Raw genomic sequence first — 57671 nt, forward strand, 5'->3', positions numbered from 1 at the left:
CAAAACAAACCGTCATAATGGCTGTTCTCAATGCCTTCAACCATCGACAAAGGGCGTGGTTTACTTTGTACTAAACGGGCCCGCTCATCCATAAATGCAGGGCGCAGATTGGTCATCGAACCATGACTGTCAGCAACCACAACTTCGCTGGCACCACCGGCAAAAGCGCCATCAATTGCCGCGTTCACTTCTTCTTCCATCAGAGCACGAGCAAGTTCATATTCACCATTGCCCTGAGAACACTGTTGGGGGCTGACGACCCCGGCAATCCCTTCGATATCAGCTGAGATAAAAATTTTCATAATTAGTCATTCCTTCCCTCGCCAGAGCTATAAAATCGTGGCGGCTAAATGATCCAGAACGTCGCTTAGGGCGCTGCGGGAGTGATCGCGAAAACCTTTGACGGCACTCGCTTGTAAAAGCGCGTCTAAAACAGCAAATTCACAGCCTTCAGCGGCGGCACATAAAAGCTCTTCAAGATGGCTGTCATCAAGGTCATTGGCCGCTTCACTTGCGGTTGAAAAGGCCACGCCAATATCGCCCGAACCATGGCCCCAATAACTGCCCAAACGGCCAAGCCCTGCGCCGGCACGTTTAGCAACGCGTTTAAGCTGGCGCGAGCTTAACGGTGCATCGGTTGCCATAATGATGATGATTGAGCCAGCATCACGCTGAGCAGCTATTTCGCTAAGCGCAGATTCAACCCACGGTCCAATAGCCAAGCCATCTAAACGCAGCGCCTGCAATCGGCCAAAGTTTGCTAGCACCAGCACACCCAGTGTGGCATTAAGCTGAGGAATGTAGCGAGAACTCGTACCGATACCACCTTTAAGACCAAAGCAGCTCATGCCCCGACCCGCACCAACGCTGCCGCGCTCGAAGTCACTTTTAGCACAGGTAATCGCATCGATAGCCATCGACTCAGTTACAGCAAATGCTTGCTGATCATTTAAAAAGCCATCGTTACACTCTAAAACCAGTGGATTAACGGTGGCCATCTCGCGACCCGCTTCAGGGTTTTGCGAAACTGTGTATTGCACAGCGGCGGTAAATAATCGACCAACAGAGAAGGTATTACCGAGCAAAATTGGCGTTTGCAAAATCCCTAGCTCGTCAAGCTGCGTCAGGCCAATGGGTTTGGCAAAACCGTTTAAAACAGCGGCCCCGGCGCGCAGTGGATTGATAAACAGATTGTCATCACTGGGAACAATTGCGCTAACGCCCGTTTGAATATCACCCTCGTTTAAGGTGACATGCCCAACTTTCACGCCACGGACATCACTGATGCGGTTGGTCGGGCCAGGTTGCAATTGTGGATATCCAACCATGCGCTGGGTTTGCCAGCGCTCAAGCAAACATTTCAGCCGGGTTTGGATATACGGATCATGTGCCATGAATATTCCTCATCACCTGTGACAAACCTGCCAACAGGTTAATTTTTCAATTTTGGATCTAATGTGTCGCGAAGCGCATCGCCAAGGAGATTAAATGCCAGCACCGTGACAAAAATAGCCAGCCCCGGGAACAAACTGACATGCCAAACGCCAGCCATCATCATATTGCGGCCCATCGCCAGAATATTGCCCCACTCAGGCACATCAGGTTCAGGACCAAGGCCGATAAAGCTTAAGCTAGCCGCAGTTAAAATGCTGGTACCGATACGCATGGTAAAAAAGACAATCACATTTGAGAGCGTACCGGGCAGAATATGACGCAGCAGAATTAATCGGTCCCGCGCACCCGCGCAGCGCACCGCTTCAACATAAGCGGCTTGTTTTAGCGATAGAGTCGAGGCCCTAACGATGCGCGCAAACACGGGCACACTGAACACCGCGACCGCGACAATAACGTTATTGAGCCCTGGCCCTAAGATGGCTACGACTGCAATCGCCAGCAACATGCCAGGAAAAGCAAACAACACATCGGCGCCGCGCATAATCAGCATATCCAGCCAACCACCGTAGTAGCCAGCGAACAGCCCTAATAAAATGCCTAAGACCATGCCGAGCGTCACCGAGAAAAAGCCAACATATAATGAGATGCGAGCCCCGAAAATAATGCGACTGAATAAGTCTCGCCCTAGCTCATCGGTGCCCATCAAATGGTGCCAACTAGGCGGTGACGACAAAGCGCTCCAATCCGACTGCATTGGGCTGTATGGCGCAAGCCACGGCGCAAAAACCGCCACTAACACCAGCAACAAGATAAAGCCACCGGAGCCAACCGCTACCGGATTAGTAATAATTCTGCGCCAGAATTCCCGCCATGGGGAGCGAATATTATCTTGATGATTAATTTCGATTAACGAATCCATAATGCGCTCCTACTTCAGGCGAATGGCAGGGTTGATCACCGCATAAAGCAAGTCGACCAGCAGGTTAATAACAATAAATTCCAGTACAAACAGCATCACCAATGCCTGGATCACCGGTTGGTCTTGTGTCTGAATCGACTCAATCAAAAGCCATCCCAACCCAGGCCAACTAAAGACTCTTTCCACCACAATTGAGCCGCCCAGCAAAAAGCCAAATTGCAGCCCCAGCATGGTAATCACCGGGATCAGCGCATTGCGCATAATATGTTTCCAAGTCACCAGCTTTTCGCGCAATCCTTTCGATTTTGCCGTGCGCACATAATCTTCTTGGGCAACTTCTAAAAATGCTGAACGGGTAAAACGTGCCATCACGGCAGCCACCGAGGCTCCTAAGGTAAATGCTGGCAGAATAATATCGCTGGGTTTGTTAAAGCCGCTGACAGAAAAGATACCAAATGGCATCGCGACAAATTGAATGAGCAACAAACCCAACCAAAATGCTGGAAGCGAAATACCGCCAATGGCGATACTCATCAATGTCCAGTCTTGCCATTTGCCGCGTTTAAGCGCGGAAAAAACGCCAACGAGCAAGCCCAAAATAACCGACCACACAAATCCAGCGAGCGCCAGATACAGCGTCGGCATAAAACTTTTCGCAATGACTTCACTCACACTCTGTTGAGTGCGATAAGTAATGCCTAAATTGCCTTGAAATAAGCCGCTTAACCAATTCCAATATTGCATCGGCAGCGACTGATTTAAGCCTAAATGAACCCGAGCAGCCTCAATGGCTGCCTGGGTTGCATCAGGCCCGGCGTAGATCCTGGCTGGATCGCCGGGCAACAGCTTAATAAAGCCAAAGACCAACAGGGAGACCACCAGTAACACCGGGATCATTTCGAGGATACGGCGGATCACGTAAGTTAACATCAGGCTCTCCCTCTCGACTTATTTGAACTGCGCTTGGTCAAACAACAAGGTACCGTCGGCCAGCATCGAAACGCCGGTTAAATCTTTCTGTTTTCCGACTAAGTTATCCGGTGTACCCAAAAATGCGATTGGGGCATTTTTCCAAATGAGTTTCTGGGCACGGGCATAAGCTTTGGCACGAACTTTCGGGTCAGCAGTTGCCAGTCCATCGGTAATCGCTTGATCCACTTTTTTGTTTGAGAAGTATGAAACGTTATACGCAGTTGGGACCCAAGACTCGGTTGCAAACAACGGACGCAGGGCCCAGTCAGCATCACCGGTTGAAGGCGACCAACCACCGTAATACAAATCAAACTGCGCTTTTTTCGGATCGCGAACGCTCCACAGTTTGGCATCACGAGTACCGGAGTCCATTGGCACCACTTTAACTTGAATGCCAACCTGACCTAACTGCTGTTTAAAGAACTGAGCACAACGAACTGCTGTGGTGGCGTTAGAAACCCACAAATTCAGTTTCAGACCGTGGCCATAGCCTGCTTCTTTTAGCAGTTCTTTGGCTTTAGCTGGATTGTAGCTATAATCCGGAGAGCTCTGTTTGGCAAAGAACTGTACGCGTGGTGCAATGGCTGATTCGGCAGGGATCCCCATGTCGGCAAAGCCCACTTTTAACCACAATCTACGGTTAATCGCGTAGTTGATTGCTTGACGTACTTTTAACTTAGCCAGTGGTTTGTGCTGGGTGTTAATCGCCATGTAATACATGTAGATACTTGGGTCACGCTGTACGGCCAATTTAGTATCGTTTTTAACGGTGTTCACTAGATCAGCAGGCAGTGGATAAATCGCATTCACCTGACCTGATTTAAGCGCTGCAACACGAGTTGAATCTTCAGGAGCTGGATAGAAAGTTACGCTATCAACTTTTGGCCAACCTTTTTGCCAGTAGTGGTTGTTTTTAGTCAGCTCAACATCTTTACCCGGTTGCCACTGCACAAATTTAAATGGACCTGTACCCACTGGGTGTTTACGCAACTGCGCTTCGGTTGAGTATTTTTTCAGTACCGCAGGGCTCCACATCACTGCCGATGGATGAGCTAAGGTATTGATAAATGCACCGAATGATTGGCTTAAGTCCACTTTAACGGTGTCATCGCTCACAACGCTAACCGATTTAACCAATTTGAACAGACTGTTACGTTTAAGCCCCAAGCTTTGATCGGCTAAGCGATCCAAGTTAGCTTTAACCGCTGCGGCATTAAATGGTGTGCCGTCTTGGAAAGTCACACCATGGCGCAGATGAATCACAAATTCAGTCGCGTTTTTATTACTGGTGTAACTCGTTGCCAATTTTGGAATAAGTTTCATGTTGGCATCGAACTGGAACAAACGCTCGAAAATACCACTTTGAACAGAATAACTAACATTGTCTGAGGTATCGTGTGGGTCGAGGCCCGTGATATCCGCATACATTGAAATTTTAAGGCCTTGAGCATAGGCACAACCCATTCCCAAGCTTAATGCCAACGCAAGAGCTGCGCGGCGGTAGTGTTTGCATTGCATGAGTTTCTCCTCAACGTCCTGTTTTTATTGTGTATCTAAACTCGTTTGTGTTATGACTCGATTGCGACCCAGTGTTGCTCGCTAATCTGGCGATAACGCAGTTTTTGAACCTCATCGCCAACGGCTTTCATCGGAGAGGGACGCAGTTCATCGTCATCAAACTGGCGTCCTTCACGACGGCTCGGGTTGGCAATTGGCACACTGGCTAATAAGCGTTTGGTGTAGGCGTGCGTTGGATTATTAAAGATGGCATTGCGTGAGCCAAATTCGACAATCTGACCCAAATACATAACGGCGACGCGGTTAGCGATTCGCTCGACCACAGCCATATCATGAGAGATAAAGATCCAGGAGACGCCGGTTTTCTGCTGCAGGTCCATCATCAAATTAATCACCTGCGCCTGAATCGATACATCGAGCGCAGAGACCGCTTCATCAGCGATAATCACTTTAGGCTTAAGCGCCATCGCGCGGGCAATTGCGATGCGCTGACGCTGACCGCCAGAAAATTCGTGTGGATAACGACGAGCATGCTCAGGTTTTAGGCCAACACTTAACAATAGCTGCTCGACAACCGGAGTAGCTTGTTTAAGATTTTTCGCCAAACCATGGATTAAAAGCGGCTCAGCAATCGTAAAACCAACGGTTAAACGCGGGTTTAAAGAGGCGTATGGATCTTGGAACACCATCTGCAATTCACGGCGCAGCGGTTTAAAATCGCGATCTCTTAACAGTGAGATCTCTTTGCCTTGAAAATGAATCGACTCGCTTTGATTTTCAACTAAGCGCAAAAGTGCGCGTCCCGTAGTTGATTTACCGCAGCCTGACTCACCAACAATCGCCACGGTTTCGCCCGGATATACATCAAAATCAATCTGCTCAACGGCGTGCACTTCATGAGTCACTTTACTCATAATGCCGGAGCTTACTGGGTAGTAAACTTTTAGCCCGCGCACATCTAACAGTGGTTTAGCCGAGTAATCAGCAGTGCGCTGCTCACTTAACTGCGCGTCCGGTGCATCTTCACCAACGATGGCAAAGCGTTTAGGCCACTGAGATTGGCCCATATCACCAAGTTTTGGCACAGCAGCTAGCAGCGACTGAGTATAAGGATGCTGTGGAGCTTTGAAGATTTGCTCAACACTGCCAGTTTCAACGACTTTACCGCGCAGCATCACCACCACGCGATCGGCAATCTCGGCGACCACGCCCATATCATGGGTGATAAACATCACGGCCATTTGCCGCTCTTTTTGTAAATCGCGCAGGATCTGTAAGATCCGTGCTTGCACCGTGACATCAAGAGCGGTGGTCGGTTCATCGGCTATTAGCATCTGCGGGTCGCAGGTCAGTGCCAACGCAATCATCACCCTTTGGCGCATGCCGCCAGAGAGCGCTTGAGGATAGCTTTGCATCACCCGCTCGACATCGTTAATACGCACTTTATCGAGCAGCGTCATCGCTTTTTGCCAAGCCTGTTCACGCGAACACAAGTGGTGATCGCGCAGAGCCTCAGTTAACTGGTCACCGATTTTTAGCACAGGATTAAGCGAAGTCATTGGTTCTTGAAAGATCATCGCCAATGATTGACCGCGCAATTTGCGCTGTGCGGTTTCATCGATTTTGGTCAAATCGTAGTGATTTTTCTCATCTGGGCAATACAGCGCCTGCCCATTTTCAATCACGGCATTATCACTTAACAGCCCCATCAAAGAGAGCGAAGTCACCGATTTTCCCGAACCACTTTCGCCGACTACGGCAACCACTTCGCCGCGATTAATTTCAAAGCTCACGCCATCTAAGGCGCGATTGACGCCTTCGCGACTTTTAAAGCCAATGGTTAAATCGGATATCTTTAATAACGGGGAATCAGTCATATCGCTCCTTGATGACATATTATTGCAGCTCAATTTGTCCGTTGTGATAACGAAGGTGTGGCGCACTGTCAGCAGCAAGCCACAGAGGACCATCGAGGTCGACGAACTCCGCTTGAAAAGCAACTGGCAAAGCCGCTTCCATAGCCATTGATGAGCCCAACATGCAACCCACCATCACTCGCATTTGGCAGGCTCTCGCGGTTTCAACCATCTTTAACGCCTCGGTCAGCCCCCCACATTTATCCAGTTTGATATTGACCATGTCGTAGCGATCGCCAAGAGATTTAATATCTTCACTGGTGTGGCAGCTTTCATCCGCGCAGACCGCAATGGGATGATGAAATAGCGCAAGTAATTTATCGGCTCCAGCAGGCAGTGGCTGCTCGACCATCTCAATGCCATAGTCATCGAGCTTGGCAAAAATATCGGGCAGTGCCAGCGACGACCAAGCCTCGTTCGCATCAATAATCAGGTGCGCGCGAGGCGCGCTTTGGCGAATAGCCGCAACCTTTTCAATCACCTGTTCGGCATCAAGTTTAATTTTAAGTAACTTGGCACCACTGGCGACGGCTTCGGCAGCGCTTTGCGCCATAGCCTCAACGCTATCAAGGCTTAGGGTTTGGGCGGTGATAATTGAATCACGCCCTGCAATCGCCGCATGCTGACATAAAGACAGCCCTTGGCGCGCCGCCTCAAGTCGCCACAAAGCGCAATCAAGCACATTACGCGCAGAACCATGTGGCAAAACTTGTTGCAACTGCTCGCGAGTAAGGCCATCGGCAATTAACGAGCATACTGATTCAAGTTGTTCGACAACACTCTCGCAGCTTTGCTGATAATGGGCAGTTGGGGTACATTCGCCCCAACCGATGAAGCCATTTTCTTCAATACTCACCCGCACCACTTCGGTGGCACTACGCGTACCTCGGGAGATGGCAAATGGACGAGCCAGCGGCAAGCGCAGCGTATCGATTTCAACCTGACGCATGCTTATCCTCCGTGCACTTTTAAAAACTCAGCAATATCATCAATGCCATAACGCACTGGATCGGTTGCTGGAACACCAAATTCTTGGCTAATTTCGCTTAAATAACGACGCGCTTCATCATCTGGATATTGCGATGTATTCACAGCAATCCCAGCCAGCTGAGTTTTTTCACTGGTGACTTTCGCAACCCTCAGGTTTTCTTGAATGCAATCAGCTAAGCTCACCAATGGATGATGTGGCAGGTGACGGGTATGTGGACGTCCCATTTCGTGGCACATCACGAGAAAATCAGGCTGCGAGCCGTGCAGCAAACCAAGGCTGACACCGGCATAAGATGGATGAAATAGCGAACCCTGACCTTCAATGATGTCCCAATGATCATCGGTATTTTCAGGAGAGATAAGCTCAGCGGCACCCGAGATAAAATCAGACACCACCGCATCAATGGCAATCCCTTGACCAGCGACTAAGATCCCCGTCTGGCCAGAGGCGCGAAATTGCGCGTTCATACCCAGTTTTAACATGGCAGACTCAAGCGCCAGCGAGGTATACATTTTGCCAACGGCGCAATCGGTACCAACGGTTAAAACCCGGTTACCAGAACGTGGTTTGCCATTGCCAACTTTGAGTTTTTCCTGCGTATGGCGGACATCAAATAATTGCACTTGGTGCGCTTTAGCGAGCTCAACAAGTTCAGCATTATCGTTAAGACGCTCGTGCAAACCACTGGCAACGTTCATCCCTGAGCGAATCGCTTGGCGAATCGTTTCAAGCCAATGTTCGGGCAAGAAACCACCAGCGTTGGCGGTTCCCAGAACCAGCGTTTTGGCACCTTTAGCACAAGCTTGTTCGATAGAAAGATCATCTAACTCTAGCGCCACCTGACAGCCAGCAATGCGCAATTGCCCGACACATTGCTGCGGACGCCATGCATGAATTCCGCGTGCTGTTTTTGCGGCCAAAGGGTCTGTCACATCACCTAAAAAAAGAAGGTAAGGTTGTGGTATGTCCATATCCGTCCTACTGCTATTTGAATATCGAAAATTGATTACATTCCAATATCCACACCCAAACCAAACTTGGCGAATACTTATATATCACAGGGGTATAACATTAGGCTATACCCATTTGAATAACATTTATAAAAATCACTGTTGATTCAATTCGTTCGCAGAATAATTGTACAAAATGACTATTTAAATTCTGATTAGCGGCAGTTTACTTATAAAAAATAAGCAACAAAAAATTAAAAACTTGAAGAATATATAGTTCTTTTAAATATACTTTTTAATTCATTTCTGAAAATTTGATCCTTCGAACAAATAAATAGAAAAGTATTTCTTAAAATGTATATTGTTAATTTCTTTATTCAAGATATGATAGGGCCAATTTCAAGGAGTACAGGTAAAATACCAAGGAGTAATTGTGAAAAAATCATTCGGTCTTAGCATCCTCATTGCGACAACACTGCTAACGTTAAGTGGCTGTGGCATGGTTTCAAAACAGATGGCTAATCCGCAAAAATTGCAGGACAAAGCTAGTGTCTCAATCGGCGTTCCCGCTGATAAAATCACTGTTTCTGATATCTCTGGTGATTTGGATTCAGTTCATTTTACAGCGAAAGTTCAAGGACTAAATGATCGCTATTACAAATGCTATTACTCATCAGCTATTGTGGTCACATCAGATACGATTTGTAACCCTATTTATAGTTCTGTGGCAGCAAAACTGCGCGCGGAAAAAAATGGCTCCGATAAAGCCAACTCGACCCAATGTAATGCTCTAACAAAAGCTGCAGGTCAGTGTAAATAAATTTGTATGGCACACTTAGTTTAAATATTCTAAGTGTGTCTACATCAATTGCGCTAGTTATTGTAAGAAAAATCGCACAATACTGATTAATTTATTATTTTTATTTATTTTCTATTTCCACTAAAAATTAATCCGCTTTTCTCAACATAATGATATCACTATAATTAAGCCTCATTTAAAATGGTCAGGCTAAATAATACAATTTTCCCCATTAAGTAGCGCTTTTATCTATAATACTTATCGTTTTAAATATAAAATATCTTAAACTCAGCTACTGTGTTTTGCGCTTATGAACTCCCTACAAGATTTACGCATTTTTATCGAAATTGCCCGTCAGGGAAGCTTTTCCAAAGCAGCCGCTCAAGTAAAACTTACCCCCGCAGCACTCAGCGCAGCCTTGAAAAGACTGGAACAGCAAATTGGTACCGTTTTAATCGTTCGCTCGACTCGTCATTTACGCTTAACGCAAAGCGGCGAAGTGTTACTAGCCAAAGCTGAACAGGCAATCGCTTTGCTCGAACAAGGTTTAAAAGAGGTAAGAACAAATTCAGATGAGCTTAACGGCCATGTTTATCTAAGTGCTCCTTCTGATTTTGGACGTAATTTACTGCTTAAATGGATTAGTGAATTTACCAAAGTTCATCCTCAAGTTCAGGTCAAATTAGAACTCTCGGACAGCGTCTCAGATATGTATGCTCGTCACGTAGATTTGGCCATTCGTTACGGGGAACCAAAAGATTCACGACTCATTGCCACAGCGCTTTATCAGCACAATCATAAGGTCATTTGTGCCAGCTCCGATTACCTATCGAAATATTCACCTATTGTTGAGCCAAAGCAGCTAAGCCAACACAACTGCCTATGTTTTATGATTAACGATGTGATTGAAGACGGCTGGGTACTGCGCCAAAATGACCAACAAGTCACTATTCGCGTCACTGGCAATGTTTCCAGCAATGATAGCGAAGCTATCCATCGTTTAGTGTTGGCCGGACATGGCTTATTTCAAACGTCCAAGATGGATGTCAGCGAGGATTTGCTCGCTGGACGTTTACAAATGGTGTTAAGCCAATGGCAAGGGATAGAGCGCCCTTTGTATCTATTATGTGCTGACCGGCGCTTGCTCAACCCAACGATTGTGGCCTTTCGGGATTTTCTGCGCCAGCGCTGCCAAAGCCAGCACCAGCGCATGGAACATCTATAACGACTTAGAAGGTAATGGCAAGCTTGCCAACCATTTTGCCACTTTCAAGCAGCGCATGAGCTTTTTGCAACACCCGAGCATCCAGACCTTGGTATGTTGTGGTGAGCGTCGATTGAATTCGTCCGGCATCAGTTAAGTTAGCCAGCTGAAATAAGATATCGTGCTGACGTTTCAGATCGCTTGTTTTATACATGCTGCGAGTGAACATAAACTCCCAAACAAAACCAGCTGATTTGCTCTGCAGCATTGATAAATCAACACCACTGTCAGATTCAACGATGGAGCAGATCATTCCTTGCGGCGCGATTAGCTCAACCATTGCATCCCAATGACCAATCGTATCGGCAGCATTAAAAATATAATCGACCTCGTTAAAACCCACGTTTTTGACTGAACTGACTAAATCGTGGTGATTGACCACATAGTCTGCGCCGAGTTTTTCACACCACGCTTTAGACTCCTCTCGCGATGCAGTTGCAATCACGGTTAAATGGGTTAACTGTTTTGCTAGCTGAATGGCAATCGAGCCGACGCCACCTGCCCCACCAATAATTAGCAGTGTTTTTTCCTCAGTTACCCCGACATGCAATCTATCAAACAACGCTTCCCAAGCGGTGAGTCCAGTCAGAGGCAAAGCTGCCGCTTGGGCATCACTTTGCGATTTTGGCGCTGGCGCAACAATCCGATAATCCACACAGTGATATTCACTGTTCGTTCCAGATAGCGTGACATCGCCAGCATAATAGATGCGATCGCCTAGCGCATAACCTTGCACCTCATCGCCCATGGCAACGATTTCACCGACGCCATCGAAACCTAGAATTTTCGGATCAGTTAATAGCTCAGGGGCAGCGCCTTGGCGAACTTTGGTATCAACCGGATTGACAGAAACCGCTTGAACTTTCACTAACAGTTGGCAGCTGGAAGGGCTTGGAACAGCCAGATGAAACTCTTGCAAACTTTGCGGTTCGTCAATGGCGAATGACTGAGTAAAGCCAATGGCTTTCATTTGTTTAGGAAGGCTCATATCAGCTCCTTTTGGGATAATGGTGAACAAATAAAGCCGATTATAGAAGGGCTGATTTTATTAAAAAATCTAATAATATTTAATTAATTGATAAATTATTTTTGATAATTAATGAGCAAATACCGCGCAAACACAGCCGTTCGGAAATAAAAAAATCCGCTATCAGCGCGATAGCGGATTTTAACTTTTTACAAAGACACTCAAGTTTATGAACGCTAAGCTCAATGCAACCGCTGATTAGAGCTTAAATTGATTCACCTGATCATGCAGACGCTGCGCAATGTCATTGAGCTGGCGCACTTGTGTTGAGTTTGTATCTGACTGGCGCTGAAGCTGCTCTGAAACATCCGAAATTTGCTGAGTATTACGCGAAATTTCTTCAGTTACCGCGCGCTGCTGCTCAGCGGCGCTGGAGATTTGGGTCGACATATCACTAATTTCCGTGATAGAACGGGTGATTTTCTCCAGCTCTTCTTTAGCTTGGTTAGCCTCTTCGACACTAAGCTGTGCTTGCTGCTGACTCTGTTCCATGGTCGCCACGGTTTCACGGGTATTTTCCGCTAAGCGCGTCAGCATGGTATGAATTTCCTCGGTAGATTGAGCGGTACGCTGCGCTAAGGTGCGCACTTCATCGGCAACGACGGCAAAACCGCGACCATGCTCACCGGCTCGAGCCGATTCAATCGCTGCATTCAGCGCCAGTAGGTTGGTCTGCTCGGCGATGCCCTGAATCGTCGTTAAAATGCTGGCTATTTCTTGGCTGTCTTGTTCGAGCTGTTGCACGCCTTGCGCCGTGGTTTCCAGATGATGCGCCAATGCCGTAATTTGCGCTTGGTTATTTTCAATGACTTGGCGGCCTTGAACACTAGCCTCAGAGGAGAACTGCGCAGCCGTTGCTGTTTGCTCTGCATTGGCCGCCACCTCAGAGGCTGTAGCGCTCATCTGGTTAATGGCGGTCGCGACTTGGGTGACCTCTTGCTGCTGACTGGCCAACTGTTGGCTGGTCTGATTGGCACTTTGCGCACTCGTGTGGGCATTTTCATAGAGCGCTTCGGTATCGTTGCGCACCGCCAATAACATTTGATGGAGTCGTTCAAGGAAGATATCGACACTTTTAGAGAGCTGGCCGATTTCATCACTGCGGGCAAAATCCAGCCGTTTGGTCAAATCCGCATCGCCCTGCCGGCCGAGATCATCCATCGCAATTTGTAACCGTTTGAGCGGGGCAAAAGCCCGAGCAATCGCAAAGTATAAAATAATGACCACCAGCACAAACCCAACCAGAATACAGGTAACCGTGTAAGACGATGTTTGGTTAAAGCTGGCCAACGCGGCTTTTTTATTAAAACTTAACGCCAGATACCACTGCGTATTCGGCACGGGTATAAAACTAACGAGACTTTTTACCCCATCAACCGTGGCATCAAGGAGCTGATTTTGTTTTTTTAAATCATCGTGGTTGAGCTCAGGGCTTAGCTCTTTGAGGGATTTAAGCTCCCACTGCGCTTTGGGATAAACCAAAATCTTACCCGTTTGATCCACCAAAAATGCCTGCATATTTTGATTGGATAGCGCTTTAAGCTGGGTGACCATTTTATCCAGCGATAAATCCACCCCATACACCCCATCAGAGACGCTTTGCAAAATACTCATCACCAATGCATGGGTGCCCATATCAAGGTAAGGCGCTGATTTATAAAGGCCCAATTTTTGCGCTTGCTGATACCAAGGTCGCTCTCTGGGATCGTAACCATCGGGGAGTTTATAGCTGGTATCGCCAGTAATGAATTTGCCCTGATCGGTCCCCAGATAGGTTAAACTTAACCCTCCAGCTTGCTGAGCCTGAAGCAAACGACTCGGCAGGTTATCATCTTGTTTAAGTTTGCTGATTGTTTTTAAGACTTGAACTTTGCTCTCGAGCCAATCGCCCAATTGCCCCGCTGTCGTTTTTCCCAGCTCACTTGCGCGCAGCTGAACGTTAGCCATGGCGTTATGGCTGAGCAAACTGTGCTGCACCCCATACAATCCAGCAGCCAAAATCAACAACGCCAAAAAAACGGTTAACGTAAGTTTTTGTTTAATAGACATACGACTTCCTCCACTTCAACAAACATCAATGGAGGCTGAAAAGAGTGCTGATCCATCATTGATTTTGTCTACTTTCCTTAGTTGAAGACCGATGATCACAGGCGGCTATTCAGGCCCGACAAACGTGCTAGGCTTAATCCATCTGAACAGTGTGACCGCATCAAGCCTGCGCTCTGCAAGGGCTTGATTTGATGAGTCTACGGGAAGAAACTCATTTTTAAAACCCATTTGTATAGGAACAGATTAGGTTCATACAAAAGGGTTAATTCCTTTAACGGGGCGGATCAATACGACCAGACAGTGAATTATTGAGCCGATACCAACCTGCTATCGAATAGCGATCGCGCATGGCAGGTAATACTTCATGGGGAAATTCTTCGCTTAAAAAGACCGCTACCGTTCCCATCGCCGGCAAAATTTGCGTGCCCTCAACATCACCCTGATGACGATAAAGGACCATCTGCCCACCATCATCTTTTTGCCAGTTGTGGTTCAGATAGGTCACAACGGTTAAAACGCGATTCGATTGTCCTCGAAAAGCATCAAAGTGGCATTTGTAAAAATCTCCGGGCGCATAATGCGCGTAATGGCTTTCAAACGAGAACAAACCTAAGAACAATCGCTGATTAAGATAACTCTGCAGTTGCGCAGTCCAATCTAGCCAGCTTTGTCCGGTCGCCGTTGAGCCATCAATCCAACAAATTTCATCGCGACGAATAAATTGGTTTTGTTGAAATTCATCCTTTCGACCAATCCCTGCCCGACTAAATTCCTGCTCGTGCAGTTGTGTCACCTGCTCATAGAGTGCTTGCGTCATCTGCATCGGCAGCGCTTGCAATTGAATACTGTAGCCTTGTTCCACCAGATCACTGGCAATTTTGGCAAATAAGCTTTGTGGATAATCGTGAGAAAAATCTATATCGGATAAATCAATGGCACCCATTTGTAATTGTCCTTATAAATAGGAGCTCTTTAGGGCATGCCCGCGGGAGCAAAATAATATAAATTTTGAATCGGTTTATAACTTAGAAAATGAGTAAACTGAATTTCAATATTCTACCCCTGAAGGTGGGCGATGCTTTATATATTTGTTTAAGCGAAGAGGCAACATAATTATTTAAAATTTTGTAAAGATGCACCGAGCGTGCTTGAATCTGTGCTGATTTGGCCATAAATAGTAGTAAACTGAGTCACATTGATGCACCAGAGCTTAATTTGGATTCAGCACATTTATTTGCATTGAGGTAAGTGGTTATGGATCAGAATACCCAACAATTGATTGATGATTTGTTCGCCAAACTAAAACAGGCTGAACAGCAAAATGGCCAACGCGATAGCGACGCCCAATCATTGATCGATAAACATTTAGTGGCCCAGCCTAGTGCGCCTTACTATATGGCTCAGACGATGATTATTCAGCAGGCCACCATCAAACAGTTGCAAAGCCAGTTGGAAGCGCTTAAAGCCCAGCAGCAACAAACAGCGAACAATAAAGGTGGCTTTTTATCAGGCTTATTTGGTCACAAGCAGCAACAGCAATCTCCCAACAATGGCGGTTGGCAGCAGCAGCCTAATTATGCCCAATCACAGTACAACCAACCCCATTATAATCAAGGTGGTTATCCTCCAGCAGGCGCAGGCTACGGTGGCTACTCACGCCCGGGCAGTTTCTTAGGCGGCGCACTGCAAACAGCCGCAGGGGTTGCCGGTGGGATGATGCTGGGAAATCTGATGATGGATATGTTCTCAAGCCATCGGCCAGAGGAAATCGTAAATATCATTAACGAAAATCCAACCGATATGAACAATCCTGATATGACCAATACGGATTTTAACCCATCGGATAATAGCTTTATGCCGGATGATAATAATTTTCAGGATGCAAGCTTTGATTCCAGCTCACCTGACAATATGGGCAGCGGTGGTTTTGATAACAATCAGTTCGCTGATGCGTCCAACCCAATGGATGATATGAACGACCCATTTAGCGATGGCATGGACAATAACTTCGATGGTGGCTTTGATAACGGTTTTGACGACCCGTTTGGCGGCGGCGGATTCGATGACGACAGTTTCTTTAGTTAATGAAAAACGCCGGCGCTGAGCCGGCGTTTGGTTGGCGTTAGTTGCTATTGGCCGTTTTCATCAGTTCCATCTGCTGCTCATATTCATTGGTAATTGCCGCAGCTTTTTCATCATCTTTAATCAAACGTGGCGTAATCAGCACGAGTAACTCGGTGCGGCTTTTCGATTGCGCTTCATAGCCAAACAACCAACGCAGAACTGGAATGTGACCAATCCAAGGGACATGCTGTTGGCTGTCAGAATTGCTCTGTTTAATCAACCCGCCCAGCATCACCGTCTGGCCATCGTTAACGGCAACTCGCGTTGAGATAAGACGCGTTGAAATTGTTGGATTTGAGCTTGAGTCACTATCATCTGCATCGCTGACCTGCTGGCGAATATTCAGATAGATTCGCCCGGATGAACTAATCCGCGGTTTTACATCCAAAATAACCCCAGTCTCAATGTAATCGACACTGCTGACCGTGTTATCTGAGTCGGTACTAATGGATGTTTCAGTGACCGGCACATTATCCCCGACCTGAATTCGGGCTTTTTGGTTATTAACCACCACTAATGAGGGCGCTGAGAGAACCTGCGTACGAGAACTTGTTTCTAAAGCATGCAACGCAACTTGCATATTGCCGCTCACAAAGGAGTAAAACAGATTATCGGAATCCCCAAGGCTGGTGCCGCCGCCGCCAACCGAAGCTTGAGAACCTGAGCTATTGACCACACTTGAGGTACTCCCGGATTCGCCAGCTAAGTTGCCCAGATACCACTGCACCCCACGTTCTAAATCACCAGTTAAACTCACCTCTAAAATCCGAGTCTGAATTTGTACTTGGCTCGGGGAGACATCGAGCTGACGAATTGCTTGGCGCATCTCTTGCCACTGTGACGGCAGCGTTCGAACCAATAGCTGATTACTCTCAGATTCAGCAGTAATACGCGTCGTCTTATTCAGAGCCATTGAGGTTGAACTGGAACCATCGGAGCTTGTTTGCGCTGAATCATCATCGCCAAATGAGTCACTCGATGAGGAAGACAATGAACTATCGGAGCTTGCCGATGACAAGCCAGTGCTGGTTGTACTTGACGAGCTTAGCGTAGAACTTGAATCTGAGCTGGTACTGTCTGTTGATTGAATCAGTCCGGAGTCTTGTAAGGTGGTTGCACTCATCGTTGGCGAAACAGTTCCAGCGCTACTATTTGCGTTGGACTGGCCATAAATATCGCGCAGATATTTTGCCAATTTACTGGCCTGAATATTCTCCACATCATAAACATACAGTTGTGGGCGATTTTTACCGCCATCATCAATGGTGTGGATCCAACGGCCAATATCATCTAAATATTCTGGCTGGGAAGAGATAACCACAATCGAGTTGGTGCGATAAATGGGTAAAAAGCGCAGCATTCCAGCCATTGGCGTCTGACCATCTTTGCCAAACACTCGGCGCAGCTGTGGCAACAGCGATTTTGCCGAGGCATGCTCAAGCGAGAAGATCCCAACCGACATCCCTTTTAGCCAGTTCACATCAAAGGTTTTAATGGTCTGACGATAATGCGCGAGCTGTTCTGAAGTACCAGCCAAAACCAGCACATTACGCCCAGGATCAACGAGTAAAAACGCATCTTTTGCAGCATACGGTTTGAGCAATTTAGCCATCGCTTTTGCCGAAATATAATGTAGCGGGAAAAGCTGCGCAGATAACCCTGCAGGGGGCTTTTGCGCCGGCGCCAGAGGAACTAAATTGCCGTCCAGAGCATCCTCTTTGGTCACCACTTCATAGCGATCATCTTGTTTAATCAGCGCATTTCCCGTCCACGATAACAGCGTCTCTAAAATATTTAACGCCTGTTTTTCATCCACTGGCTGCGCCGATGAGTAACTCACTTTGCCCTTGACCTTCGACGATATGCTGTAATTTTTATGCAATAAGTCGCCTAAGATACTATTGACGACGGCATCGATCGGCTGATTGGAAAAATTAAACATAATTTTGCCGTCATGGCGGGCAATTCGCACTTTATTAGCGCTGGTATTAATAAATTGCTGCGAGCCACGCAAAATCTGTGAGGAAGACTGCGAAGGGCTATTTTGCGCCTGCCTTGATGCTGTCAAAGGTCGGCCTTTAGAAACTTTAAGCCCCTGTTTTAACACCTGCTCAGAAGATGGGATTTGTGGTCCATCTGAGTTTGAAGAGGATATGCTGGCGCAGCCATTGAGCAATACCAACATAGGTAGTGCGATTAGCGAATATTTATTCATCACATTTATCATTATTCTATCGTCATTGTTTGTTGCGGTAGATGTGAGCGTTGATGCTCACCTTGATTTGGCAGGCGAGGTCCTTGGTGCAACTTGAGCTGCTTGACCTTATTGCCTTTAGTTAAAGTGGCACTAGTTAATCCAAGTTTACTTAATGTCCAACCATCGCGGCTCTGATGCCCAACTCGAAGCACCCATGAATGTTGCTCTGAGTCTTGTAAAATAACCGCACCATCACTTTCAGAGCGACGCAAAATAGCCATCAGCTGATAATGCTCAGATGGTGCACTAGGTTGGTTAAGCACTTGCTGGCGGCTATCCATCTGGCGATCGGCACTAAAAACTGGATGTTTCCAGATAGCACTCAGCTTAAGCGAGTCACTCAATGGCGCTTTAAACGGCTTAAGCTTAGGTAGATGCAACGTGGCATCTGAGTGCACAGCCAGCCATGAGAGATGCAGCGGCGTTACCAACACAGCAACATTGCCAAACACTAATGCACTGACCACCAGCCAAGGCAAGAGCACTTTGATCGTCATCAACTTCATTGAGCCTCCTTAGCGCTAACCGCGTGATAGCCACTCACCAGCAAGCTGACATGCAATGCTCCAGCTGGCCCCTTAGATGCTGCTTTGGCGCTTTTTTCAATGGAGAAATTCTCAACCACCAACAGCCGCTTCGAATTCACTTCAATGTCAGTTAACAACATCGTCAATGGTTTGATTTCACAGTTAAGGCTCAGGCTTAGCTTAATTGGCTGATAATGTTTACCCGGCTTAATTTGTCCAATCACCGGCATACTTTGCTTAAGCTGGCAAAGGCCAACATTTTGATTTAACTGCTTAATTTTCTTAGAAAGTGAGCTAAGTAACTCAGATGCTGCCAAATTTGGATCATCAGCTTGTAGAAGCTTTTGCTGAAGGCCATCTTTGGTGTTCATTTGTTTAAGTGCCTGCTCAACTTGGCGACGATGGGCTAGAATATTCTGATAGCGGGCCATGCGCTCACTTAATAGTTTTTGGCTTTGCTGCGCCGAAATAATAGGCTCAAGCACAAGCGGCTCTATAACGGCTTTATAGCAACCCCACAAAAGAGCCAATAAAATTATCAGTGCCACCAAATGTTGTTGCCAGCGGGGTAATGGCCAGTTTATTTTCATCATCTACCTCTGGCGCGCCTGAATTGTAAAATAGTTCATCCCATCTGCTGAGCTGGGGCGAATCATGCCCTGAAACTGCGGCGCAGTAATACTTTTGCACTGCTGCAGCTGTTTTAACAGCTGGGCAGGATTGGCAGTTTGTCCGGTAAACGTGACTTTTTTATCACTTTGAACCGATAAGCTGGTAAGCCAACTATCGTTTGGCAGACACTGGGTTAAATCAGCCAATAAAGGGCTAATCGCTGGCTGATTCTGGCGTAAATCTAATAGCGATTTGACAGCTTGTTGACGCGCGAGGATCTGCTCTTTTTGCTGGACCAGCGCCATCACCTGCGCCTGTTTGGCACTAACCTCTTGGCGCATTAGCTGTAACCGCTCAGAGGTTCGCCATTGCCACTGCGCCCATAGCAGGGCAATCAAAACAATGGCTAATAACCAGCCAAGACGTTTGGCTTTCACCGCTTTGGTGCGCTGCTGCGCGTTATAACTATGCAGCAGATTAAGCCCCATCGATTGATCATTAGAGCTTACATCAACGGCTTCAACGCTGAGTTTTAGCTCTTTGGCAGAGTTTAAAATGCGAGCAAGATGGCTGCGTTTAATTGCAGCGAAACTAACCAATAACTGTTCATCGCGGCGCTCTATAACACTGATATCAAAACACACATCCGCGGCACCAAACGGCGTATATTGGTCTAACTGGAAAAAAACCATCTGCCGGGCATTCGCTATCTGGCGCACAGGCAACCACAGCTGGGTTACCATCAGCGCTTGCTCTGGCAAAACTAAACGCACCTTTGAACCTGGCAAAACTTCTTTCTGAAGCGGCCAAGACACTGGCTCGACAGGCACGATTAAACGGCTGCGAATAAATGTCGGCAATAAAGAGCCAAGCTCACTTAGCCACCAATGCCAGAGTCTATCTCCAACCGAATGTCGCCAGCGCTGGGCTAGCATGTCAAAGCTCTGACTAATCACTCAAACTCCTGCCAATCTAAAATTCGATATGGTTTGCCCTGCCCTTTATCGGCATGTGTTACCACCGTTACTTGCAACTGCTGGTGATAGCCATCGACAAAGTCATCGTTTAAAACCAGCTTAAAGATATCGCCACCTCCTGTGTGCAGACTCTGTCGATGTGAAACCGGCCGCGACAGACCACTCCAGACCGTCGCTTGGTTTGAGACACATCGACTCGAGCGCATTGAGAGCGGCGCGATCGCGGCAATTTCACTCACGGAGCGAAATGGGCGAACATTGCGTGCGCTGACAGCTTTATTGACCCAATCAGAGGCATTCGCTATCACGCATTTTTGTGCCAGTTGGGCCAGAACACTTCGTTCCGCCTCATTCAAATCGACAAGCTCACGAACACTTTTCACCGTCACTTGCACAAGTGCTCCTTTTTGAGAAATCCGCAATGGTTTAGCCAAACGCAGCAACTCTGCCTTCTTTTTTTTGCTAGAAAGCTGGCGCACACTTTGTACAATTCCCTGGTTTAGCAAGTAAGCTGAGCGAGCAGCATCATGTTGCCACTGCGCCTGCTTTTGAGCGGTTGCAACTGAGGCGGTAAGCTTCATCAATAACACACTAACAAGCGCCAAAAACCACAACACTAAAATCAACACGGCTCCTTTGTGTTTGCTCATTGCGCCCCCACGATATCCGCCATAATGGCTATCACTACACGGTGCGCGCGGTGTTGGCCAGTCCAGCTAAGGGCAACTGCTCGAGGCATCTGCTTAAGTGCTGACCAATGCTCTAACCAATGCGGTTGGTTTTTCGCATCGATAGCAAGAAACTTAAATTGCATCTTGTGCACGCCGCCCAATAACACCCTGGCTTTACCAATATCTTGAGACTGGCCGCTCAAGCCTTTGAGCTGTAGCCATAACGAATGTCCGGCAATACGAACCTGATAGGTTGCCAGTTCACTACCCAGTGAGCGCGGCAGCGGCGCAACAAAATCAAAGCCACCCGAAAAAGCATAAAATAGCTGATGCGGATGCCTTGCCGCCGGAATGGGCAACGCCTGATGCAATGCACTCGTTAACAGATGCAACGAAAGCTGTTGTTGCGCCTGTTGCCACTGATGGTGGCTGAGCTTTTCACTACTTTGACGAACACCAGTTAATGTGTTGACCAACAAAGTAAAGAAAATAGCCATGAGCATCAGAGCCGCTAGCATTTCTAACAAGGTAAAACCAGCTGAGCGTTTACTCATTTCACCCTCTTGAGCAAACTTGTCTGATAAAGTTGGTATTGCGCGCCCATCGCCACTTTAAGCTTTACGCCAAGCTCTTGTAAGTTGTCTTGTGGCGTTGCAACTGGCGCTATCTGCAGCTGCCAGTGCACCCCATTGCGGGCAATCCCATGACTGTTACCAACAACGGGCGCTGCCAAGCGAAGTTCATCCAGCTTACTTTGCGCAAATTCGGCCATCAGTTGAACATGTTCCAGATGGCGCTGCGCTTTAGCGCCACCGGTCAAAGTTCGCGCGGCCACGGTGCCCAATAGCGCTAATAAAATGAGCGCAGCCAACATCTCTAACAAGGTAAATCCTTGCTCTCGCGCTCTCATTGCACCATCCGAACCGCTGAGGTTAACCAATCAATATTGAGCCGATAAGAGCGATGCGCACCGATAACCTGAACATGGCCGCCACTGGATGTTCCATCCGGATAAAAAGCGATGGCACTGCCAAGCTGCTTTGCGCTGGTCAGATGTAAACTGACTGATTCTGGCCAGCGTACGAACTTAGCGTGACCGGCGCTAAAAATGCGTCGGTTCATATCAAAGCGAACCATGGTTACCTTGCCACTTGCCAAAGAAGCAAGCTGCGCCCGGCGCAAGCTCTGCTGTAATTGGTTGGCAATCAGCTCAGTTTTGGAGCCGCTAAGTGACATTCCCATCGAGCGCACCACAATCGTGGCCGCAATGGCGAGCAACACAATGACAGCCAACATCTCAAACAAGGTAAAACCACTATCTCTAAAACGAATATTCACTATTGCCAGTTGCCAATATCCTGATTACGGCCAGTACCGCCAGGTTTGCCATCCGCCCCTAAGAAAATCAGATCATAACTGCCATGTTTACCTGGGCTTTGATAGGCAAATGGGTGACCAAATGGGTCTTTTAACTCTGACGGTTTTGCATATGGACCTGCCCAGCCTGGGGCATTCGCTGGCGCTTTTAGTAGTGCGCTTAAATGCTTAGGAGGAACGCCCACATCAAGAATGTAGTTTTCAACTTTCATGGTCAGCTCACCTAACTGCGCCTTGCCCGCACCATATTTACCCTTGGTTACGTTGCCTCCGACCTGCTTGACCACAATCGTCGCAATCACCCCCAACAGCACAATCACCGCTAACATCTCTAAAAGAGTAAAACCCGAAGCGCCGCGAGAGCCTGGAAATTTCCTGTGCATAAAATCCTCAAATATGATTGGTTAAACTCATCAATGGCAACATGATGGCGAGCATAATCACTGCCACCAATACCGCCATGACAACCGTTAGAATAGGAACGAGTAGCGTCAACATTCGCTCGAAGGTCTGGGTAATTCGTTCATCAAAAATATCGGATGCTTTGAGTAGCATGGCCGCCTGTTCCCCTGAGCGCTCCCCCACTTCAATCATCCGCAATGCCAAGGCAGGCATTGTGACGGACTGCGTTAACGCTGCGGTTAAACGCACGCCATTTTTAACCGCATCTTGGGCCTGATTGATCTGGTGTTTAAAGGCTCGATTAAGACACACCTCACGAGCGATAGCCATCGCTGGCAACAATGCCACCTGATGCTCAAGTAAGGTGCCAAGTGTCTGACAAAAACGGCTGGTATCGATTTGATAGATGAGTGAGCCCACGCCTTTAATGCGCAGTAATTGCCGGTCGGCCCACAATCGAGCCGCATCTTGGCGAAGCCATGCACTGGAGACTAAAAAAATCCCCATGACCAGAGCCAAAGCGATTAAGCCATATTGATTCAACCAACTACCAAGATGCATGAGCACTCGTGTGACAAAAGGCAATGGCACATTCAAATCGATAAAAATAGGGACGAACTGCGGCACGACATAGGCAATCAATAACAAGATAGAACCAAATACACCTACCATTAAAAAAGCTGGATAAATCAGTGCATTAATTAATTTGCTGCGTAATTTTTGGCGTTTTTCTAAATAAACCGCCAGCTGTTTAAAGACATCGGCCAAGGTCCCGCTTGATTCTCCGGCACGAATCATTGCCAGATAAAGCGTTGAAAATTGACCACTTTGCTTTAACGCATGAGAAAGCGATTCCCCCTGCTGAATTTGATTTAAGAGGTTTTTAAGCAAAGTATGAGAACGGCTCTGCGTTTGGCGCACTAGTGTTGAAAGTGACCACTCCAACGTTTGCCCAGCGCCAAGCAAAGTTGCCAGCTGTTCGGTTATTTCTAACAGGTCTCGCCCTTGCAATTGGCTACGCCGCGTCATCATTGAACTGCGCCAAGAGGATACCGCTTTAAGCTCGACGAGCATGCCGTCACGCGCTTTAAGTTGCTCAAAAGCGTCTTGCCAAGAGCTGGCTTGAAGCTGACCCGTTTGCAATTGTTTATCACTGCCAAGCCACTTATAGCGATACAAGCTCATAAGGTATCTCCGGCAACTCGCAGAACCTCTTCGATAGTGGTTAGCCCTTGAGCGACCTGACGCATACCATCGGCTAACATCGGTTGCATCCCAGCTTCAATCGCTAGTTGGGTCAGCTTGTCAACATCACATTCATGTAGGATATTTTCACGAATATGCTCATCTAAGATGAGCAGCTCACCAATGACAATTCGACCTTGATAACCGCCACCGGGAGCGTCAGGATCAGCGCGATAGAGAGTCAAACGACCATTTTGACAGTAGTCTTGCAGTTGATAACGCGCAATCAGCTCATCACTGGCATCAAAAGCGATGCGAGTTTGCGGATCAAGACGACGCACCAGCCGCTGGGCTAAAATGCCTTTGAGCGTTGCTGATACCAAATATGGTTCAAGCCCCATATCCAGCATTCGAATAATACTTGCTGGCGCATTGTTGGTATGCAATGTAGACAAGACCAAATGTCCGGTTAATGAGGCTTGAATCGCCATCTGGGCGGTAACCTGGTCACGCATCTCCCCGACCATAATCACATCCGGGTCTTGGCGCACAATCGAGCGCAAGGCATCAGCAAAATCAAAATCAATCGCTGGATTAACCTGAATTTGGTTAATTCCATCAAGTTGATATTCCACGGGGTCTTCAACAGTTAAGATTTTACGCTGTCCATCATTAAGTGATGACAAAGCGCTATAGAGCGAAGTTGTTTTACCCGAGCCCGTTGGGCCTGTGACCAAGACGATTCCGTTGGGTTGTGCCAATAGCTGTTCAAACTGGCTGCGTGAGCGCGCTGAAAAGCCAAGTTTATCTAAGCTCAGTCGCACCGAATCGCGATCAAGCAGACGCATCACGACCGACTCGCCATATTGCGTCGGCACGGTTGAAACGCGCAAATCCAACTCTTTACCTTGGATTCGCTGCATAATTCGACCATCTTGCGGTAATCGACGTTGGGCAATATCCAAATTTGCCATAATTTTAATACGCGAAACAATTGCACTGTAATCACGATAAGCCGGCGCGGGGCGCTCATGTAACACACCATCAATGCGATAACGGACCTGAATACTGTTCTCAAACGGCTCGATATGAATATCAGACGCTCGTAACTCAAGCGCCTGCTGAAATAACGTATTTACAAAGCGCACAATTGGCGCTTCACTTGCCAGATCGCGCAACTGCGCAATATCATCCTCATGGTGCGCATCACTTGCGACATGGGTATGTTCTGCGTTGGAATCTAACTGCTGAGAAAAAATTTCGCTTAACTCTTCATCGGTTGCAATGAGAACGCGAACGGGTTTTTCCAATGCATAGCGCAATGCAGATAACGGATATTTTTGACATGGATCGCTCGTCACCACTTGCACAGTATCTTCATCCAAACCAATTGGGAAAACTCGATAAAAACGCAAAAACCGTGTGGAAATAAGATTTGTATCGACTGTTTGATTTAACATGGATGGCTGATAACGAACATATTCAAATAACTCACACCAACCCTGTGCAACAGATTTGGCTGAGACTAATCCTAACTCTAATAAAGCGTCAATCAATGACAATTGCTCAGTATTATCACAGACATTATGAGCCCGTGATAATTCTGATTTACCAATATATTGATGTGCAAGTAACCACTCACATAATTGCGAGTAGCCATTATTTATCTGATTAGTTTGAATTTGCTTAATCATTACTCAATAAATTGTGGGATATTAGCATTATATAGAATAGCCAATGTCTCACAACTTATAACACCTATAGATCGCAACATAATTAATATAATACTTATAACACACTTCCTCGTTAAATATATATATATAATTACCTACACTGATATTTTTAATTGCAGCCATTAAATAATTAATGTATTTATATATACGACTCTTTGCTGTTCTTGGAGTAGGGCAGTTTATCGGCCATCGGACTGGCGAAAAACAAAATTGTCAATAGGATAAAAACATGAAATACAAGTCGTTAAACTCGCTTGTATGCAGCCTTTGTGGCCTAGCATTTGCTAGCTTCACACTAACTGCATATGCTGCAAGTGAATCTACTCCGACCTATTCATCATCGGCTACAATTAGTTCGGACACCCAAACATCCCAGGGAAGTTATAATGGGAAACGTGATTTTAAACTCCGTAAAAAATATCAAAAACAGAAAGATGCATTAACTTCTAATAGTTCTTCAACAAGTGTTAGTACTAATAAAAATACTTTACTGGACGAAGCAATTAAGACAAATTAATTCATTTGCTGTGATATTTTTAAATAATTAATAGTTAAAAAATAACCTATTTAATTTAGTAATAGTTATCTAAATATTACTAATAACGGAGTATTCTGTGTTTAATTCAAATAAAATTATATTAAGCGCGCTACTGGCAGCCATCGGCTGTAGTGCTTATGCAGCCGATACCCCCAAGACCGGGAATGCGGTTGAAGCACGGGTAGGCGCGATGATCGATAACATGACACTCAATGAAAAAATTAATTTCACGGGTGTCGATGACGGCCACATGATCCCAACCTTTGATAAGTTTGGCATTAAAGGAACAACTGCCTATGACTCCTCGATGGGCGTCTATGTCGACAGTAAAATCTTTGGCGCATCTTATCCATCACAGTCGGCATTAGCTGCAACGTGGAACGTCAACCGAGCCAAAGAATTTGGTCTGGCAATTGGCTATGAAGCACGAACAGCTGGCGGTCAACAAATTTTAACACCAACGGTAAATATGTACCGCACCCCATTTAACGGCCGTGCAGCTGAAAGTGTCTGTGGCGAAGACCCATATTTGTGTTCAGTGATGGCACCAGCGATTGCTAACGGTGTGCAGCGCCAAGGTATTCAAGCCGGCGCCAAGCATCTGATTGCTAACGAGCAAGAAGCTAATCGCCACAACGTCAATATTGTTGTCTCGCAAAAAACCTTGCGTGAAGTTTACCTTGAACCTTTTGAATCACTCGCGAAAAATGCCAATATCGCAGCGATGATGTGTGGCTTTAACAAAGTTAACGGCTATTATGCCTGTGAAAATCACAACATCATTACTGATATCGTCAAAGGTGAATGGGGCTATCAAGGCTTTGTGATGTCTGATTTTAACTCCATCCAAGATGCCTTTTTAGGGGCATGGGCTGGTACCGACTTAGACATGCCATCAGGGCTTAAATTTACCAGCGACAATCTACTTCCTTATGTCTACAGCGGTGAATTAACCCAATCGGTTATTAAAGATAAAGATCGCCGTCTGATGCGAGCTCTGGTCAGTTATGGATTTGATAAGAAAATTAATCCGGAAACCCCACTGACACATCCTGAATATGGTGAACAAGCATCTCTTGATATTGCCCGTGAAGGGATTGTATTGCTGAAAAACGCAGATACCTCGGGTAGTAAGCCGCTTTTGCCGCTTAAGAAAACGGCTAAAATCGCCGTTATTGGTGATTATGCGAAATACGCACCCAGCTCACCATTTGGTACCGCTTGGTCAGTACCTGAAGATAACTACGTCACCGAGTTAAGTGGATTGCAACAGCTCGCTTCATCAAGCTCGAAAATCCACTTTATTAAAGCAATGGCCCTTGATCCTAAAACAGCTACCTATTATGTGCCAGGAAGCTGCGATAACGGTGTTTGTACCCAAGGGGTTAAAGCTGAATACTTTAGTAATGATGAGCTCTCAGGTGAACCCGAGTTAACCCGCACCGAAAGTGGCATCAACTTCGATTGGAACGAGATGACCAACACGACCTCATCAGAAACTCGCGATATCGATGATTTTACAGTGACTGACGGTTCATTCTCAGCGCGTTACACCGCCTTGATCAAACCCACTATTACCGGTCGTCATGTGATTAAAGTGCGAGCCAGTGGACCATTTACCGTTAAGTTAAACGGCAAAGAGATCATGGAGTCTGACGGTGAACCACGAGCGAGTGATGAACCTAACGCCATTGAAAAAAGTGTAAAAACCAAAGTTCTTAAAAAGGGCAAAACATATAAAATTGTCCTTGAGTACGAACGCACAACACAAAGCTTCCAAACAACGTTGGGCGGTTTAGACGGCGTACAGATGAGCTGGGCGTCACTGGTTCCACCTAAATCGATTAAAAACTACGATGCAGTGGTCGCTATTGTCGGCAATAACTATGAAACCGAAGGGGAAACGCTGGATAAACACTTTGCGATTCCAGATCAACAAGGCTTCATGCTGAAAAAATTAACCAAAGCCAATCCGAATACCATTGTCGTCATGCATGCCGGTGGTGGGATGAAGATGTTGCCTTGGGCGAAAAATGCCGGTGCCATCTTACACGCTTGGTATTCCGGTCAATACGGTGGACAAGCATTAGCCGAAATTCTCTATGGTAAAGTCAATCCATCAGGTCGATTGCCAATTACGCTCGATAAGAAAATCAGCCAGAACCCAAGTTATGCTTCATACTCAGACCCTGATGATTACGTCGGTGATGATGCTAAAACTGAGATGACTTACAAAGAAGGTGTTCTGTTTGGCTATCGTGGCTATCAAAAAGAGCATAAAAAACCATTGTATCCATTTGGGTTCGGACTCTCTTATACCACCTTTAAATTCAGTAACCTGAGTCTGTCGAGTAATCTTATTACATCAGGTAAAGAGATTGCCGCAACCTTTACGGTCACGAATACAGGTGATAAAGATGGTTATGAAGTTGCACAGCTCTACGTGAAACCATCGGATGTGGCAAGTGATGAGCCAATTCGTGCCTTAAAAGGCTTTAAAAAAGTCTATCTTAAAGCCGGACAGAGCAAGCAGGTTACGCTGCATCTGAACAACCGAGCCTTTGCTGACTGGGTTGCTTCAACTGATAGTTGGGATGTGACTGCACGTAATTACACCATTCAGGTGGGAAGCAGTTCACAAACGCTACCGCTGAAAAAACGGGTTAAAGCACTCTACCCAATTTCACTGAAAACTAGCACATCAAATATGCTCTCAACTGAGATGCAATCGGATGTTCAAGTACCATTAACCGCCGCTTATTAAGCGATAGTTAACGCAATAATTAGATGACAAGGCCAGCGAAACGCTGGCCTTTTTTATAATTTCAATGCAATTGCGGCCGTTTGGCGACCATCTCAACGACATCGGCCATCCCTGTGTGATAAATCCCTTCCACCACATTTTTTTGTAATTGCCGACAGGTTAAAAGATTTAACTCTTTAAAATCTTGTTGCAGTTCAGAGAGCTCCACCAACATTTCTCGTTTTTTCGGCCCACCGGTGCCCAATTGCAACTGCCAAGGAGAATAAGCCTGATAGATAATCACACCACCTGGCGCTAAATGTTCACACATCTGTCGATGCACCTGAGCGCGCAGTGCCAATGGCAGATGACAAAAGATCATCACCATTAAATCGAACTGACCCGCAAATTGATATTCGGCTAAATCAGCAACCGTGTAATCCAGCGACACATGCTGCGCTTTGGCAAGTTTCTGTGCTTTTTTCTGCCCTTCGATAGAGCCATCAACAGCATGGACATCATGACCAAGGCGCGCTAAATAAACACCATTGCGCCCTTCACCTTCGCCAATCGTCAATACGCGGCGTGGTTTTTGCCCCAGCAATTGCATCTGCTGCACTAAAAACTGGCTTGGTTCACAACCATAAACATAAACATCGGCTGAAAATCGTTCATCCCACATCGACTCACCTCACTATTTTAGATTTTACTAATATAGAGTGTTTTAGAAAACCCAGCAACCATCTTTACCCACTGCCAAAAGCTCGTTATGGTAGAAAGCTGACACGGTCAAAGGATTTTTCATGAGCAGTTCATCTTCGGCTATTTCTCACTTAAGTAATCAAACATGGCTCAGCCACCCACTCGCTCGCTTAACCCTGGCACTAGTTGCAACATTATTGTGGGGAAGCGCTTTTCCGCTGGTAAAATTAGGTTATAGCAGCTTCGCTATTGCCCATAATCAGCCCTTTATGCAACTGCTCTTTGCTGGATATCGCTTTAGTGGTGCCGGATTACTGCTGTTGGTGTTAAGCAGTATTATCTACCGTAAAACTTGGCAATTCAGCTTTTCTAAATCACTGTCAATTGTCAAGGTTGGCAGCACTCAGACCCTCGCGCAATATATTTTCTTTTATATGGGACTGGCGCTTGCTAGCGGTATTTCCAGTGCAATCGTTGCCAGCGCTGCACCATTTTTTCAGCTAATCATTGCTCATTTACTGTTCGCCGATGATCGCTTATCGCGACGCAAATTACTCAGCGCTCTGTTGGGGTTTTGCGGCATTGGCTTTTATCATCTGATGGAACATGGCTGGGCATTTCATCTGGGCATTGGTGAAGGATTGATGCTGATTGCGATGCTCTTTAGCGCTTACGGTAATATTTTAAATAAACGCAACGTCAGCCAAGAGCTGCCCGTGTTACCTCTGACCGCCTGGCAGATGCTATTTGGCGGCGTTATCTTAATTGTCATTGGGGCCTGCAAAGTTGGATTGACCCCTTTTCACTTTTCAGTGCATGCCAGCATTTTATTAATCTATTTATGTGTTTTATCCGCCAGCGCCTTTTTAATTTGGAACACACTGATGGCGCACAACCAAGTCAGTAAAGTGTCCATCTTTTTATTTCTAATTCCAATTTTCGGAGTCACCTTATCAGCTGTAATTTTAAATGAAGCGCTGCACTGGTATGTTGCACCCGCGCTGACTCTGATTATCATTGGCATTATCTTATCCAACCGACCAGAGAGAACCTAACCTGCCCTCTTAGATTTGCAATAGAACCGATAAATTGTTGCAATAATGGTTAGGGGTGGTTGATCTTTGGTGATTGCTCTAAAAATAATCGCAAAAAATCAACCGCCTTAAATGCCATTAGCCGTGAAACTAAGGAGGTATTTGTGATTCCAACCTGGTTGAACATATGTGCTTGGATTTCAATCATTTTAGGGATTTTATCAGCGCTGTTACTGATCGCTGACGTCACCAATCGGCCACAACATATGCAGGTGATGAATTGGGTATGGCCACTATGCGCCCTGTTCGGACACCTCTTTATTTTGTGGATTTATTACCGCTTTGCCCGCGCCAGCAAATCTGCTGGGCACTCACATCACGAACATCACGAACATCACGAACATCACGAACATCACGAACATCATCATGATGGCAACCACCATCAACAGAGGCAACAACCATCGACCATTCAGGTAATTAAAGGCACTTTGCACTGCGGTAGCGGCTGCACTTTAGGCGATATTATTGCTGAAACACTGGCCTTTAATTGTGCCTCAATCGCGATGGTATTTGGTTATCAGCAACTATTTTCGCATCAGATCTTTGCCATTTGGGTATTCGATTTCATTCTCGCCTTCGTTATTGGCATTATTTTTCAGTATTTGGCAATAAAACCAATGCATCAGATGAGCCGTACAACTGCGCTCATTCAGGCAATTAAGGCCGATTTTTTATCGTTAACCTCGTGGCAAATAGGCATGTACGGGTTTATGGCCATTGCCCATTTTTATATTTTTGCACATGTCCTAAATATCGCGCTAAGCGCTAATTTGCCGAGCTTTTGGCTGATGATGCAAATTGCCATGTTCTGTGGGTTATTAACGGCAATGCCAGTAAACAGAGCGTTGATTAAACATCATATTAAAGAAGCAATGTAGGCAAATCTGTGACAGTGTGATCGCTAAAACAATTAATAAAATAATGTTTCTATATAATTGGAACATTATTTTATATTTGGATAAAAGACAATGCCTAGTGTGATGACTCATTACGTTAAGATAATCGCCGGATTAGCTTTGCCAGCCTTACCCTGCATCGCTTTAGCGGCCACGACAGCGCCTATGTCACTAAAAATAGCGCCATTAAGTGTGGATGACCACTCGGTTGTACTTACCTGGCAGGCGCCAGTGGATATCAGCCAAATCCAAGGCTATCAAATTCTAAAAGATGGCAAAGTGATTACCTCCGCCCGCGACAATAACCAACAGCACGCAGCTAGCGCACCTTATATTAAATCCTTTTATCAACGTAACACAGACCACTTTGCAGTCCCAATCGTCTGGCAAAGTGCCACCATCGATGATTTATCCCCCAACCAACACTATCAATTTGCCGTTCGCACCATTGCAAAAGATGGCTCACTCTCAACGCCAACGCCAGCAGTTGCTGTTACGACGACGCTTAAACCGACCATTGTTTCTATTGCTGACTATGGCGCTCAAGGCGATGGCAAAACATTAAATACCCAAGCGATTCAAAAAGCGATTGATGCCTGCCCGAGCAACTGCCAATTAGTGATCCCAAGCGGGACATTTAAAACTGGTTCACTGTTTTTAAAAAGCAATATGACCCTGCATCTTAATCAAGGTGCAGTTTTATTAGGATCGACCAATCCTGCCGATTATCCAGCGGGGTACAAGCTTTATCCATACTCTCAAACCATGCGGCCAGCTTCTTTAATCAATGCGATAAAAACTGGCTCGCGTGAGGCTGGAACGTTTACCAATATTAGGATCACAGGCTCTGGCACTATTGATGGCAACGGCTGGAAACAGACTAAAAAGCCTTACACAGACACGCTTGGACAAGCCCAACCCCATTATATTCAAAGTAGCAGTAGCCATTATGCAGCAGATGGCATATTGGCTAAAAATCAGGTCAAAGCAGCGCTTGCCAATGGCATGAACTTACATCTGGCTTATGGCCAAATGCGCTCGAGCCTCATCACCTTGATTGGTGTAAAAAACCTCTATGTCAGCGGGATCACGATGCGTAATCCCGCCGATCATGGTTTGATGATCCTCACCAGCCGCAACGTGGCAGTCAATTCAGTTAAGGCGCTCACTTTTGATGCTAATAATGGTGATGGCGTTGAGTTAGGGAACACGCAACAAGCCATGGTCTTTAACAGTTATTTTGATACTGGCGATGACAGCATTAACTTTGCCGCAGGCACTGGCAAACTCGCCAGTGTCGAGCCAAGTGTTTCGCATGTGCGGCTATTTAACAACTTCTTTCATCACGGTCATGGAGCAGTGGTCTTAGGCAGCCACACAGGCGCAGGGATGAGTGATATCACAGCACAAAACAGTGTTGTGGATGGCTCCAATATTGGTCTGCGCATTAAAAGTTCAACCATTATTGGCGGCGGCGTCAGTGATATTCACTTTGAGAACATGGCACTTAAAAATATCGTCAATAACGCTCTGACAATCACCTTAAAATATACCGACCCTAGCGCGTCCATTGACTATCCAAGCGCAACGACACCCGTAGAAATTGATCAGATTCATTTAAGCCACGTCAGTGTCGATGGTATTAGCGGCACGCAGCCATCACTTAATGTACAAGGCGCCGGCACTCATCAAAGCTGGTATAGCGATGTCACGTTGGATGAGGTGAAACTGCGCAACGTAACACCGACTGATATTGAAGATCTCAAGAATAGCCAGTTTAACCAGGTAGATTTTCTGTCCGTTAAAGGTAGTCAGCAGCCATGGGGGTTCCACCATGTCCAAAACCTCTTAGTTAACGGCCGCAAAGTTTCATTGAACTAGTAACCAATACAAAGCGCACCATTTAGTGCGCTTTGTTCGGCATTTTAATCGCAGGAATATCCACTTATTTAATACCAGAGAAACCGAAGCTGCGCATAAATTGCTTTTGAAACACTAAAAACGTAATCACTAGTGGTGCGCAAACCATCAGCGTGCCTGAACTAACCAGCCCCCAGTCACCACCTGATTCAGCGCCCATCGCAAAGGAAACCAAACCGATAGTCAGCAGCTGCTTACCCGGATCGCTTAACACCATCAATGGCCACAGGTACTCATTCCAGTGGTAAGTAACACTCACCACGGCAAACGCAAGCATAGCTGGACGCGCCAATGGTAAGAGAACATGCCAGATCACCTGCCACCAGCGTGCGCCTTCTAAGATCGCCGCCTCTTCAAGCTCTTTGGGAATATTCATAAATGTTTGACGCATCAAAAACACACCAATGCCTGAGGCAAAATAAGGCAGCATTGCCCCTGTTAAGGTATCTAACAAGTCCATCGATTGTAAGGTGAGCAAATTTGGCACCATCACCATCACGGGCATGATCATCATCTGCATTAAAAATGCGTAAAACAGCAGTTGTTTGCCAGCAAACTGATAATAGGCAAATACATAGCCACAGATGGTAATCGCCACCAACTGCACCACCAGCGTGCCAAAGGTAAAAAATATCGTATTTAGATACAGACCAATCCAATCGGCACTATTCCACGCCTCTTTAAAGTGACTGAGCGAAAAAGCCCCCGATGGAAGCAACGATGCCATTTGCGGACCAAACAAAGTCGGCCCGAATGATGATTTAACCATCCATAAGATTGGAGCCAACCAAACAATTGCTAGCGCAATTAACAAAATAACCAGAGCGCTGACACTCAAACGAGGCTTAACTGCGCTCATAATGTGTTCCTTTTTCCATCAGTCGAAGATTCACAACTGTTATCACCATCATCACAATCAACAAAACAAAAGTCGCCGCAGAAGCCTTGCCATAATCATTGGTTTGCGTTGCCAGCTGAGTGATGTAGTAAAGCAATACATTGGTTGACTGATTAGGCCCGCCTTGGGTCATCACCGCGACATGATCAATCTGAGTCACTGCATAGATAAATGCGACAATCACCACAAAATTTAATGTCGGACGCAAAAGCGGCAATGTGACAGACCAAAATATCTGCCAGCGATTAGCCCCTTCCATACGGGCTGCGGCAATAATGTCATCATCAATCGACTGTAATCCCGCTAAGAAAAACAGCATGTAGTAACCGGTGAACTTCCAAATACCGATCGCCGCCAAGGCAATCAGGGCTGAACTTTTTACGCCTAAATAGTTATTATTCATCCAACCAAACAGCTGACTTAAATAGTAATCAAGCAGCCCCATGCTGGGCAGATAAACAAATAAAAATAGCGTCGCCACACTCACCAGCGGCAGAACCATCGGCATAAAAATCACTGCTCTTAAGCACTGGTTAAATCGGCTGTTACGCCGAAGCGCTAACGCCAATAGCAAAGCCAACACCAAGCTTGGGATCATGGTCATGATGATATATAACAGGTTGTTTAATAAGGCTTGCCAAAAGACAGAATCGTGAAACAAACGCAGGTAGTTGTTCCATCCGACATAATGCACCGCCATGCTTAAACGAGTGTCAAACAAACTATCAAAGATAGAGCGCACCACCGGCAGATAGGTAAATAACACCAAAAAGATAAGGCTAGGAAGTAATAACAAATAGGGACGAAGACGAAAGCCCATAACATTCCTTTAAGATTAAAAAGGGCAGGCTCAGCTGCCCCAAAAGATTTATTGCTGATTTAGCGCACTTTGGCTCTGATAAGGCGCTAAGATTTTATCGGCGTTTTGCTGCGCTTTTTGTGCAGCCGCAGCGGCAGATACGCTCTTATCACTAATCAGCGCCGCCAATTGGTTTTCCATCGCTTGGCGCACCGCCACTGTTTCGTATGTGCTGTACCAAGGATACGCATATTTAAGCTGCTCAAAGGCGACCTTAGCGCTGGGATATTTGGCTAAGAATTGCTTCATTTCAGGTAAATCATAGGCTTGTTTACGCGGAGCAAAATAGCCGGTAAAACGCGACCACTGGCCATTGATTTTAGGGCTGGTTAGATAGCGCAATAATTCATAGGCGGCTTTTTTCTGTTCATCACTAATGCCTTTAAATGACACCAGTGACGCACCACCAATAATCACCCCACGACGAACATTTTTCGGTAACATCGCAACACCTAAATGAAACGATTTGACATGGTTACGGATAAATGTGAGCGAGCCAGTTGAGAGAATGGTCATACCCAATTTACCGGAGAGGAACTGCGCATCAATCTGTTTTGAATCCAGCACCCCTTTAGGCATGGTTTTATCTTTAAAAACAAGATCTTTATACAGAGTCAGAGCCCCGATGGTGGTCACTGAATTGTAATAGACTTCACCGGGGTAGTCCGGGTTATTAAAGTTGCCACCATTGGCATGAACCAAAGATGAAAGCACCCAACCACCGTAGTCATTATTGGTTGAAGGCAGCATAATGCCCCACTGACCGTTTTGTGCTGAAGTTAACTTGCGAGCATCAGCGCGAAGCTCCTGCCAAGTTTGTGGCGCGCCTTTAATGCCAGCTTTTTTAAATAGGTCTTTGTTGAAATACAACAGCGGTGTTGAGTTATGAAATGGAATGGCGTAGGCCTTGCCTTCAAACATCGCGTTTTTCTGTACCGCTTTAAAAAAGTTCTCTTTTAAAAAGGCGGTTGCATCTTTATCTGAGCCATATTGAAACAATTCACTCATTGGCAAAATTTGCTGGTTAATTGCCAAATCAGCCGTATAGTTCGCTGACATAATCACCAGCGCAGGTGGCCACCCTGCTTTGGCCGCAGCTTCTGCTTTTTGTTTGGTTGTATCGTAGCTCCCGGTAAAGATAGGTCGAACTTTAATATTCGGATGAGCCTGATTAAAATCTTTCACCAGCTGATTCATTTTAACCGTTAATTTGCCATCGACCGGGGCCGGAAACATCATATCGATATGAGTAGCAGCCATCGCTGGCACCATCGAACCAAGCGTCAATAATCCTGCGATTAACGTCTGTTTTTTCATCATAAATCCTTTATCAAGAGGCGTTGATAAGTCTTGGCGCAAAACAAGTGCACTCGCTGCGCTTGAAAGTGACAGCTCAGCGATTGCCCGATATCCGGAAGGCTCGCCTCGTTATCACAGAAAAGTTGAACCGTGCCGAAATCAGCACGAAGTGTTAATAATCGAACATGTCCAAGGAGCTCTTGGCGCTCAAAACGGGCGTTAAACTGGTTTTGTCCATCGCGACTTTCACCCAAGTGGATGTGCTCCGGACGCAGCCCCAACCACAGTGAATCGTGATTTTCGCGAACGGGTATCTGCCAGTTGGCAAAATGAAGAGCGCCGTTATGTATGGGGACTTGCCAAGTATTCATACTTGGCGAGCCGATAAAGCGCGCGACAAAGAGGTTGTTTGGACTCTGGTAGAGTTGCTCTGGCGTACCAATTTGCTGAATTTGTCCTTTATCAAGAACCACGATGCGATCGGCCATCGTCATAGCTTCGACCTGATCATGCGTGACATAAATGGTCGTGACTTTGAGCTGTTCATGCATCGCCATAATGCCATCGCGCACATCATGACGCAGCTTGGCATCTAAGTTAGAGAGCGGCTCATCCATTAAAAAGAGCTGCGGATTGCGCACAATGGCGCGCGCCATTGCCACCCGCTGGCGTTGGCCACCCGAGAGCTCTTTGGGGCGGCGTTTAAGCAGCTCATCGAGCTGTAACATTGATACTGTTTTATCAATTAACAGCTGATTTTCTTTTAATTTTTCACCGCGCACTTTCATCCCAAAGGTAATGTTTTTCTCGACACTCATATGGGGGAAAAGCGCATAGTTTTGAAAAATCATCGAAAAATTACGCTCTCTGGGAGAGCGCGCCGTTATATCGGTTTGGTCGCAATAGATATGGCCCGAAGAGACCTCTTCAAGACCTGCAATCATTCGCAGCAGCGTTGATTTTCCACATCCCGAAGCACCCACTAACACCAAAAATTCGCCATTTTCTATCTCTAGCGAAAGATTTTCGATAATAGGTTGCTCGGCATAGCGCTTGGTTACCTGTTGCAGTTGTAGTTGACTCATTTGCCACCCACCCAAGGGAAACGCCGCACACCCTGAAATAGTTGGAAATGATGCTGGAAACTCACCCAGCGATCATCATCGCTTAAGGTATGAATCAGACATGAAGGTTGATCAAACTGATAGGAAGGCGTTGCATCGCGTTGATAGACCGGGATCTGAATTGAAGTTGCTGGCGCACTGACAATTGCCACACCTTGGTAAAAGGTCGTCGTATAGCAGTGGTTGTGCCCGCAATAAATGCCCTCTAAATGAGAAAACTGCTCACAAAGAGCCAACAGTTTGTCCCCGTTCTGACAGTTAATCGGGTCCATATGCGCAGAATTGAGCGCAAGCGGCGGATGGTGCATAAAAATTGCCACAGGCAAACTCGTCTGTGAAAGCTGATAAGCGACCCAATCCAATGTTGCTTGGCTGAGCTGACCATAAGTCTGCTCTGGCACTGTTGAGTCGATAAACAGTAGTGTTCGCTTGGCTAAATCAACTCGATAGCGCACTTGCTCAGCGCTTAAAAGTGGCTCACACAATGGCGCTAAATGCTCTAAAAAAGCAGCCGTTCGGTCATGGTTGCCATTAATTAAATAAAGTGGGCAACGTGCATAATTTAAGATTTTTGCCGCTGCTTGATACTGCGGTTTGGTCCCATCGTTCGTGATATCACCAGAGACAATAATCGCATCGATAGGGTCAATGAGATGATTCAACTGATGAATAATATCTGCGTTATGCGCATTCACATCAACGCTGTCGTACAACCGCTCACCCTGAGCGACAAAATGCATATCACTTAATTGCGCAATTCGCATAATTCCTCGTACACCTTGAATTTCTGGCGACTAGGCTAGCGACTATAAATGACAGTTACATGGCAGATTATTGACAAATAGATAACACTAAATTACTAATACTTTTATTAAGAAGAGAGTTGCTAGCGGGGAGGAAGGGCTGTCGACCTAACTGCGAAATTAGGATTACCAAAAAGTAATGGGTGTCGACAGCCCAACAACTGTGATTGGGTTTGCACTCAATCGCTATATAGAGTGCACATTTTTAGCGATAAAAATCAAGATCTAAAACACAAACCCAATGAATGGTTGGCTATACTAACGATATTCAGCGTAATGTCTACTTTTAAAAACAATTTTATCAATTTGAATTTTGATTCAAATTGTAAATCCCAACAGCATCTTGATATTTCATCGAAATTTGCAATTTTTCGTACAAATATTAAGCATTTTGAACCATCAATATGCTTTAGTCTGCTATCGCGCATCAACGAGTATTGTTATAGTGGGGATATTATTTCTCACTCCACAGGCGTACAACGATGTATCACTGTTTACTTAAAACCGCGATAGGCCCTTTGGCATTAAGTGCATCGGATGTAGGCCTTTGCCAGATTAGCTTCGACCCACCTAAGGAGCCATTGGATGAGCCAAAAAGACAAAATCCAATCTTAAAGCAGGCGTGTCAGGAGCTAGAAGAATACTTTCTAGGTCAAAGAGAGCAGTTTAGCGTTGCACTAGATGTGACAGGGAGCGACTTTCAAATGAAGGTCTACCAACAGCTTCGCCAAATTCCTTATGGACAAACACGAAGTTACAAAGAGATTGCACAGGCGCTGAATAAACCTGGCGCATCAAGAGCGGTTGGCATGGCCAACAATAAAAATCGTTTACCGATTATCATCCCCTGCCACCGAGTCATTGGTAGTAATGGCCAATTAGTGGGTTTTGCTGGCGGTTTAGGTGTAAAACAGCAGTTACTTGAACTTGAACGCAGCTATTCGCGAAGCGCACAATCGATAGCGGTATAAGACGATTAGACTTGTTGGGCCTTTAATTTAGCGGCGCCTATCACCGCTTGGCCCAAAGATAGGCCACCATCACCACACGGATATTGCTGGGCACATATAATCTGTTTAGATTTTAAATAATATTCAAAGCGCTCGCGCAGCAACAGATTATTCATCACGCCGCCACACAACACAATCGTCTTAATGTCGCGCTCTTTGGCAACTTGAAGCGCTATGTTTGCTAAACCATGCGCTAAGCCATCATGAAATAGCCACGCTTTTTGCCAAATTGAACCCTGCACATTGAGCCAAGCCTGCCAAAAACGGGCCATATCTAAAAATTTACGAGCGCCTTTTTGCATGAGCGTAACTGGCATTGATGTTGGAACATCACTTATGCGAGTGGCTAATTGCTCTAAGCTAATCGCGGCCTGTCCTTCATAATCAAGAGTGTGAGGCGCGCAGCCAAGATAAGCAGCAGCTGCATCAAACAGCCTGCCAGCTGAGCTTGCCAGAGGCGAATTGACCTGAGCTTTAATCGCTGCACTTAAAGGTTGGACTGGGCAATCAGCAAGCTCTTCGGGCCAGCGCTTTTGCCAATCTGGCACAAACGCCAGCCACTGCGCTAATAGATTTCGCCATGGCTGACGTGAGGCTAAATTGCCCCCAGGCAGAGCCACAGCAGGCAGCCCACCAACATGCTCAAAGCCTTGATAGTCAGCAACTAAGCACTCACCGCCCCACAAAGCGCCATCGTTGCCCATACCTAGGCCATCAAGACAAATTCCAACCACTTTGTGAGAGGCTTTAACATGAGCCTCCGCCATCGCGGCTGCCACATGTGCATGGTGGTGATAGACCTCAATAACCTGCGCATCGAGCTTATCTGCCAGAGCTTGCCCTATCTGATGGCTGTAGTAGCCTGGATGTGCGTCCAGCACAATCCATTGCGGATGCAGCTGATAAAGTTTCAGATAATGTTCAATCGCGCTCTGATACTGATTTTGCACCGATAATGGTGCTAAATCACCGAAATGGGCACTTAAAATCACCTCATTTTGACGAGCCAGCGCGAAGGTATTTTTAAGATCTGAGCCCATTGCCAACAATGGAGCAGATAATCGAAGCGATTCATCAATGCTGCAGCTTTGTGGCACATAACCACGGCTGCGGCGAAGCATAATCGGTTGCTGGGAAGAATCAAGCCGCAGCAGTGAGTCGTCAACCCGCGTAACAATTGCTCGATTATGTCCCAGCAAACCATCAAAAACAGAGGCTAGCTCTTTAAAAACCTGCTCATCATCAAGCATCGGCGCTTGAGCGGACAGATTTGCAGAGGTGAGCACCAAAGGCCGATTGAGAGCTCGCGAAAGCATGTGTTGCAGCGGATTTGATGGATAAATTAAACCTAGCTCATCAAGCATCGGTGCCACTAAAGAGGCAATTGGCGCATCATCTCGGCGTTTAAATAAACCGATGGGCGCAACACTTGAGGCCAGTAACTGATGCGCAGCTTCCAGTTGCTCCGCCACCACAAGCTTGGCCAGCCACTGACGATTAGGCACCATCAGCGCAAATGGTTTACTCATCCGCCGCTTTTTCTGGCGAAGCGTTGCCAGAGCTTGCTCATTGGTGCCATCACACACCAGATGAAAACCACCTAACCCTTTCAGTAAAATAATCTTACCTTGTTGCAGCATCTCAATCGCCGCATCCAGTGGAGCCAGATTAGCAGGCAAAGAGCAATGAGAACGCCACATAAGCGTTGGCCCACAATCGGGACAAGCCGTTGATTCAGCGTGAAAACGCCGATTATCGGGCGATTGATACTCTTTTAAGCAACTCGGACACAAGGGAAATTCACGCAAGCTCGTACGCTCGCGATCATAGGGCAGCGCTTCAATTACGCTAAAACGTGGGCCACAGTGCGTGCAGGTTGTAAATGGGTAAAGGTAACGATGACTCGTTGGGTCAAAAATTTCGGTTAAACACTCAGGACACGTTGCCGCATCCGGCGCAATCGCGGTTTGACTGCCATCCAGACAACTGGCTCGAATGGAAAAATTCGGGGGTGGCTGATGCCAGTGAAAAAACTGCCACCCCACGTTTTGGATATCAGATAAAGGCGGTGCATGCATACGCAAATCCTGTGTAAAACGATGCAAGTCAGGGATAGGATAGGCTCTGATTAACACGCCAGAGCCATCGTTACACACATCCCCAGACAGTTGATACTGCTTAGCCAACTGCCAAATAAACGGGCGAAATCCTACCCCTTGAATCGTTCCTTGAATACGAATCGCAACCGCCTGACTCATACCAATTTAAGCACCAACAGCTTGATCGACTGCATTACGAAGCCGTGCTTTTAACTCGCTGTAGACTTGCGCTGTATGATTTTCAGCCCAAACCTGATCGTCAATGGCACTAACTTTCACCGCACAGTATTTCGTTTCAGGTGTTTTTGAAGTTGGGTCTAGATTATCTTGAGTCAACTCGTTACAAGCACCAATCCACCACTGGTAAGTCATATAGACAGCACCTTTGTTGATGCGGTCATTGTAATTGGCGCGGGTAATCACTTTACCGCGAGCCGATTCAACCCAAACTAACTGCTGATCAACAACTCCTAGTTTGACTGCATCTTCAGGATTAATCTGCACAAATCCAGGTTCATCCGCCAAAGTACGCAAAGCAGCACAGTTACCACTCATTGACCGGCACGAGTAATGGCCAACTTCACGCACGGTACATAATACCAGTGGGAAATCTTTGCTTGGCCGTTCAGCTGGGCCGCGCCATTGCGTTGCGAACAACTGCGCTTTATGGCTTGGAGTGGAGAACTGGTTATCTCTATACAAGAATGGTGTTCCAGGATGATCCAGTGTTGTACATGGCCACTGAACGTGTCCTAAACCTTCCATTTTTTCGTAAGTTGCACCGTAGTACAGTGGGCAAAGCTCACGCAATTCATCCCAAATCTGTTTGTTGTCGTCATAGTGCATTGGATAACCCATTTCGGTGGCGATCAATGAAATGATTTCCCAGTCACGTTTGACGTTATATTTAGGTTCGATGGCTTTTTCAAAGCGTTGGAAGCCACGGTCAGCACAAGTAAAGACACCACCGTGTTCACCCCATGAGGTTGCTGGCAGTAAAACATCGGCTTGAGCGGCGGTTTTGGTCATAAAGATATCCTGAACAACCAAGAAATCGAGCGCTTCAATCCCTTTACGAACCAACCCTAAGTCAGCTTCAGTCTGCAGCGGATCTTCACCCATGATGTAATACGCTTTGACTTTACCTTCAAGAGCCAAATGAGGCACCTGAGTAATACGAACACCGACTTCTTTATCCATTTTTTCAGGGTCGATATTCCAAGCTTTCGCAAATTTTTCACGAACGGCAGGGTCAGTCACTTTTTGATAGCCTGGGAACAAATCAGGCAGAACGCCCATGTCACAGCCACCTTGCACGTTATTCTGGCCACGAACAGGAGCTACCCCTGCGCCTTCTCGGCCAAGGTTACCAGTTAATGCAGCAACAGTTGAAAGGCCTTTAACCACTTCGGTACCTTGACCGAACTGAGTCACGCCCATCCCCCACATAATGACCGCAGATGGCGCAGCGGCATAAGTGCGCATAGCTTGGCGAACATCACCTGCTGGCACACCAGTAATCTCTTCGACCTGCTCTGGCGCGTAATCTTTTACGACGTCCCAAAGTTTTTCATACCCTTCGGTATATTTGGCAACGTATTCTTTATCGTAAAGATTTTCTTCAATCAAGGTGTGAATGAAGGCGTTAACCAGCGCCATATTTGAGCCGTTATGCAGTTGCAGATGTTGATCGGCAATACGGGCTGTTTCAATTTTACGAGGGTCACAAACAATGATTTTAGCGCCGTTTTCACGAGCTTTAACCACGCGTCGCGCCACAATTGGGTGTGAATCAGCGCAGTTATAACCGAAAACTAGCAAACAGTTTGATTTTTCAATCCCTGAGATTGAAATACTCATCGCACCGTTACCTAACGTTTCGCGAAGACCCGCCACTGATGGACCATGGCAAACACGAGCACAGCAGTCTACGTTGTTTGAACCAATCACCGCACGGGCAAATTTTTGCATCACGAAGTTAGTTTCGTTACCAGTACCACGCGATGAACCAGTGGTCATAATCGAGCGAGGACCATATTGCTCTTTAATTTCGCTTAAGCGCTTAGCAGTATATTTAATCGCTTCGTCCCAGCTCACCACTTCAAATGGTTCGCCGCGTTTACGCCGGATCATTGGTTCGCGAATACGAGGAGTTAATAATTTAGTATCGTTTAAGAAATCCCAGCCGTAATAGCCTTTTAGGCATAGTTCGTTTTGGTTTGTAGCACCATCAGCCCCTTCGGCACGAATGATTTTGCCATCTTCAACGACCAGATTTAATTTACAGCCAGCCCCGCAATAAGGACATACAGTAGTTACTTTTTTCATCTTTAAATCCTGGAATCTTAGAAAATTGAGGCGCTGGCATCGAGTGCGGCGCGGCGACGTTTTTCAGCATTCATTTTGGCCAGTTCACTACGGTCGACACACCGCAGAGCTTTGGTCGGACAGACGCTGACACACGATGGGCCTTCAGGTTTGTCATAACACAGGTCACATTTATTGGCTTCGGCTTTTTCGACAACCACATTCACTGCCGCTCCGGTATTACGAACGACCGGATGAGTGACCACTTCCATTGCGCCATAAGGGCAAGCCACAACACAGGTTTTACAGCCGATGCAACGATCTTGTAAGACGTGAACAAAATCACCTTCGCGACGAATCGCCCCGTTAGGGCAAACATTCGCGCAAGGAGCATCTTCGCACTGGTGGCATAATGTGGCAGTGCTGATATTGCCACCTTTGATAACTCGAATTCGTGGGGTGAAATTAATTGGATCAACTTCGGTTACATCGCCGTGAGCATCGTGAGCCACGACACAGGCTACCTCACAAGTCCGACAGCCGATGCATTTATTTGCATCCGCCAAAATAAAACGATTCATGAGCACTCCCATTGTTAGTATTCGGTATAAAACGCCTGGATACCGCTATTTTGTATTTGCTATACATAATCCAAGCCAATTTATTTTTTATATATATTTCAATAAATTAACTAAAAATAATGAAATAAAAATTGCCTAATTTCTCGTCATTTCGACACAAATGACGAAGGTGACGAAGCTCATAAACAAGACTCGTCAGCCATTTCATCGATAAGCGGAGGCAGTTGCCGCCAGAGTTCTTTGGCGTCATTAAGCAATTGCGCCAGCTGGACACTGGCATCTTTGACCGCCTCAGTCATGGGATAGCAAAATCCGACGATGTCAGGTTGAATGCCAATCATCACCACTTCGCCCACCGCTTCTTTTAGATCATCGATGAGAAAATTAAGCGGCATACTGTGGGTACTCATCAGCATCATTTCACCAATCATATCCGGGTCAATCTGACGAATGGCGCCAGGCTGCAAGCCCATTTCAGTAGCATCGACAATCACTAAGGTTTTAGGCGCGCATTGTCGAATCGCCGCGCTTTCACCTTCAGGGAAACTGCCACCGACATAAACCTGCCAATCGCTATTGCGCTCGTTCAACATATTGGCAACCAGCACACCAGCCCCGTCATCGCCCATCATGTCGTTACCGACACATAAAATTGCTTTGGTTGCGTTAGTCATTAAGCCTCCGGACAATTAAGTGAATGGCTTTTTCTTGTTGGATCATCTCAAGCAATTGCATGAGTTGATCGCGCCAACTTAGAAACCGAGCCTCACAATCTTCATTCATGGCGCTCAGTGCCTTGGCCAACATCACCACATGAGACGCATCGATAATAATTTCGCCGTATTTTGGCAACCCTGCTAATTTGGCGTGTGCATGGGGCTCTTCAATGAGCGCAAGCCAGCGCTGATAATCGTCATAATCACAGCTAAATTCAGGCTCAAAGCAGTCAATAACCCCGAGATGATGGCCAATTGCTAGCCCGTAATAGACCAGTTGCTGGCTTTGTGCCGGGCTTTGCTTTTCGTCGATAAATTTGCGGCGCAGAGCAAAAAAAGTCACCGTTTCACTCATGCTCGAATCTCATCGGTTAATTGTGCCAGCTGGGTCATAATTTCAGTTAAGCGAGGGTCATCACGCTCTTGCAAAAAGTGATTAAGCGCTTGGCTTGACTGCGGTTTCACCAATAGTGCTAAAAACTCATCAGCAATTTGATGACCATAGCGATAACCGGCTAGAGCTCGCGCTTTGCGCTCAATAGCAACGCGCAGGCTTGGCGCAACTTTAGGGTGACGAAGCTCGGCAGGTTTGACGTCATTTAGGGACGCATCGCGAGCATGAATTTTCTGATCCAATAAACCCAGCGCCATGGCTAAACCATATAAAGTGGCAGCCGGGGTTGGTGGGCAACCTGGAATATACACATCAACGGGTAAAATTTTATCGGTGCCGCCCCAAACGCAATAAAGATCGTGAAAGATGCCGCCGCTATTACCACAGGCGCCATAAGAAACCACAATTTTAGGATCCGGCGCTGAATCATAAGCAAGCAGTGCGGGCACTCGCATTGAGCGTGTTACCGCCCCTGTATAGAGTAAGATATCCGCATGCCTTGGCGAGGGAACGACTTTAATGCCAAAGCGCTCAGCGTCAAACAGTGGCGAAATGGAAGCAAAAATTTCAATTTCGCAGGCGTTACAACCACCGCAATCGACGCGATAAACATAAGCAGAACGCCCAATCTGGTTGAGCAATGTGCGTTTCATCTGGGCAACGGTTTCATCAATACTGACCGGGATAGGTTGTCCCTGACTATCACGAGGTCCAATCAGTTCACTCATGCTTTTACCTCCCGTAATAATCGGCTAATCTGCACCCGCTGCGACTGTGTGACATTGTGTTTTCGTTTGCACTCTGGGCAGGTATAAAGCTGGTCTATCAGCGTTTGTTCATCAGTGTATTGACCACTTTGCAATAACACTTCTTTGGCATATTCCAACTCTTTGGTCACCGCAAAAGGTTTGCCACATTCACGACAATGCTGAATTGGAAAGTCCGCTTTCATGTATAAGTCGTCTTTATTCCAAGCAGCAAGCTGCACCTCTTGCCCCAATTCAATGGCTCCTGTTGGGCAAACCTCTTCACAGCGCGCACAGAAAATGCAGCGGCCTAAAAATAACGACCAGTGCTGGGTATCGGTGGCCACATCGGTTTTGATTGACAGGGCATTCGCCGGACATGCGTTCACACACGCGCCACAGGCGATACACTGAGAACTGTCGTGTTCAGGTTTGCCACGAAAGTTTTTATCAACATCCGGCGGTGTCAGAGGATCGGTTCCAGTAACGACCCCGGTTTTTAGTGCTTTTTTAAAAAATTTCAGCATGATTTACTCTCCGGTCCCCTATTTCAGCGGTGAATTTTTACGTTCAATGCCATAGCGTTCGACCTCTTTATAAGAAACCGTTTTACTACGCCGTTTATTCACATCGATAAAGGTCACCCGGTCAGTACATGAATAACAAGGATCAAGGCTACCAATAATCAGCGGAGCATCTGAGACCGTGTTTCCGCGCAACATGTATCGCAAAGTTGGCCAGTTCGCATAGGTAGCGGCGCGGCATCGCCAGCGATAAAGTTTTTGGTTATCACCCGTCATGCTCCAATGGATATCATCGCCACGTGGCGCTTCGCAAAATCCCAACGCAAATTTATGCGGCTGATAAGTGAAGCCTTCGACCATCAGCGGTCCCTGCGGCAGGTTATCTAAGCCATAATCAATCAGATTAAGTGCGGTGAAGACTTCGTTAATACGCACTAACAGACGCGACATCACATCGCAGCCCTGTTCAGAGTGAACAACCATTGGCATCAAATCATATCCTGCAAATGGATGGTCACTGCGGGTATCACGCGCATGGCCACTGGCGCGAACCATTGGCCCAACATTACTAAAATCACGAGCGATTTGCGGATCCAAACGACCAACGCCGACCCCACGTTGTTCCATATTTGGTGTGCTCATCATGATATCCAGTAGATCTTTCACTTCCCGGCGCATCTGCTGCGCAAGTTTGCGAGTCGCGATGATGTCATCTTTGAGCATATCGCGGCGAATACCGCCGATGAGGTTCAACCCATAAGTTTTACGGGCACCCGTTAAAATTTCCGCCATCTTCATCGATTTTTCACGAACTCGGAAAAACTGCATAAAGCCAGAGTCAAAACCGGTAAAGTGGCAAGCCAAACCCAGGTTCAGTAGGTGGCTATGGAGCCGTTCAATCTCTAGTAAAATCGAGCGGATCATTCGAGCCCTATCTGGCACCACAATGCCCATCGCATTTTCTACCGAAGTGGTATAAGCCGTACTGTGGGCAAACCCACAGATCCCACATACGCGGTCGGCAAGGAAGGTTACCTCGTTATAGCCCATGCGAGTTTCGGCCAGTTTTTCCATGCCTCGATGTACATAAAATAACCGGTAATCCGCATCAACTATCTGTTCTCCATCAACAAATAAGCGAAAATGTCCCGGTTCGTCAGAAGTGACGTGCAGCGGCCCAATCGGCACCACTCGGTTACTGGCATCGCCCAGTTCATTGTCAAAAGGATAAGTTTCGCGATCAGTAGTTGGTGCTGGGCGTTGGCGATAATCCATGCTGTCTTTGCGCAGCGGATAGAGATCTTCTGGCCAGTCATCGGGCAGCACTAAGCGGCGTTCATCAGGCAATCCGACAGGGATCATGCCGTACATATCACGGACTTCACGCTCCCCCCAAACAGCTGCCGGAACTTTTGGGGTCACCGATGGAAATTCTGGAACATCACCGTTAACCAACACCTTAATGGTGACCCAACATTTTTCGCCCTGCTCCATCGATAACACGTAATAAAGGCCGTAATGCCCATTGAGTTTACGCTCATCGTTACCAAACAGGACCGACAGCCAGCCACCAAGCTGGTAGTAAACATATTCGACGACATCTGGCAGCGCATTGAGTTTGACCGTGATGGTCAACTGGTCAGCGGTCTGCCATTCACTGGCTAACACAGCATTTGGAAATTTTTCACTGACTTTTGCCAGATACTGTGCACCTTTTGTGCTTTGAGAAAATTGATCAGTCACGGGTTAACTCCAAAGATACAGCTGAGGGAGAAAGAGAAGACGACGGAATCGAGTTTGCCGCCAGATTTTGTGGGGCTGGCTCAACATGCATCACCACCTGAGAAGCCTGTGTTAATAATTGGCTCACCGAATGGGGAATATGAGTCCCCATCAGTAACATCAGAGCCAGCAACAGAGCCATTGGCGTTGTCGTTAACCAGCCCAATTCACCTTTGGGCAGTGAATCAGGACATGGGCCTAAAATCGCTTTAGCAATCAGTCGAACCAGCCCAGCAAGGACAATGGTTAGCAAAATTAGCAACAACCCAGTTAACCAAGGATAGCCACTTCGAATCCCCGCCGTTACCGTCAGTAGTTCACTTAAAAAGACATTAAACGGTGGCATCCCACCAAGCGCCAGCGCACCACCGGCGAGCAAAGCACCAGTTAAAGGGGTTGCTCTTAATACGCCTTTCACCACGTTCAGGTCGCGGCTGCCATATTTGAGCAATACGTTCCCGCTGCCACAGAACAACAAGGTTTTAGCCAAACTGTGATTTAAGGTATGCAGCATTGCTGCGAGTGTTCCAAGGGGGCCACCAATGCCAAGTGCAAGAGCAATGAGCCCCATATTTTCAACACTTGAATAGGCCAATAGCCGTTTCATATCGCGCTGAATCAAAATCAAAAACGCGGCAACAGCAACCGACAAGAAACCAAAGATCAACAATAGATGCTCAGAAAAGGCACTACCAATCGTGATACTGACTAACACATGGAAACGGATGATAATCAGCAATGCACAGTTTAGAAGAACCGCCGAGAGCAACGCACTGGTTGGACTTGCCGCTTCGCTGTGCGCATCAGGCAACCAAGCATGCATTGGAAATAATCCGGTTTTGGTGCCAAACCCAATCAGTGCAAAGACAAACGCCAGTTTCATGAGCGTTGGGCTAAGCATTTTGGCATATGGCAACACAGCGCTATAGAAAATCGCCTGATTCGGGTCGGGCATGACTTGCACCGCATTGGCATAAACCAAAATCGTTGCGTACAAGCCAAACGCGACCCCGACCGTACAGATAATGATGTACTTCCAACCTGCTTCAAGCGATGTCCGTTTGCCATAGATTGCGACCAAAAAGGCAGAACTAATCGTCGTTGCTTCAACAGCAGCCCACATCAAAATCAGGTTATTGCTGGTAATAGCCAGCAGCATCGTGAACAGAAATAGATGGAACAACCCATAGTAATTACACAGTGTTTTTTCACTGACTTCACCGTGAGCGAGTTCATGGTTCATATAGCCAATCGAATGCAGACCCGTCATAAAACCAATCAGCCCCAAAATAGCCATAAACAGAGCCGCTAAACTATCAATATGAAACCAGTTACCCAGCGCAAAAATATCGCCCTGAGAATAAACCTGCCAAGTTCCATAAGCGGTGAAAATAAGCAGTAATACAATGGCTATGCTATGCAGTGTACTTACCCAAAACTTCTTATTGCTAAAGACCCATTGGCAAGCAAACGTTAACGCCGATGCGACCAGTGGAATGGCCAGCAGGGTGAACATCAGTTCATTATTACTCATCCTCAATCACCCTTTCAGTTGTGTCAGTTGACGGACATCGAGCGTGTTCAATGTCCGGTAAATCTTACGCACCATCAGCACCATCACGATGACCGCAAAAATAGAGTCGGTGGCAATACCAATTTCAACCAACTCAGGCGCGCGATAGGCCAGCAGCGCCAACGTCAGATGAGCGCCGTTTTCCATCAAGCAATAACCAAAAATCTGTTTAAGGATATTGCGCTGACTAACGATGCATAAAATACCCAGTAGGAAATGGCCCAAAGAAATAGCCAGTACTGGTTTTAGAGCAGGATTCATTGGCAACGTAACTGGCTCAACGGCGGCAAAACTGATTAAAACAATCACCACCGCAATAGCCACAAGGACAGGCGTTGAAATTAATGGTGCCACAGCAGAGCGGTCCATTTTACGCAGCGCCAATAACATGATCCCCGGCACCAAAAGAACTTTGGTGACAAAGGCACTAATCGACCACTTATACAGCTCATCTGCGCCAAGCAGATGGCCTAGCGCAATAAAAGTGGCCACCAACACCAGCGACTGCAGGCTATACAGCCAAGCAGAAGTGGTTGGCCGCCGGGCAATAATCACCAACATCGATGTGATGATAAGCAACCCGGCAAATTGAATGACAAGATAACTTCCGGTCATAATCCTTTCCTATTGCAACCAGAGCGCAGCGATTACGCTCGAAATAAGTGACATAACGATCAGCACCACCAGCACCAATTTCATTGAAACGGGTACTTCGCTGGCATTGGCGATGGTTTCTGAAGGCTCCCCAGGAACTGTTTTACCGAACCAGTGCAAGAACCACGCAAAGCTTGCGACCGATTCAAAGAGCACCACAATCATCAACGGAATTAACCACAGTTGTTTGGCACTGATGGCAAAACCTGCAGCAAACAGTGGGAATTTACTAAAGAAGCCGTTAAACGGAGGCACGCCTGTCACCGCCATCGCGGCCACGCAAAAACCAATTCCTAACAGCGGTAATTTGCGCAACATCCCTTTAAAGCGCGGCAGTAAACGCGTCCCGCAGCTGTAGCTCAAAGCGCCGGCAACTAAGAAGAACAAGCTTTTCGCATAAGCGTGGTTGAAGATATAAGAAACCCCAGCGTTGAATGCTTCATGCGAGCCGAATATCGACAGTGACAACGCCAAAAATATATAGGACAACTGAGTAATCGTTGAGTAGGCAAGCAGCCGCTTCATATCTTTTTGTGGCAGATACATAAAGAAGCCATAAATCAGTGTAATCACCGCCATGACAACGCCAACGACACCAATCACATGCGGCACGTTTCCAGCTGAGAGAATTGCCCGGGCAAAAATATACACCCCGACTTTAACCATGGATGCGGCATGCAGATAAGCACTCACAGGCGTTGGCGCTTCCATCGCATCTGGCAGCCAAACATGCATTGGTAGCTGCGCTGATTTACCCCAAGCCGCAAATAAAATACCGCCAATAACCACCAGTTTGCTTGGCTCATCAAGCTGCGCCATCGCGGCCAAATCGAACGTTCCGGTTTTGGCGAATAACCACGCAGCACCGATGTACAATCCCAATGAAGCAACGTGCGTCACTAATAGTGCTTTAAGCGCCGCTTTTAAGGATTTTTCGCTTTGGTAATAGCCAATCAAAGCCCATGAACAACCGCCCGTGATTTCGAAAAACAGCAACTGACCCAAAATGGTTGAAGAGAGCGTTAAACCGGCCATGGCGCCGATAAAAATCAGCAGAAATGCCCAATAGCGATTATCACCAGTTTGCGGGTGTTCACGGTTGCCCATACTCATATAGCCGCATGAGTAAAGGCTGACTAAAAATCCAAGTGAGACCACCGCAAAGCCAATCAACAAACTGACTTTATCCAAGCGAAAGCCAAACAGCTGAATATGACCAATCTGATAGAGAACCAAGGTGGTTTCGTGCTGGCCATTTTGCCAGAACAAATAGGCCAAAGAAGCCATTCCCAGTGTTGCCACTAACGCCAATAACGAACAGAGCGCAGGCCCACATCGTTTGGGTAAAATAGCAATCAACAGCGCCCCGATAAACGGCAAGAGCATCGTTGCCAGGGCTATATGCATCATCATGAAAAACAACTCCTTAGCTTAAATCCCGGTCAGGAAAAATACGAAGGCCAAAGCGGCGATTCCAAATCCCAGCCAGGTCACCCGATCGGTTAGCAAAAACCGGCCTCGGGCCATGGCATTCTCAACAAGAGCTGCCAGCACAAAGACCACCACTAATTTAATGAGCAGCGCCACAAAGCCACCAATCACACCGATAAATGTGGGCGAAACGCTTTTACCAAACGGAATAAAAATCGCCAGAAACAACGCGGCAACCACCACCTGTTTTAGGCTCAAACTCCATTTCATCAACGCCAAGCCAACGCCGGAGTATTCACTCAACGGGCCTTCTTGAAGCTCCTGTTCAGCTTCAGCGACGTCAAACGGAATTTTGCCCATTTCAATAAACACCGCAAAAGCACAAGCAATAAGTGCCAGAGCAGTAGCCGTTGGAAATTGCCAGCTTTGAGCTAAGGTGTGACTAATGAGCGAAATATTGGTCGAGCCTGCAATTAGCGCGACCACAATCAGCGAGAGCATCAGAGTTGGTTCGACCAGAACGCCTAAGTTCATTTCGCGACTTGCGCCGATTCCAGCAAAAGGACTGCCTGAATCAAGCCCTGCCAGCGCAAAGAAAAAGCGAAAAATCGCAAACAGGTAAATCAGCGTAATAATGTCGCCGCCAGCAAAAAATGGGGACTGCACGGTGATCATTGGCAACGCCATCGCAACCACCAGCAACGTACCCAACAAAATAAACGGCGCGATGCGAAAAGCACTACCGCTGCCACTTGGGGCAACTTCTTGACGAGCCATTAATTTGACCAGATCGCGGTATTCCTGCCAGATAGGCGGCCCTTTACGGGTATGCATTTTGGCGCGCAAAACCCGGGATAATCCGGCGAAAAATGGCGCTAAGACCAACAAAATAATCGCCTGAATCAATCCACATAACAGAGCAAACCACAGAGAATGTTGTGTCATAAGTGTTTCTCCTAAAGCATGACCGCAAACAGTAAGACCAACAGCGCCACGACCACATACAAGCAATAGGCACGAAAATCACCGAACTGGATCCATTGCACAACCCGGCTCAAACGCTGCGTTGCTCTAACCACAGGCATTACCAAATAATTATCAAAACCCGGTTCAACGAAGGCGGCCCCACGTTCGGCGCCACTTAAGCCGCGATGCAGAAGCGGTGATAAATCAAGCGTTTTACGCAGTTGATACAAACCACTAAAGAAGACTCGCAACGGCTGAGCAAAGCTTTTGGCAGAAATAGCCATCTCTTGCTCATAACCATAACCACAAGCCCATGGATCGCCGCGCCGACGAAAACCAAGACGCCCTTGGCGCAAAACGCCCGCAATAATCAAAGGGAGTAATGGCAGCGCTAGCAGTAGCACAAATAACAGCGGAGCGTTCAGCGCCGTCAAGGCGTGGCTGCCGGGCATAACCGCCAGAGAACCGGCCGAAATAGTCGTTGCCGAACTGTGGGCAAGCTGCGCGGCAATCGAGGTGAGCACCGGTGCAATTTTCCATGCACCCAGTCCTAATACGACACACAAAAGCGCAAGCAATCCCATGGCAATGCGCATACTAAGCGCTTCTTCATGAGCATTTTCAGCCGCTTCACTTTTCGCGCGGCCACAAAAACTCACGCCATAGACTTTGACAAAACACATCGCCGCTAAAGCACCGGTAATCGCCAGCAAAATAATGGCGATGGCACCGGCCAGTTGCAGCCACATATGGTGATGTAAAGTTAAAGAGAATAACGATTGATAGGTGAACCATTCACTGACAAACCCGTTCAGTGGTGGCAGTGCGGCAATCGCCATACAACCGATTAAAAAGGCTAATGCAGTGTGTGGCATCCGTTTTGCCAAACCACCCATTTTTTCCATATCCTTGGTATGCACCTGCTCAATCACCGCGCCAGCACCGAGGAATAACAACCCTTTAAATACCGCATGGTTAATTAAGTGATACAACGCGCCCAGCAACCCAATCAGCGCCAACAGTGGATGGTGAGTGGCAATCCCTATCATTCCCGCTCCAACGCCCATCAGGATAATGCCGATGTTTTCAACTGTGTGGTAAGCAAGTAGCCGCTTAATGTCATGTTCGGCCAGAGCGTAAAGCACGCCGAGTACCGAAGAGACCGCGCCAAAGGCTAAGACCACCACGCCCCACCACGCTTGCTCGGCACCAAGCAAATCAACACCGACTTTGATAATCCCGAAGATCCCAATTTTAACCATCACCCCAGACATCATTGCTGAAGCATGAGATGGAGCTGCCGGGTGAGCCCGTGGTAGCCAGCCATGCAGCGGCAACATCCCCGCTTTGGCACCAAAGCCAAAAAAGGCTAATAAAAAGATAATGGAAGCTTGCAGCGCTCCTGGGTGAAACTGTCGAAATGAGGCAAAATCAAGGCTCCCAGAACCGCGATACATCAAGAAGAACGACAGCATAATGAGCACGGAGCCGGCATGGGCAATCAGAAAATATAAAAAGCCCGCACTAACTGAGGATTCATCTTGTTCGCCAATCACCAGAAAATAGGATGATAACGACATAGCCTCAAATAACACGATGAAATAAAAGGCATTATCAACAATCACTAGCGCTATCATCGAGGCAATAAAGATATTCATAAAAAAGCCCAGCGCCCAAGCGCCGCGACCGCGATAATGTTCAAGATAACCAATCGAATAGATCGCCGAGATGGTTGCCAATAAGCTAATCACCAACACCATAAACGCGGCCAGAGCATCCAAGCGCACGGTTAAATGGGCAAATTGGGCAAATGGTCCAGCCCACTGGGCATTCACCACTTGGGTGTGAATCAGCACTGGCCAAATCGCGACAATAGCAACAACACCTGCCAGCGCGGTTAAACAACCACTTAAACGAATCGCCAAGGCTTCCAATTTTGGCAAACACAGCGATACCAGCGCACTTATCATAAACAAGCCCAGAGCAACCATGAGCAAGGCTAGCGAATGATTCATTTTTGCCCTCCAGAAACAGGTTTATCGTGCAATGAGGTAATAACCAGCTGATTGGCCTGCGGAAGTGCTGCCTGAATGCGTTTGCGTTCATTTGATTGGGCAATTGCCGCTTCGCTTACTTCAATAATGGCCCCGGTAGGACAGGTTGAAATACATGCTGGCCCCTGGTCACTAAAGGCGCACAAATCACATTTCACGGCAACCGCGCGCACGCCTTTGTGCCAATCGAGCAACGAACTGACAGGCAAGGTTTCACGCTCAGGCAAAGGTGCTTTATCGGTGGCGACATCATCGGGAATATCAACGGGCCGAGAGCCACTTATCGTAACCACCCCAAATGGACAGGCAATGGCACACAATTTACAACCGATACAAAGGCTCTCATTGAGCACAATGGCATCATTTTCACGGCGGATAGCGCCCACCGGACAAACAGTCGCACATGGCGCATCTTCACACTGATGGCACATCTGCGGAGCAGATTCCTGCTCGGTGCGCATCACCTTTAACCTGGGCTCGCCCTGCAATCCTTGCTGAAGGTGTGTCTGGGAACACGCCGCCATGCAGGTATTGCAGCCGATACACAAGCTCGGATCAGCAATTACAAAACGGTTCATAATCTCTCTCTTTGCTTAGCTTGACGTCACATTGGCTTGGGGATCTGGCAGTCGTCATTTCTGACGAGATCACCACAGATGACATTTTTGTCGACACATCAACGTCATTTTTCCGCGCCTTAACGTCTGAGCCTGAAGCGGTGAATCAGCGCACGACTGACGGGACCTGGCCAGTATTTAAAGGCCTGCTAACTCACAGCTTTTAGGTCATTCACTTGTGACTGACATTGCGTAATTTGCACGAGCAAATCATCTTTCATGGTAGATGCAGCATTTTTCGCACCAACCCGATAAAATCAAATAAAATACTTTTATTTCAATTGGTTATTGGTTTTAAAGATGCATTTAAAAAGAACTTGTTACGCATCAACTCGACAGCCATAAGCTTGGCGTAGCATGAGCGCTAAGAGTTTGGCACTGGTTTTGCTAAATCAGATGTAAGTTGTTTTTGTTTTTCGAGACGTTCCATGCATGAAATTACACTTTGCCAACAAACCATCGAAACAGTTGAGCAATTTGCTCGCGCCAATGGCGCTAGAGCGATTACCGATGTTTGGCTAAGGGTGGGCGCATTTTCATGTGTTGAACCAGCTGCGATGGATTTTTGTTTTGAGCTGGTCTGCCGGGAAACGCTGGCCGATGGCTGCAAACTGCATCTTGAGTTACAAACGGCTCACTGCTTTTGTAACCATTGCCAAAAAGAAGTCGAACTGCTTTCGTCGATGGTGAAGGTTTGCCCGCACTGTGGCAGCCATGACTTAAATATCGATGCCGACAATGACGTCACCATAGAGCGAATCGAAATTATTTAAATCGTTATTGAGAAAAAAGACGCAGAGGTCTTTAAGGATCCAATATGTGTAGTACTTGCGGTTGTGGTGAAGGCGATGTCGAAATGTATGACAGCGCCCATCACCATCATGAAAGCGAGCATGAACATGAACATGAACATGATCATCATCACGAAGCTCATGCCCATCACCACCACGATGACTCGCAAAAAGCCAGTTACATCGAAGTACACCACCATTATTACCACCACGGGGATGTGCACCACCACATTCATTACCATGTGGACGCACCAAGCACCGAGACATCTCAACCCAATGTTACCGGCGTAAAGCGCACCATTAATATTGAGCAGCAAGTGCTGGCGAAGAATAATCTGCAAGCTGCCCATAACCGGGAGCATTTTGCCAGCCATCAACTCTTAGCGCTCAATTTCGTCTCAAGCCCAGGTTCGGGCAAAACATCCTTGCTAGTTGAAACGCTTAAACGCCTGCTACCAGAGCATTCTTGTTATGTCATTGAAGGTGACCAGCAAACTCAAAATGATGCACATCGCATTGAAACAACTGGGGCACCAGCGCTGCAAATTAACACCGGCAAAGGCTGTCATCTGGATGCGCAAATGATCCACGATGCGCTGCATCGACTCGAACCAACCGATGGCAGCTACGTTTTTATCGAAAATGTCGGAAACTTGGTTTGCCCAGCTGATTTTGATTTAGGTGAAAAACACAAAGTCGCCTTATTATCAGTAACTGAAGGTGAAGATAAACCACTGAAATACCCGCATATGTTTGCAGCTTCTTCATTACTGTTGATTAATAAAACGGATTTGTTAGAACACGTTAATTTTAATCTTAGGCAATGTATGGAATATGCCCATCAGGTTAATCCTGAGTTAACTATCATCCCTATTAGCGCCACCA

Annotated in this window: 54 protein-coding genes (2 of these 54 cut by a window edge); 12 read left to right on the forward strand and 42 right to left on the reverse strand. The window is 46.8% G+C overall.

The annotated features are described in order from the left end of the window. The 8 genes in view from ABTQ23_RS07970 to dgcN are tightly spaced (at most 50 nt apart) and all read right to left on the reverse strand, a layout consistent with a single transcriptional unit that may run on beyond the window. Nucleotides 1-302: the 5' end (the start) of a M55 family metallopeptidase gene (locus ABTQ23_RS07970; protein ID WP_408615158.1), read on the reverse strand. 520 nt of this gene lie to the left of the window's left edge; only the first 302 of its 822 coding nucleotides appear in the window; its start codon is at nt 300-302; its stop codon lies beyond the left edge, outside the window. 27 nt (nt 303-329) lie between these two features. Then, nucleotides 330-1394, reverse strand: coding sequence for a DmpA family aminopeptidase (locus ABTQ23_RS07975; protein WP_408615159.1), 1065 nt, complete (start codon nt 1392-1394; stop codon nt 330-332). A 38-nt stretch (nt 1395-1432) separates the two neighbouring features. Next, a complete protein-coding gene (locus tag ABTQ23_RS07980; RefSeq protein ID WP_408615160.1) occupies nt 1433-2314 on the reverse strand; it encodes an ABC transporter permease subunit in 882 nt (293 codons plus the stop codon). Between the two features lie 9 nt (nt 2315-2323). Next, on the reverse strand, nt 2324-3244 hold the full coding sequence (locus tag ABTQ23_RS07985) for an ABC transporter permease subunit (protein ID WP_408615161.1): 921 nt from the start codon (nt 3242-3244) through the stop codon (nt 2324-2326). A gap of 18 nt (nt 3245-3262) precedes the next feature. Continuing rightward, a complete protein-coding gene (locus tag ABTQ23_RS07990; protein ID WP_408615162.1) occupies nt 3263-4804 on the reverse strand; it encodes a glutathione ABC transporter substrate-binding protein in 1542 nt (513 codons plus the stop codon). 50 nt (nt 4805-4854) lie between these two features. After that, the gene (locus ABTQ23_RS07995; protein ID WP_408615163.1) at nt 4855-6681 is read right to left on the reverse strand and encodes an ABC transporter ATP-binding protein; all 1827 of its coding nucleotides are present in this window, start codon (nt 6679-6681) and stop codon (nt 4855-4857) included. A 19-nt stretch (nt 6682-6700) separates the two neighbouring features. Beyond that, the gene (dgcA, locus tag ABTQ23_RS08000) at nt 6701-7669 is read right to left on the reverse strand and encodes an N-acetyl-D-Glu racemase DgcA (protein WP_408615164.1); all 969 of its coding nucleotides are present in this window, start codon (nt 7667-7669) and stop codon (nt 6701-6703) included. A 2-nt stretch (nt 7670-7671) separates the two neighbouring features. Further along, the gene (gene dgcN, locus ABTQ23_RS08005) at nt 7672-8682 is read right to left on the reverse strand and encodes an N-acetyltransferase DgcN (RefSeq protein WP_408615165.1); all 1011 of its coding nucleotides are present in this window, start codon (nt 8680-8682) and stop codon (nt 7672-7674) included. Between the two features lie 412 nt (nt 8683-9094). Here dgcN and ABTQ23_RS08010 point away from each other — a divergent pair, with 412 nt between their 5' ends. Both ABTQ23_RS08010 and ABTQ23_RS08015 read left to right on the forward strand, forming a co-directional pair. Next, nucleotides 9095-9481, forward strand: coding sequence for a hypothetical protein (locus tag ABTQ23_RS08010; protein WP_408615166.1), 387 nt, complete (start codon nt 9095-9097; stop codon nt 9479-9481). 289 nt (nt 9482-9770) lie between these two features. After that, nucleotides 9771-10685 carry a LysR family transcriptional regulator gene (locus ABTQ23_RS08015; protein ID WP_408615167.1) on the forward strand — a complete coding sequence of 305 codons (915 nt, stop codon included), beginning with the start codon at nt 9771-9773 and terminating at the stop codon, nt 10683-10685. Between the two features lie 4 nt (nt 10686-10689). Here ABTQ23_RS08015 and ABTQ23_RS08020 read toward each other — a convergent pair whose 3' ends face one another. The 3 genes from ABTQ23_RS08020 to ABTQ23_RS08030 form a co-directional block, all read right to left on the reverse strand. Beyond that, nucleotides 10690-11712 (reverse strand): zinc-binding alcohol dehydrogenase family protein, encoded by a 1023-nt coding sequence (locus tag ABTQ23_RS08020; RefSeq protein WP_408615168.1) that lies wholly within the window; start codon nt 11710-11712, stop codon nt 10690-10692. 237 nt (nt 11713-11949) lie between these two features. After that, the gene (locus ABTQ23_RS08025; protein ID WP_408615169.1) at nt 11950-13800 is read right to left on the reverse strand and encodes a methyl-accepting chemotaxis protein; all 1851 of its coding nucleotides are present in this window, start codon (nt 13798-13800) and stop codon (nt 11950-11952) included. Nucleotides 13801-14071: 271 nt separating this feature from the next. Next, nucleotides 14072-14743: a 2OG-Fe(II) oxygenase gene (locus ABTQ23_RS08030; protein WP_408615170.1), complete on the reverse strand. Its 672-nt coding sequence runs from the start codon at nt 14741-14743 to the stop codon at nt 14072-14074. Nucleotides 14744-15054: 311 nt separating this feature from the next. On the opposite strand from ABTQ23_RS08030, the gene ABTQ23_RS08035 reads away from it, so the two are divergent. Then, the gene (locus ABTQ23_RS08035; RefSeq protein WP_408615171.1) at nt 15055-15885 is read left to right on the forward strand and encodes a DUF2076 domain-containing protein; all 831 of its coding nucleotides are present in this window, start codon (nt 15055-15057) and stop codon (nt 15883-15885) included. Between the two features lie 37 nt (nt 15886-15922). On the opposite strand, the gene gspD is transcribed toward ABTQ23_RS08035, so the two are convergent. The 11 genes from gspD to ABTQ23_RS08090 are packed head-to-tail and all read right to left on the reverse strand — an operon-like array spanning nt 15923 to nt 25626. Continuing rightward, on the reverse strand, nt 15923-18139 hold the full coding sequence (gspD, locus tag ABTQ23_RS08040; protein ID WP_408615172.1) for a type II secretion system secretin GspD: 2217 nt from the start codon (nt 18137-18139) through the stop codon (nt 15923-15925). An 11-nt stretch (nt 18140-18150) separates the two neighbouring features. Continuing rightward, on the reverse strand, nt 18151-18687 hold the full coding sequence (locus tag ABTQ23_RS08045; RefSeq protein ID WP_408615173.1) for a hypothetical protein: 537 nt from the start codon (nt 18685-18687) through the stop codon (nt 18151-18153). Continuing rightward, nucleotides 18684-19301 carry a type II secretion system protein GspM gene (gene gspM / locus ABTQ23_RS08050; protein ID WP_408615174.1) on the reverse strand — a complete coding sequence of 206 codons (618 nt, stop codon included), beginning with the start codon at nt 19299-19301 and terminating at the stop codon, nt 18684-18686. Before gspM ends, ABTQ23_RS08045 begins: the two co-directional genes overlap by 4 nt. Then, on the reverse strand, nt 19302-20276 hold the full coding sequence (locus tag ABTQ23_RS08055) for a PilN domain-containing protein (protein ID WP_408615175.1): 975 nt from the start codon (nt 20274-20276) through the stop codon (nt 19302-19304). Beyond that, a complete protein-coding gene (locus ABTQ23_RS08060; RefSeq protein ID WP_408615176.1) occupies nt 20273-20947 on the reverse strand; it encodes a hypothetical protein in 675 nt (224 codons plus the stop codon). Before ABTQ23_RS08060 ends, ABTQ23_RS08055 begins: the two co-directional genes overlap by 4 nt. Further along, nucleotides 20944-21522: a prepilin-type N-terminal cleavage/methylation domain-containing protein gene (locus ABTQ23_RS08065; protein WP_408615177.1), complete on the reverse strand. Its 579-nt coding sequence runs from the start codon at nt 21520-21522 to the stop codon at nt 20944-20946. Before ABTQ23_RS08065 ends, ABTQ23_RS08060 begins: the two co-directional genes overlap by 4 nt. Continuing rightward, nucleotides 21519-21878: a prepilin-type N-terminal cleavage/methylation domain-containing protein gene (locus ABTQ23_RS08070; RefSeq protein WP_408615178.1), complete on the reverse strand. Its 360-nt coding sequence runs from the start codon at nt 21876-21878 to the stop codon at nt 21519-21521. The genes ABTQ23_RS08065 and ABTQ23_RS08070 overlap by 4 nt, the downstream gene beginning before the upstream one ends. After that, entirely contained in the window at nt 21875-22306 is a 432-nt protein-coding gene (locus ABTQ23_RS08075; RefSeq protein ID WP_408615179.1) for a prepilin-type N-terminal cleavage/methylation domain-containing protein, read from the reverse strand. Before ABTQ23_RS08075 ends, ABTQ23_RS08070 begins: the two co-directional genes overlap by 4 nt. Beyond that, a complete protein-coding gene (gene gspG, locus ABTQ23_RS08080; protein ID WP_408615180.1) occupies nt 22306-22728 on the reverse strand; it encodes a type II secretion system major pseudopilin GspG in 423 nt (140 codons plus the stop codon). The genes ABTQ23_RS08075 and gspG overlap by 1 nt, the downstream gene beginning before the upstream one ends. 7 nt (nt 22729-22735) lie before the next feature. Continuing rightward, nucleotides 22736-23932, reverse strand: a complete 1197-nt coding sequence (locus ABTQ23_RS08085; protein WP_408615181.1) for a type II secretion system F family protein — start codon at nt 23930-23932, stop codon at nt 22736-22738. Beyond that, nucleotides 23929-25626 carry a GspE/PulE family protein gene (locus ABTQ23_RS08090; protein WP_408615182.1) on the reverse strand — a complete coding sequence of 566 codons (1698 nt, stop codon included), beginning with the start codon at nt 25624-25626 and terminating at the stop codon, nt 23929-23931. The genes ABTQ23_RS08085 and ABTQ23_RS08090 overlap by 4 nt, the downstream gene beginning before the upstream one ends. Nucleotides 25627-25894: 268 nt before the next feature. Here ABTQ23_RS08090 and ABTQ23_RS08095 point away from each other — a divergent pair, with 268 nt between their 5' ends. Together ABTQ23_RS08095 and ABTQ23_RS08100 are read left to right on the forward strand one after the other, a co-directional pair. After that, a complete protein-coding gene (locus ABTQ23_RS08095; RefSeq protein WP_408615183.1) occupies nt 25895-26182 on the forward strand; it encodes a hypothetical protein in 288 nt (95 codons plus the stop codon). 97 nt (nt 26183-26279) lie between these two features. Next, nucleotides 26280-28967, forward strand: a complete 2688-nt coding sequence (locus ABTQ23_RS08100; protein WP_408615184.1) for a beta-glucosidase — start codon at nt 26280-26282, stop codon at nt 28965-28967. A gap of 61 nt (nt 28968-29028) precedes the next feature. Here ABTQ23_RS08100 and ABTQ23_RS08105 read toward each other — a convergent pair whose 3' ends face one another. Continuing rightward, on the reverse strand, nt 29029-29628 hold the full coding sequence (locus tag ABTQ23_RS08105) for a class I SAM-dependent methyltransferase (protein ID WP_408615185.1): 600 nt from the start codon (nt 29626-29628) through the stop codon (nt 29029-29031). Between the two features lie 121 nt (nt 29629-29749). On the opposite strand from ABTQ23_RS08105, the gene ABTQ23_RS08110 reads away from it, so the two are divergent. The 3 genes from ABTQ23_RS08110 to ABTQ23_RS08120 all read left to right on the forward strand — a co-directional run bounded on the left by ABTQ23_RS08110 (nt 29750) and on the right by ABTQ23_RS08120 (nt 33519). After that, nucleotides 29750-30703, forward strand: coding sequence for a DMT family transporter (locus ABTQ23_RS08110; RefSeq protein WP_408615186.1), 954 nt, complete (start codon nt 29750-29752; stop codon nt 30701-30703). 143 nt (nt 30704-30846) lie between these two features. Then, a complete protein-coding gene (locus ABTQ23_RS08115) occupies nt 30847-31620 on the forward strand; it encodes a DUF4396 domain-containing protein (RefSeq protein ID WP_408615187.1) in 774 nt (257 codons plus the stop codon). A 90-nt stretch (nt 31621-31710) separates the two neighbouring features. Beyond that, entirely contained in the window at nt 31711-33519 is a 1809-nt protein-coding gene (locus ABTQ23_RS08120; RefSeq protein WP_408615188.1) for a glycosyl hydrolase family 28 protein, read from the forward strand. 64 nt (nt 33520-33583) lie between these two features. Here ABTQ23_RS08120 and ABTQ23_RS08125 read toward each other — a convergent pair whose 3' ends face one another. The 5 genes from ABTQ23_RS08125 to ABTQ23_RS08145 are packed head-to-tail and all read right to left on the reverse strand — an operon-like array spanning nt 33584 to nt 38502. After that, nucleotides 33584-34417, reverse strand: coding sequence for a carbohydrate ABC transporter permease (locus tag ABTQ23_RS08125; RefSeq protein ID WP_408615189.1), 834 nt, complete (start codon nt 34415-34417; stop codon nt 33584-33586). Next, entirely contained in the window at nt 34404-35276 is an 873-nt protein-coding gene (locus ABTQ23_RS08130; RefSeq protein WP_408615190.1) for a carbohydrate ABC transporter permease, read from the reverse strand. Before ABTQ23_RS08130 ends, ABTQ23_RS08125 begins: the two co-directional genes overlap by 14 nt. A 48-nt stretch (nt 35277-35324) precedes the next feature. Beyond that, a complete protein-coding gene (locus tag ABTQ23_RS08135; RefSeq protein WP_408615191.1) occupies nt 35325-36635 on the reverse strand; it encodes an ABC transporter substrate-binding protein in 1311 nt (436 codons plus the stop codon). Beyond that, a complete protein-coding gene (locus ABTQ23_RS08140) occupies nt 36632-37699 on the reverse strand; it encodes an ABC transporter ATP-binding protein (RefSeq protein ID WP_408615192.1) in 1068 nt (355 codons plus the stop codon). Before ABTQ23_RS08140 ends, ABTQ23_RS08135 begins: the two co-directional genes overlap by 4 nt. Continuing rightward, nucleotides 37696-38502: a metallophosphoesterase gene (locus tag ABTQ23_RS08145; RefSeq protein ID WP_408615193.1), complete on the reverse strand. Its 807-nt coding sequence runs from the start codon at nt 38500-38502 to the stop codon at nt 37696-37698. The genes ABTQ23_RS08140 and ABTQ23_RS08145 overlap by 4 nt, the downstream gene beginning before the upstream one ends. Before the next feature lie 521 nt (nt 38503-39023). Here ABTQ23_RS08145 and ABTQ23_RS08150 point away from each other — a divergent pair. After that, complete coding sequence (locus ABTQ23_RS08150) at nt 39024-39512, forward strand: methylated-DNA--[protein]-cysteine S-methyltransferase (protein WP_408615194.1); 489 nt, start codon at nt 39024-39026, stop codon at nt 39510-39512. A 5-nt stretch (nt 39513-39517) separates the two neighbouring features. Here ABTQ23_RS08150 and hypF read toward each other — a convergent pair whose 3' ends face one another. The 14 genes from hypF to ABTQ23_RS08220 all read right to left on the reverse strand — a co-directional run bounded on the left by hypF (nt 39518) and on the right by ABTQ23_RS08220 (nt 55956). Further along, the gene (gene hypF, locus ABTQ23_RS08155; RefSeq protein WP_408615195.1) at nt 39518-41809 is read right to left on the reverse strand and encodes a carbamoyltransferase HypF; all 2292 of its coding nucleotides are present in this window, start codon (nt 41807-41809) and stop codon (nt 39518-39520) included. A gap of 6 nt (nt 41810-41815) precedes the next feature. Next, a complete protein-coding gene (fdhF, locus tag ABTQ23_RS08160) occupies nt 41816-43978 on the reverse strand; it encodes a formate dehydrogenase subunit alpha (RefSeq protein WP_408615196.1) in 2163 nt (720 codons plus the stop codon). Nucleotides 43979-43995: 17 nt separating this feature from the next. Then, a complete protein-coding gene (hydN, locus tag ABTQ23_RS08165) occupies nt 43996-44538 on the reverse strand; it encodes an electron transport protein HydN (protein WP_408615197.1) in 543 nt (180 codons plus the stop codon). 179 nt (nt 44539-44717) lie between these two features. Then, the gene (gene hycI / locus ABTQ23_RS08170; protein ID WP_408615198.1) at nt 44718-45212 is read right to left on the reverse strand and encodes a hydrogenase maturation peptidase HycI; all 495 of its coding nucleotides are present in this window, start codon (nt 45210-45212) and stop codon (nt 44718-44720) included. Continuing rightward, nucleotides 45205-45609 (reverse strand): formate hydrogenlyase maturation protein HycH, encoded by a 405-nt coding sequence (hycH, locus tag ABTQ23_RS08175; RefSeq protein WP_408615199.1) that lies wholly within the window; start codon nt 45607-45609, stop codon nt 45205-45207. Before hycH ends, hycI begins: the two co-directional genes overlap by 8 nt. After that, entirely contained in the window at nt 45606-46376 is a 771-nt protein-coding gene (locus tag ABTQ23_RS08180; RefSeq protein WP_408615200.1) for an NADH-quinone oxidoreductase subunit B family protein, read from the reverse strand. Before ABTQ23_RS08180 ends, hycH begins: the two co-directional genes overlap by 4 nt. After that, nucleotides 46373-46921 carry a formate hydrogenlyase complex iron-sulfur subunit gene (locus ABTQ23_RS08185; protein ID WP_408615201.1) on the reverse strand — a complete coding sequence of 183 codons (549 nt, stop codon included), beginning with the start codon at nt 46919-46921 and terminating at the stop codon, nt 46373-46375. The genes ABTQ23_RS08180 and ABTQ23_RS08185 overlap by 4 nt, the downstream gene beginning before the upstream one ends. Nucleotides 46922-46939: 18 nt before the next feature. Further along, complete coding sequence (locus ABTQ23_RS08190; protein WP_408615202.1) at nt 46940-48661, reverse strand: hydrogenase large subunit; 1722 nt, start codon at nt 48659-48661, stop codon at nt 46940-46942. Then, a complete protein-coding gene (locus ABTQ23_RS08195; RefSeq protein ID WP_408615203.1) occupies nt 48654-50234 on the reverse strand; it encodes a hydrogenase 4 subunit F in 1581 nt (526 codons plus the stop codon). The genes ABTQ23_RS08190 and ABTQ23_RS08195 overlap by 8 nt, the downstream gene beginning before the upstream one ends. Before the next feature lie 6 nt (nt 50235-50240). Continuing rightward, nucleotides 50241-50888, reverse strand: coding sequence for a hydrogenase 4 membrane subunit (gene hyfE / locus ABTQ23_RS08200; protein ID WP_408615204.1), 648 nt, complete (start codon nt 50886-50888; stop codon nt 50241-50243). 9 nt (nt 50889-50897) lie between these two features. Continuing rightward, on the reverse strand, nt 50898-52337 hold the full coding sequence (locus ABTQ23_RS08205; RefSeq protein ID WP_408615274.1) for a hydrogenase 4 subunit D: 1440 nt from the start codon (nt 52335-52337) through the stop codon (nt 50898-50900). A gap of 21 nt (nt 52338-52358) precedes the next feature. After that, on the reverse strand, nt 52359-53303 hold the full coding sequence (locus ABTQ23_RS08210) for a respiratory chain complex I subunit 1 family protein (protein ID WP_408615205.1): 945 nt from the start codon (nt 53301-53303) through the stop codon (nt 52359-52361). A gap of 11 nt (nt 53304-53314) precedes the next feature. Then, complete coding sequence (hyfB, locus tag ABTQ23_RS08215; RefSeq protein ID WP_408615206.1) at nt 53315-55339, reverse strand: hydrogenase 4 subunit B; 2025 nt, start codon at nt 55337-55339, stop codon at nt 53315-53317. Then, nucleotides 55336-55956 carry a 4Fe-4S dicluster domain-containing protein gene (locus ABTQ23_RS08220; protein ID WP_408615207.1) on the reverse strand — a complete coding sequence of 207 codons (621 nt, stop codon included), beginning with the start codon at nt 55954-55956 and terminating at the stop codon, nt 55336-55338. The genes hyfB and ABTQ23_RS08220 overlap by 4 nt, the downstream gene beginning before the upstream one ends. A gap of 20 nt (nt 55957-55976) precedes the next feature. Here ABTQ23_RS08220 and ABTQ23_RS08225 point away from each other — a divergent pair, with 20 nt between their 5' ends. From ABTQ23_RS08225 to hypB, 3 genes are all read left to right on the forward strand, one after another. Continuing rightward, on the forward strand, nt 55977-56162 hold the full coding sequence (locus tag ABTQ23_RS08225) for a hypothetical protein (RefSeq protein ID WP_408615208.1): 186 nt from the start codon (nt 55977-55979) through the stop codon (nt 56160-56162). A 261-nt stretch (nt 56163-56423) separates the two neighbouring features. After that, nucleotides 56424-56768 (forward strand): hydrogenase maturation nickel metallochaperone HypA, encoded by a 345-nt coding sequence (hypA, locus tag ABTQ23_RS08230; protein WP_408615209.1) that lies wholly within the window; start codon nt 56424-56426, stop codon nt 56766-56768. Between the two features lie 44 nt (nt 56769-56812). Further along, nucleotides 56813-57671, forward strand: partial view of a hydrogenase nickel incorporation protein HypB gene (hypB, locus tag ABTQ23_RS08235; RefSeq protein WP_408615211.1) — the 5' portion only. Its footprint extends 56 nt past the window's final position; the window shows 859 of its 915 coding nt (coding positions 1-859); the start codon lies at nt 56813-56815; the stop codon falls past the right edge of the window.

Source organism: Celerinatantimonas sediminis (genome assembly GCF_046054195.1).
Taxonomy (GTDB): Bacteria; Pseudomonadota; Gammaproteobacteria; order Enterobacterales; family Celerinatantimonadaceae; genus Celerinatantimonas.

Bases quoted from the DNA above. Each gene is read 5' to 3' on its own strand.
- ABTQ23_RS08195 (WP_408615203.1), bottom strand. From the start codon at position 50,234: ATGAGTAATAATGAACTGATGTTCACCCTGCTGGCCATTCCACTGGTC.
- hycI (WP_408615198.1), bottom strand. From the start codon at position 45,212: ATGACTAACGCAACCAAAGCAATTTTATGTGTCGGTAACGACATGATG.
- ABTQ23_RS08065 (WP_408615177.1), bottom strand. From the start codon at position 21,522: ATGAGTAAACGCTCAGCTGGTTTTACCTTGTTAGAAATGCTAGCGGCT.
- gspG (WP_408615180.1), bottom strand. From the start codon at position 22,728: ATGCACAGGAAATTTCCAGGCTCTCGCGGCGCTTCGGGTTTTACTCTT.
- ABTQ23_RS08110 (WP_408615186.1), top strand. From the start codon at position 29,750: ATGAGCAGTTCATCTTCGGCTATTTCTCACTTAAGTAATCAAACATGG.
- ABTQ23_RS08145 (WP_408615193.1), bottom strand. From the start codon at position 38,502: ATGCGAATTGCGCAATTAAGTGATATGCATTTTGTCGCTCAGGGTGAG.
- gspM (WP_408615174.1), bottom strand. From the start codon at position 19,301: ATGATGAAAATAAACTGGCCATTACCCCGCTGGCAACAACATTTGGTG.
- ABTQ23_RS07990 (WP_408615162.1), bottom strand. From the start codon at position 4,804: ATGCAATGCAAACACTACCGCCGCGCAGCTCTTGCGTTGGCATTAAGC.
- ABTQ23_RS07980 (WP_408615160.1), bottom strand. From the start codon at position 2,314: ATGGATTCGTTAATCGAAATTAATCATCAAGATAATATTCGCTCCCCA.
- dgcN (WP_408615165.1), bottom strand. From the start codon at position 8,682: ATGGACATACCACAACCTTACCTTCTTTTTTTAGGTGATGTGACAGAC.
- ABTQ23_RS08015 (WP_408615167.1), top strand. From the start codon at position 9,771: ATGAACTCCCTACAAGATTTACGCATTTTTATCGAAATTGCCCGTCAG.
- ABTQ23_RS08130 (WP_408615190.1), bottom strand. From the start codon at position 35,276: ATGGGCTTTCGTCTTCGTCCCTATTTGTTATTACTTCCTAGCCTTATC.
- ABTQ23_RS08180 (WP_408615200.1), bottom strand. From the start codon at position 46,376: ATGAGTGAACTGATTGGACCTCGTGATAGTCAGGGACAACCTATCCCG.
- ABTQ23_RS08025 (WP_408615169.1), bottom strand. From the start codon at position 13,800: ATGTCTATTAAACAAAAACTTACGTTAACCGTTTTTTTGGCGTTGTTG.
- ABTQ23_RS08210 (WP_408615205.1), bottom strand. From the start codon at position 53,303: ATGACACAACATTCTCTGTGGTTTGCTCTGTTATGTGGATTGATTCAG.
- ABTQ23_RS08125 (WP_408615189.1), bottom strand. From the start codon at position 34,417: ATGAGCGCAGTTAAGCCTCGTTTGAGTGTCAGCGCTCTGGTTATTTTG.
- ABTQ23_RS08020 (WP_408615168.1), bottom strand. From the start codon at position 11,712: ATGAGCCTTCCTAAACAAATGAAAGCCATTGGCTTTACTCAGTCATTC.
- ABTQ23_RS07975 (WP_408615159.1), bottom strand. From the start codon at position 1,394: ATGGCACATGATCCGTATATCCAAACCCGGCTGAAATGTTTGCTTGAG.
- ABTQ23_RS08045 (WP_408615173.1), bottom strand. From the start codon at position 18,687: ATGAAGTTGATGACGATCAAAGTGCTCTTGCCTTGGCTGGTGGTCAGT.
- gspD (WP_408615172.1), bottom strand. From the start codon at position 18,139: ATGAATAAATATTCGCTAATCGCACTACCTATGTTGGTATTGCTCAAT.
- hypA (WP_408615209.1), top strand. From the start codon at position 56,424: ATGCATGAAATTACACTTTGCCAACAAACCATCGAAACAGTTGAGCAA.
- ABTQ23_RS08085 (WP_408615181.1), bottom strand. From the start codon at position 23,932: ATGAGCTTGTATCGCTATAAGTGGCTTGGCAGTGATAAACAATTGCAA.
- ABTQ23_RS08105 (WP_408615185.1), bottom strand. From the start codon at position 29,628: ATGTGGGATGAACGATTTTCAGCCGATGTTTATGTTTATGGTTGTGAA.
- ABTQ23_RS08185 (WP_408615201.1), bottom strand. From the start codon at position 46,921: ATGCTGAAATTTTTTAAAAAAGCACTAAAAACCGGGGTCGTTACTGGA.
- ABTQ23_RS07985 (WP_408615161.1), bottom strand. From the start codon at position 3,244: ATGTTAACTTACGTGATCCGCCGTATCCTCGAAATGATCCCGGTGTTA.
- hypF (WP_408615195.1), bottom strand. From the start codon at position 41,809: ATGAGTCAGGCGGTTGCGATTCGTATTCAAGGAACGATTCAAGGGGTA.
- ABTQ23_RS08140 (WP_408615192.1), bottom strand. From the start codon at position 37,699: ATGAGTCAACTACAACTGCAACAGGTAACCAAGCGCTATGCCGAGCAA.
- ABTQ23_RS08220 (WP_408615207.1), bottom strand. From the start codon at position 55,956: ATGAACCGTTTTGTAATTGCTGATCCGAGCTTGTGTATCGGCTGCAAT.
- ABTQ23_RS08090 (WP_408615182.1), bottom strand. From the start codon at position 25,626: ATGATTAAGCAAATTCAAACTAATCAGATAAATAATGGCTACTCGCAA.
- hydN (WP_408615197.1), bottom strand. From the start codon at position 44,538: ATGAATCGTTTTATTTTGGCGGATGCAAATAAATGCATCGGCTGTCGG.
- hyfE (WP_408615204.1), bottom strand. From the start codon at position 50,888: ATGACCGGAAGTTATCTTGTCATTCAATTTGCCGGGTTGCTTATCATC.
- ABTQ23_RS08135 (WP_408615191.1), bottom strand. From the start codon at position 36,635: ATGATGAAAAAACAGACGTTAATCGCAGGATTATTGACGCTTGGTTCG.
- hycH (WP_408615199.1), bottom strand. From the start codon at position 45,609: ATGAGTGAAACGGTGACTTTTTTTGCTCTGCGCCGCAAATTTATCGAC.
- ABTQ23_RS08150 (WP_408615194.1), top strand. From the start codon at position 39,024: ATGTATCACTGTTTACTTAAAACCGCGATAGGCCCTTTGGCATTAAGT.
- ABTQ23_RS08120 (WP_408615188.1), top strand. From the start codon at position 31,711: ATGCCTAGTGTGATGACTCATTACGTTAAGATAATCGCCGGATTAGCT.
- hyfB (WP_408615206.1), bottom strand. From the start codon at position 55,339: ATGAATCATTCGCTAGCCTTGCTCATGGTTGCTCTGGGCTTGTTTATG.
- fdhF (WP_408615196.1), bottom strand. From the start codon at position 43,978: ATGAAAAAAGTAACTACTGTATGTCCTTATTGCGGGGCTGGCTGTAAA.
- ABTQ23_RS08060 (WP_408615176.1), bottom strand. From the start codon at position 20,947: ATGAGCAAACACAAAGGAGCCGTGTTGATTTTAGTGTTGTGGTTTTTG.
- dgcA (WP_408615164.1), bottom strand. From the start codon at position 7,669: ATGCGTCAGGTTGAAATCGATACGCTGCGCTTGCCGCTGGCTCGTCCA.
- ABTQ23_RS07995 (WP_408615163.1), bottom strand. From the start codon at position 6,681: ATGACTGATTCCCCGTTATTAAAGATATCCGATTTAACCATTGGCTTT.
- ABTQ23_RS08070 (WP_408615178.1), bottom strand. From the start codon at position 21,878: ATGAGAGCGCGAGAGCAAGGATTTACCTTGTTAGAGATGTTGGCTGCG.
- ABTQ23_RS08095 (WP_408615183.1), top strand. From the start codon at position 25,895: ATGAAATACAAGTCGTTAAACTCGCTTGTATGCAGCCTTTGTGGCCTA.
- ABTQ23_RS08205 (WP_408615274.1), bottom strand. From the start codon at position 52,337: ATGATGCATATAGCCCTGGCAACGATGCTCTTGCCGTTTATCGGGGCG.
- ABTQ23_RS08035 (WP_408615171.1), top strand. From the start codon at position 15,055: ATGGATCAGAATACCCAACAATTGATTGATGATTTGTTCGCCAAACTA.
- ABTQ23_RS08030 (WP_408615170.1), bottom strand. From the start codon at position 14,743: ATGGGTGCCATTGATTTATCCGATATAGATTTTTCTCACGATTATCCA.